Raw genomic sequence first — 57,671 nt, 5'->3', positions numbered from 1 at the left:
CCTTCTGTCCTACAAACTGAAAATCCAAATCAATTTTCTGGAAAATCCCTGTTTTTGGATTTTCGGATGGTAAGCTATGAGTATATTAAATCGCAACACAAAAAAATAATCGCAAATAAGAGAGGAAGTTTTTTATGAAGAAAAGTAAAAGCTGGATCGCGTTATTTATTTTAAGCTTAACTCTGGTAGCAGTTGTCGCAGCGTGTGGCACTACAGCAGGTGCGAACGATATCGGAAAAACAAGAACGGCCAATGATTTAGAAATAACAGTGACGCACGTCGAAACTTTAAATAGTAAGAATGACAAAACGCAACTTGCAAAAATCGATTTTGAAATCTTGAATGTAGGCTCAGATGAAGCAGGCGCTGGAGCAGGAGATTTCGTTGTGAAAACGGAAAACGGCAAGAAGCATAGTGTCGACGGAATGCACGCCAACAACTTCGGTGACGCGATTGCAGCAGGTAAAACGCTTCGAGGTTCAGGTTATTACGAGGTACCGGCAGGCAAGCAGGACGTGACGGTCATTTATCAACCAGCAACTGGCAAGGCAGATCAAGAAGCGACATGGACAATCACACTCCCTGAAAAATAAGAAAGGTGGAATGCAAAACAATGAAAATTACAGTAGTAGGACTTGGATATATCGGATTACCAACCGCGATTTTGTTTGCGAAGTACGGCAATAAGGTGACAGGGGTGGATTTATCCCCAGTCATGACGGACAACTTAAACGCTGGACGAATTCACATTGAAGAACCTGGACTAGAGGCAGACTTGCAAGACGCTTTAGCCTTAAATAATTTTCATGCTAGCACAACACCAGTCAGCGCAGATGCCTATATCATCGCAGTACCAACGCCTAACAAAAACGACGAATATAAATCATGTGATACAGCGTACGTTGAGTCAGCGCTAGGAAGCATCGTACCACTTTTGAAGGAAAACGACACGATTATCGTAGAGTCAACGATTGCACCACGAACGATGGCAGACGTTGTACAACCGCTTATTGAAAAACAAGGATTCACCGTCGGACAAGACATCTTCTTAGCACACTGTCCAGAACGTGTTTTACCAGGAAACATCATGCACGAACTAATCCATAACCCGCGTATCATCGGCGGAATCACCGAGCAATGTACAGAAAAAGCAGCAGCAGTATACGGCGAATTTGTTGAAGGCGAGATTATCAAAGCACAAGCCGGTGAAGCAGAACTCAGCAAATTGATGGAAAATACGTACCGTGACCTCAATATTGCATTAGCCAACGAACTTGCAAAAATCAGTAATCACCTCGAAATCGACGCTCTGCGTGTGATCGAAATGGCGAATAAACACCCCCGTGTCAACTTGCACCAACCCGGCCCTGGCGTTGGCGGACACTGTTTAGCCGTAGATCCATACTTCGTTATTGCAGCAGCCCCAGAACAATCCCCACTTATGCAAACTGCCCGTAAAGTAAACAACAGTATGCCAGAATACGTCGTAGAAAACGTGAAGCAAATCATGGAACAACGCGACGGAAATACAGTGACGCTATTCGGCCTTACGTATAAAGGTAACATTGATGACATCCGTGAAAGCCCAGCGATGGAAATCCAGGAAATGCTCACAAAAGAAGGTTTTGACGTAAAAAGTTTCGACCCACATGTTGTATCCGCGCCACTAACAGGCGAAGAAGCATGTGACGACAGTTCACTCATCGTTGTTTTAAGCGACCATGACGAATTCCGCACCATTCCGACCACTTATACCGATAAAATGCGCTCAGCGATCGTTTTTGACACAAAAAATATGGTTCAAAATGTCGGTGAAAAAGTCGTTTACGCCAATTACGGCAATCTGTACAAAGTCACGAAGGACGTGGCGCAATACCAATTCAATTAAGGACGTGAAAGCCCATGGAAAAAACCTATTATAATTTCCGAGAACAGGCCAGAACAGCCCAAGAAACCCACGAAAAACCATTGCACGACAAAGTATGGCGCATCTTCGACATCATCGCCGCCGTCTTTGCCCTCCTCATTTCCCTCCCAATCCTCCTCGCAATTGCCATCACCATCAAATTCGAAAACTGGAAAGCCCCGATTTTTTTCAAACAAAAACGCGTCGGAAAAGACGGCGAACTCTTCTATATGTATAAATTCCGCTCGATGTATGTCGATGCAGAAGCACAACTCGCCAAACTCCAGGCCCAGAATGAGATGGACGGCCACATGTTCAAAATGAAAGACGATCCCCGCATCACCCGCGTCGGCAAATGGATTCGCAAAACGAGTCTCGACGAATTCCCCCAATTCATCAATATTTTAAAAGGCGACATGTCCTTCGTTGGACCACGTCCACCACTGATGACAGAATATGCAAACTACACAAGCCATGAAAAAAAAGCGTCTCCTCGTAACACCAGGATGTACCGGTTTGTGGCAAGTCAGTGGCAGAAACAACCTGACTTTTAACGAAATGATTGACCTCGATCTAGAATACATCGAAAAAAGATCGATCCTCTTCAACATCAAGATTCTACTACTCACTTTCAAAGAATTTACAAGCAAAGGAAATGGCATGTAAAAAACCACGTGTCTAAAAAGTTGATTTTCAAAAATAAGTTTCTGGAAAATCCCTGTTTTAGGGAAAAAATTTGATATATTATATGTAGGCCAACAAATTAGGAGGTGGGAGCAATGTGAAACGAAGCAGTACTTCCCAAAAAACAAACAAAAAAACTATTTATTCCTCATAACAAATTCCCTCATAAAAGATTCTTAATAATAATACCCCAAAAAATTCAAGTTGTGAGACAGACTCTCATAACAAAAGGAGAAAATAAAATATGAAAAAATCAATCCCATTCAACGTAGTATCCACTAAAAAGGTGAAAAAAGCCTTATTCGCAACATTAGCAACAGTAACAGTTTTATCACAAATGTTAACAGTCTATCCAACAACAGGTGCAGCGGCAGAAGGCTCTGAGATTGGAACAACAGAAGCACCAACACAAGTAGGCGATTTTGCAACATTAAAAGAAATCCTTGAAAAAGATAATGGCATTACTAACATCGAATTAACCGCAGACATCACGATGACAGGTCCCATTAATATTCACCTGAATAAAACAGAACTGACGATTAACGGAAATGGGCACACATTCACGGAAAGTAAACTGAATTTGCTAAGTTATACTGCCACTGTCATTGTTTCACCTTCTTCTAAAATGCAGACGATGAATATCAAAAACATGAAAATTCGTGGGACCCATTATTATGCTCCATTCCAAGTACATGATGCTGTGAAAGGCGTTGTACAAAACTTTGAAAACATCGATTATGTAGGTCCACAAATGGCTGCCAACACCAATGGTACGGTTAACTTTACAGGGACAAATACAATTGACATTACTCAATTTGAGGGCTTAGGAACGCTCTATCAGATGGTTCGTGCCAACAAAGTGAACATCGCAGGAAATTTCACGGCGAATCACAGAACAACCGCATTAAATACTTTCCAAATTTATGGTGCGGGTTCGTACGTTAAGATTCAAGATGGTGCCAACGTCAATATTCAAACAAATGGTGGGAAATTTATCTTTTCTGATGCAGCCAATACAACCGACTTCACTGTAGGAAAAAATGCGACATTCAACCTAGATACCAAAGCTGAATTATTTACCACATCGATGGCCAACGTTACGTTTGACACGAACTCGACAACGACGATTAATCGTGCTGGGGTAGCCGCAGATGCGTTAATGTTAGTCGGACAGAATTTCAACGTCAATTCGAATGCAAGTTTAGTAGCGAAACAAGATACAGGCTCAACGGCACACATTATCCGTACAACGGTAGCAAACGCAACAATCAACTTCAACGGCCCACGTAAGTTAGACCTAGATGCTAACGGAACAGGCGCTAACCGCGTATTTTCAGCTTATGGCAAAACAACGATTAACTTCAATAACCTGGCAGAAATCGGTGTATTTAATGCGACGAACAAAACAGAAACACCAACCCTAGCGTGGCAAGATGCAACCTTCCAAGTGGTACAAGCATCTTTACAAGCTGGAATTGTACAAGTAGGCGCAATTTCATCTACTAACGATATTCAAACGAAATTCGTATTAGCAGACGCAAAACGTATTACAACAACAGGAACTTCTGAGATAGCACAAAAAGCAGTCAACGAACTTTTCACTAATAATGATTCAGCAACAGATACAATCAAAGATACAACAACGCAAGCTTCCATCGACGCAGCACAAGCATTAGTTAATAAAGTAACAGACCCAGCAACAAAGGCAGCGTTACAAGAAGATCTAAACCGTGCACAAGAATTACTAAATGAGCGTAACGCAGCTAGCTCAGAGAAAGATCGTCAAGCAGCAGCGCTAAAAGCAGTGAACGAATTATTTAACAGCGACAAACCATCAACAGACGCAATTAAAGACATCACGAATCAAGATTCCATTAACGCAGCGAAAGCATTAGTAGATGCAGTAACAGACCCAACAGTAAAAGCAGCATTAGAAAAAGACTTAAAACGTGCACAAGAATTGTTAGACGCAAAAAATGCAGCAGCGGCAGCAGAAAAAGCGAAACAAGACGCAGCGCTAAAAGCAGTGAACGAATTATTTAACAGCGACAAACCATCAACAGACGCAATTAAAGACATCACGAATCAAGATTCCATTAACGCAGCGAAAGCATTAGTAGATGCAGTAACAGACCCAACAGTAAAGGCAGCATTAGAAAAAGACTTAAAACGTGCACAAGAATTGTTAGACGCGAAAAATGCAGCAGCGGCAGCAGAAAAAGCGAAACAAGACGCAGCGCTAAAAGCAGTGAACGAATTATTTAATAGCGACAAACCATCAACAGACGCAATTAAAGACATCACGAATCAAGATTCCATTAACGCAGCGAAAGCATTAGTAGACGCAGTAACAGACCCAACAGTAAAAGCAGCATTAGAAAAAGACTTAAAACGTGCACAAGAATTGTTAGACGCAAAAAATGCAGCAGCAGCAGCAGCAGAAAAAGCGAGACAAGACGCAGCACAAAAAGCAGTAAACGAACTATTTAACAGCGACAAGCCATCGACAGACGTGATCAAAGATACAACGACGCAAGCAACAATCGAAGCAGCACAAAAACTAATTGACGCAGTAACAGATCCAGCAGTAAAAGCAAGTCTACAAAAAGACTTAGACCGTGCGCAAGCATTACTGAATGAACGCTTATCAACAGTCGGAACAATCTCACCAGCTGACTTCCTAATCGGTGGAGACAAGTATGTAACAGGATCATTCACAGGTAGCGTAGCTAAAATTTCCCTACTAGTGGGCGACAAAGAATACACTGGTGGAGCAGTAAAAGCAGACGGCACATTCACATTCTACGCTAACGACAAAAACATCAAGAAAACAGACGAAGTATTCGCAGTAGCATACGACAAATACGGTAAAGAACTAGCTAAAACAGAAGTGAAATTCGTAGTCGTAACAGAAGGTAAAATCACACCAGCAACATACAACTTGGCAACAGACAAAAACATCACAGGAGCTTACACGGATGACGTGACTAAAGTGACTGTAACAGTAGGCGACAAAGAGTACAAAGGCGGAACAGTAACAAACGGCACGTTCACATTCTACGCTTTTGACAAAATCAAGAACGCAACAGATGTAGTAACAGTAAAAGCATTTGATTCAGCTGGTAAATTGCTAGATACAAAAACACTGAAAATCGTAACAGGCGTACCAGTAGTAACAAAAGGTAGCATTACACCGAATGAAATGGCAGTACCAGGCGACAAAAACATCACAGGAACGTATACAGATGACGTACACTATGTAGTAGTAACAGTAGGAAACACAGACTACAAAGGTGGAACTTTTGCAGACGGTGAATTCAAGTTCTACGCATTCGATAAAATTGCAAGTGCAAGCGACGTAGTAACAATGAAAGCATACGACAAAGCAGGTAAACTACTAGATTCGAAAACAATTAAACTAGTAGGACCAGCAGCAGAAAACGTAATCAAAGGTACAATCACTCCGAACGCACTAGTACTTGGAACAGATAAGAACATCACAGGATCATATACAGGTGAAGTGAAATCAGTACAAGTAACAGTAGGCGAAACAACGTATAAAGGTGGAACATTCACAGATGGCGAATTCAAGTTCTACTCTTTCGACAAAATTAAATCTGTAAATGACGTAGTTACTATCAAAGCTCTAGATAAAGACGGTAACGTGTTAGATACGAAAACAGTAACAGTAGTAGCAAAATAATCAATAATAGAGCGGCGATCCAGCTATGGGTCGTCGCTTTATTTATATTTCAAAGTACGTAGTTTTGACAAGGTGGTAAAAATTGTTTATGATGAGGAAGGTAGAGATATAGTGTGATGAGTGGGATCTTTATAAGTAACATTGTTTCCAATCATGTGATAAATATCACATCGTGATTCTAACTAAAAGAATGGAGGAATGCAGAATGAATATCGTAATTTTAGGCGCTTTTGGACATCTTGGGAAGGCGGTGTACCAACTTTTAGAACCATTGCCTAATGTCAATGTAACATTGTTTGGCCGAGAAAAAGAGGATATAGAGGTAGCTTCGACTACAAAAGTCATTTTTGGCGACGCAACGAACCCGGAAAATCTGGAAGGAGCGCTTCAAGGTCAAGATGTTGTTTTCTCTACATTGGGCCCATTCCACGTGGAGACTTTCGCTACCCCATTAGTTGAAACGATGGCGAAGCTAGGAGTGAAAAGGCTTTTTTGGACCACGCAATTTCAAATTAGACAGGATGAAGTGACAGAGGAGAATATTGCGCTTGCAAAGACTTTTGGTTTTGACGAGGAGACGGAGAGAACATATGTGGCGAACCAGAAATTAGGTGCGCAGATCATTGAAGACAGTAGTTTGGATTACACGTTGCTGATGTCGCATTTCTTCAAATATGATAATAGTATTGAAAAAGCGATTCTTCAAGAGGAGGACGAGATGGTGGAAGGTGAGCCAATCAGTATTTATAGCTTGGCAGTTGTCCTCGCGAATTTGTTGCTCCAGCCGGAACGTTATAGTAGAAAAGGGGTTATTATTTCGGCGTCTAAATAAAATGTGAAAAGAGCCTAAAAGATTGTTCATATCTTTTAGGCTCTTTTCGTGTATACACGCTTATAAAATTGGCACGCTTACTGTTTGGATTTCTCCGCCCAGTGAGTCATATGCTGTCAGTGAAACGGTGTCTGTCCGATTCTTAATCAATGGTTTCGCGTAGTATTGGAAGTCTGATCCAGTTGGTGGGACACTGATGGTTGTTTTCTTCGCGTTATTTACAGTCAAGCTAATTCGTGCTACGTCACTAGTAAATTGGCCTTTTACATAACCGTCGCCAAGCACGTATGGGTTCACAGTCACGCCGCCGTTTGCTGATGTTACTGGTACTGCTTTTGTGCTAACGACGTCGCCAGCTGTGTTATAGCCAACTAGTTCAATGACATCGTTAGTATTCGTGATGTTTGTTTTCGCGTAGTATTTGATGATGTAATCTTTTACGTTGATGCGTTGTTGGGGGGCTTTGTTGATCTGTAGCTCTACTTTCACTATATCACCTGTGAATGTTCCTGTTATATAATTATCTTTGCCGATTTTGAATGGCGCGATAGTGTCGATGCTTCCAGGTAGGCTGATGCCATTTAGAACGGTGATTGTTTTTGTGTCTAGGACTTTGCCGACATTATCGTAAGCAGTCAGTTTGGCAGTATCACTCAGATTGCGAATGACATTGTTCGCGTAGTACTTGAAGTCTGGTGCGCTAACGGTGATTTTCGTGCCTTCCGCATTATTGACCGTCATACTAATCTTCGCGATATCCCCTGAAAATTGTCCTGTTACATAGTTGTCTTTCCCGATTTTAAATGGTGCTAGAGAAGTGATAGCGCCAACTGTAGCGGCTTCTTTTGCGATGATAACTGGCTGGGTGGCGAGAATTTTGCCGTTGATGTCGTAAGCTGTCAACTTCACTTTGTCTGTCATGTTGCGGATGAGTTTATTAGCGTAGTATTGGAAATTTGTTGTTGTCACGGTGATTTTCGTACTTTCGGCATCATTGACGGTCAAACTGATTTTCGCTACATCGCCTGAAAATTGTCCTGTTACATAGTTGTCTTTACCGAGGTAGAACGGGTTCAATGTGATCTGTCCTGCTGTTGGTTTCTGTACGTTTACTTTCGTCTTTTGAAGCTCGTTGCCGTCTTTATCGTAGCCAATTATATTGACTTGATCGGTTGGCGCGTTGATTTTGCCTTTGGCGTAATATTGGTAAGGTGAGCCAGTTGCATTGATGATCTGTTGTGGCGTATTGTTAACTTCCAGGCCGATTTTTGTGACGTCTCCTGTGTAGGTGCCTTTAATATAGCTATCTGTTCCGATGATAAAGTCGTTTGTTGTGATGGCTCCAGATGTTTTGCCTCGGTTTGCGAGTAGTTCTTTGGCTGTGTTTAAATTGTTTTGTAATACAGATCTTGTTGCTAGATCGGCAACAGCGTCTACTGCTTTTTGTGCTGCGTCGATGGTAGCTTGATCTGTTTCTTTCTTGATTGTTCCAGATGCGATGTTGTCGTTTGTGAATAGAGCTTGTACTGCTTTTGTTGCAGTGTCTTCTTTTTGGGCTTGTTCTGCTGCTAGACCGTTATCAATCATTGGGCCCCAGTTGTTTGTTGCAAAAGCGCGGACGGTTAGTTTTACTTTTTTGTCTAGGACTGTTCCTGCTGTATATTTTGTTGCTTTGCTTGATACAACGCCGTCTGCACCCATTGGATCGGTGCCGTCTGTTGTATAGTAAACGTCTGTGTTGGCGTTAGGGTTGTTTAAAACTACGCCGGAGCCACTCGGTATGATGCTTACGTTTTGTAGTGTGTGTGCCATGCCGTATTTTGTCCACATTTCTAAGTTGTATTTCACACGGTCAGGGACTTGTGCTTGGACTTTGACTTGGGTGGCTAACCAATCTTTGTAAATGGTAGTTCTAGCACCCATAAATGCTGCATCTAGTTTGTACGCAGCGTCGAGTTCTTTTTGGTTGTCCAGAATGAGTTGTCTCACGTTGGCGACAGATAATGGAGCGCCGTCTGCACCTGCGAAGTCACCGCTTGCTGGGCCAATTTGTTTTAGGACTTGGTCTTTTACGAGCGTTTTGAACTCTAGGTTTCCGGCTGTTGGTACCGTAGTACTATTGCCTGAAAAACTACCGAATAGAGAGCCAGCGCCAAGTTTTGAGTTAAGGTCAAGGATGGACCATTTGTAGCGATACGTTCCGCCACCGCCTGAGAGTGCAGAAGAGGTCGTGCCAGTCCCGCCGTTATTATAGAAAGCACCATCTGTATCATTGATGTTAAATTTCATCTTGATGCCGTTACCGTTTAAAATATCATTGGAAACGACGGCGTCTACTTCTTGCTCGGTATCAATAAACATGAAGAGGATTTGTGTTTTGATTAAATCTTCGACATCGACATAGTTTTTTAAATTCTTGGAAGTTTTTCGCTGTTGCAACGGCTTTTACTTTTGTCAAAATGTTTGCGTCTCCGTCGCCAGCTTCTACAATACCAGGAATGAAATAGCCATCTTGGAAGCGGATTTTCGTGTAATCGTCATCGCTACCGCCGAAGTATTCTTCAAACATGTTTTGACCAAAGTCTTCACGCATTGTTTTTACGCCCATGTATTTCCCGTTGTAGTAGTAGTGTACGTATTTTGTGTGTAGGGAGATTTTATTCATTTGTTGCGCTAAGCTGTTCGTTACTGTTTCATCGTAGCGATTGTAGCCTAGGTTGTAGATGTCACTTTGTGGACCGTCTTGACCTTCTTTTAGTTCGAGTTTGCTGAATTTACCTACAACTGGGAATGTTTCGCCTGGTTTTGCGTCAAAGAAGTTGTATTTTGCTTTTTTTTGCGTTGTAATCACGGTGAAATTTAACTTCAACGCCGGCGTTGTATTGAGCAGCACTTACTTGGCCGAATTTTTCAGCACCGGAGTAGTTGAAGTAGTTGGTTCCGCCGCCGCCCATGTGTGAATCTAAATACTCAAATGTTCCAGGGCTGTAAGAGGTAGCCACTAAATCTGCTGCCGCGCCTGTTACGGAAACGATTGGGAAGTCATCGATGGCTTGTGCGTATTCATCGCTTGTAATGTTATTTTTGAACTGCCATAGAACGCCTGATGTGACTTCGTTTTTGTAATTGTCGCGCAGAACGTACGTGTTGGAAAGGACGCCTGTGTTACCAGTTGCATCATAGCCGTAAACTTTAACAACGGTTGTTTTGCTGATCTTGATTGGGCCAGTGTAAATCGTTCCTTTTGTTGCGCTTGGTTCGCTACCGTCTAGGGTGTATTTCAGTGTGGTGCCGGTTTTAGAAGTCATTGTTAAGTCAAAATCAGTGTCGTACATGCCGCGATCTTTGCTGAATTGCACCGTGTAGTTTGTTTGACCGCTGTTGTTTGACGTGCCGAACGTTTCAGAGCTAAATAGTGTTAATGTTTTGCTTGCGTCTGTTTGACGTCCGAATGTTTGGTTGTACGCTTGTTTTGTATATTTGATGGAGTCTACCGTTTTAAATTCAGAACCGACTTTTGCGGATAAAATAACGTCGCCGCTACCGCCGATTTCGAAGCTTAAATGGTTGTTCCCAAGTTCAGGTGCTTTGTCGGAATACACCACGCGGTACCCTTTTGCAGGAATAACAAGGTTTGAAAACTCGAATTTGTCTAGTGTTTTCGTTTTGTCTGTCAAGTACATACCTTTGCCTAAAACAACTGGTACATCGTTGTCGTTGTAAAGCTCTACCCACGCGTCTTTAGAGCTTGCGGTTCCTTCTGATGACAGCTCATTGATGTAGACATTTTTGATTTTGTCTGGTGTTGCGAGAGCGTTTTCGATGCTCGGGCCTTTGCCGTTATTTTTATATTTGATGATAAGCCTAGCTGAGTTGGCACCGCCGCCTTGATAGACACTACCGATATAGTTGTCGCCATCGACGCGGAATGCCATGGATTGGCCATCTTTCCAGCCATTAAAGCGGTTTTCATTGATAAGGTCTTTTAAATTAGCTGTGCGAACGATTTGGTTTTTTGCTGTGAATGCTGGTTGATTGTACTTCACGACCAAGTTACTGTAAGAACGGGAAGTGATGTTTCCAGCTGTGCTATTGTAAATTCCTGGGCTACCAAGTTCGCTACGGATTTCCATGTTAGAACTTACTTTTGCTGTCGTTGATGCGGATGTTGTAAATTCTAAATAAGCATCTTCAATTTCTGCTGATTCTGGGATTGTAACATTGTTAAAACGGAATGCGGAGATATCTTTGTACGTTGGAGTAAGGGTAGCTGTGTAGTAACCACCGATTCTTAGATTGTCAACAAGGTTCATTGTTTTTGCTGTCCCGTATTCCTCTGCATCGTCGTTTGCTGTTGCTACTTGAGCGCTAGAATCACCGTCTTCTGAGTAATATTCTAGGACTAATTTCGGAGCCATCGTAGCACTCGATTCAAAAGAACGGGCAGCGTAAGATCCAGTTTTATCGCCGTCTACTTTGAAAACAAGGTCTTTCAGTACGGCATTGGAACTGCGCATTTCATTGATAACTTCTGTCAAATCGCCTGTGTTTACAAGATCGTTGACTGCTACTTTTGCTGGTGTTGTAGATTTTGCAGTAGCCTCTGTCAGGGCGCGGTTTGTAAAGGAAGCGACGGTGGATGCAAAGACCCCACCATTTCCGACTTGACCTGCAACTGATAAATTTGTTGGTGTACTTGATGCTGTTAGTGTTGTGAAGGTAAGGTAAGCTTTTGTAATCACGGCATCGGCTGGGATCGAAACATCTGCAAAGCGCACAAATGTAGATTCTGGCACAGCTTTTAGAAGGCCATGTAGATTGAGTGATGTGGCTGTCAAATTGGTAGATGTAGCATTTACTGAGGCATCATCTGTACCGGCTTTGACACGATATTCTTTTTTTCGCTGAAGGGATATTTTCCGCATCATCACGAAGGGAATACGCGTATGCTTGAACACCGCTATTTTGCTTGGCGTTGTAAGCATAGACTTTGACTGTCATATTTTTGTCGACTTTGATTGGACCTGTGTAAGTCGTGCCTTTTGTTTCGCTTGGCGTTGAACCGTCAAGCGTGTATTTGATTGTGTTGATGCTATCTGTTTTTAATGTTAAGTCGAAACCGGTTTTGTACATTCCTGTTGTTTGGCTGGGGGTGATGTTTACTAGTGGAGTAGCGCCGTTGTTTGAACTTTCATATGTCCCTGTTGTGTAGGAAACGAGATTTTTGTCTGCGTCATTAAAACGACCTAATGTTTCGTTATAAGGCATTTTTTTCACGGCAAAAGTATCAAGCGTGTGGAAGCTGCCGTCGTATTTTGTAGATAGATAAAGCGTTGTATCGCGGTCGCCTAACGTGAAGTTTGCAGACGCATTATTTTGCGTGCCGTTCGCCTTCACGATGCGGTATCCTTTTGCTGGGATGTAGATGTTGCTGAGCTCAGATTTATCTAAAGCATTCGCATCATCGGATATAAAAACATCTTTTGAAAGAAATACTGGCGCATCATTATTGTTGAAAATTTCGATCCAGCCGTCTGCCTGAGTGTCAGTTCCCATGCCCGCAACTTCATTTATAAATAGGTTTTTCATTTTTGCGGGATCTTGGATAACTTCTTCGCCGATTGCGTCTTTTTCGCTGTATGAATATTTAATAACAAGCTTTGGTTGTAGGGCTGCATCGGCTCCACCTTGATAAATGCTACCGATATAGTTGTCGCCATCTACTTTAAAAGCGAGCGCGTCTCCGTTTGTCCAACCCATTAAGCGTGTTTCGTCAATGATGCTTTTTAGATTAGGTGTTCGGATAACTTGTTTGGCCACTGTGAAAGAAGGTTGTTGATATTTCACGGTAGAAGCCGAGTAGTTACGGTTGCTGATGTTTCCAGCAGTACTTGTGTAGGTTGCTGGATTGCCTAGTTCAGCTGAAATCGCCATGTTGGAAGATTGTTTGGCGACGGTAGTTTTTGTTGTGAATTCTAAATAAGCATCGTCAATTTTCGCGTTTTTTTGAAAGGTCTACATTCGCAAAACGGAACGCGGACAGGTTTTTATTTGCCGGAGTTAGCGCTGCTGCTGTGTATCCGCCGATTTTCATTTCAGCATTTAAGGCGATAGTTTTAGCTGTGCCTGATTCGTCTGCGTCATCGGATGTGTTGCTGATTTTTGCGTTGTATTCGCCTGTTGGAGACGTGTATTCGATCATGAGTTTTGGCGCCATTGGAGCGCTGGAGTCGAAAGAGCGCATAACGAATGAGCCTACGCCACTGCCAGATACTTTGAATACGTAGTCCTTGATGTCGGCAGTATTTGCACGCATTTCTTTAACAATAGATGAAACGTCGTCGGTGTTGAAAATGGTATTTGCGGTAACAACGGGGGGTTTTCATGCTCATCGTGGTTGTTGTAAATGTGCGGCTTGCGAAGGATGCGGCAGTACTGGAAAATGCGGCTTGCGTGCCGAGTTCTCCTGTTACGTTGATAGTTGTGGATTGTGCTGCTGTGGATGCATCGCGGGCTGTAAATGCGATATAAGCTTTCGTGATTTTTGCGTCTGTTGGTAGGGCCACATCGGCAAATCGTAAATAAGTGGACTGTGTTGCGCCTGCTAAACCGTGTAAATCGAGGCCGGTACTTATTAAGTTCACCGCTGTACTCGAAACTTCGGCGTCATCGCCACTTTTTTGAATTGGAAATGCTTTTGCGAATGAAAATGTTTGCTCTGCGTCTGCAGTGTTTGTAGATTGTGTCGTGGCTGGGGTTTCTGCGAATGTCACGATATTCCCAATGGAACTTGGTACCATGAGAGAGACGATCATCGCCATTGATAAAACTTTTAATCCAAAATTACTTTTCTTTTTCATGTTTAAAATCATAACTACTTATGCATAACTTTTTATGACGGGCAGTTATATCCTCCTTATTTTCTCTAGAATAGTTAACATTTTAATTGTAATTGTGTCAAACTCTTTTTTAACAAATTTTGTGTGGTTTTTATATTTTTCGTAACTTGATTTTCTATTCGTTATAAAGTATCTTATTGCATGATAGCCTTGGCGTATACCCTGTTCTATATGCTTTTGAATCACCACTTTCCTTTTTATTTCGACTGGCTACCCATATATTAATCTCTTTTGTCCCTACCTATATCTTACCTTCATTTCAGGTTGTAAGTCATTAAAAGGCAGGTAACTTTTTTTTCTGTAAAAAAGGATATTCACAAAAAAGACACTTTATCTTTAGGGGTATGTAAACGTATTTTTATTCGTTTTATTGTATTTTTATTCATGTGTTTTTTTAAAAAAAAGTACACTCACATTTTAGGAGTGTACTGTTTTCATTAACTATTGTCATATCTAGCTTCTACAATCTCACTCAAAGCTGCGAAATCCCGTTTTATCGGGGGCATATGCCAAACTAGTATATTGACGCCTGTTATATTGGGCACTGGAGCATCACTGATGATAAGATCGTGTTGCGGCCAATGCTCCCTGGGTTTAAGATCATCGCAGAAAATGATGATTTCCTCGGAGTAATATCGGCGAATCTGCGTTTTCAAAAATTCCTCCCACATAAAACCGCTTTTTGAGATAATCTTAATATGGAGGGCACGAGTATAAGTCTCGGTCAAAAGGGCAACAGAAAAAAGATTATGGATATAAGTTGAAATGACCTCTCGATTCGACCTCAAAAACTGGAAATCAGGTAAGGTTTCGTATTTTTTTAAGATAGTGATAATTTTTTTCTTTATCCTGCGTCTCAGACACGAGTTTTTCCGAAAAATAATCAACATCTAGAATCAGGTTCGCTTTTTCAATGAAGAGGAAGCGTGATAGATAATCCACTATGCTGACTTTTAGTAAAAGGGTATCAGCAATTCGGTCGTCTATAATTGTCAAGAGGTCCTCGGCAATTACCGTACGCGACCCTTGAAATTGACCATTATGGTAGAGGCGCATATTCATCCGTTCTCGATTAACGTACGTAAATGAACCCAGGAAGGACATTATAATAAACAAGTAACGCTCGACAGGAATTAAGGGACTACCAAGCGCATCTTCCAAATCGCTAAAATCAAGACCCATCGCATTATGGTACGTATAAATATCTTCCCAAAATTGTTCATCTTCAGGGGTTACATTAATCGTGTGTCCTTGCTTGATACGCCTCAAAGATACGGCAATAGCAGTCGCGTAATCAACACGGGTACTTGGTGAAAAATAAACTTTCATATGTTGTTCGAATTTTTGAATAAATTTATCGATACAGCTGTCAAAGTTGAAATCTGGAATCACCCAACCGGCATACGGGTAGCATTTACTGAAGAGATGGTAGAAAAAGAATCGGATATTAATCTCATTACCCTCTATTCCGAGTGGGGCGTTGTTAAGCACAAGACGGCTTCGAGCCAAGAAAGTATCCACCTCAGCCAATTTTACATAAAAAGTCGATCTACTAACAAAATTGTTCTCCGCCCATTCTGAGATTGTCGTTTTCTCTCCATTAAAAACAGAAAGAGCCAATTGGAACAGATGACTTGTCGATATCATATATGCCGTTAAATAATCAAAGTTAATCTGAGCAGTCGCTGTTAAAGATAATTTTTTATCGGCCTCATTTATCTGGGCGATCTCCTCAGGAAGTGTAGCGTTGAGCGTTGAGATATCTGCGTTCAAAGTGTTAACAGAGCATTCGACCATGGCAGCGACCTCTTTTTTTACAATCGGAGCCTCTGCAAAAAACAGTAAATTGAGTAATTTTAATCGGCGATAATCTGATGCGGGAATAATATTTTTCATTAGTAAAGCCTCCCCTATCTTCTATATTACTATCCTAATGAAATTTCCAGCAGAGGTCAAATGTGAGCGCGTTGTGTACCCAATTATTTATAGAAAGAACGCGAAAACTCTGCTCCATTTCCATCATAATTATAGTTGCGATACCCAATAAGCTATGCTATAATTATACCTCGTGAGTAATTAAAAATTATTCCTTGCCCGTTTCTAGTTTCAAAGCCGCAAAATGCGTTGAAAAGACTAGAGAGGTTGTTATAATATAAGAGATGAAACGCTTAAAAAAGTATTGTAGGTCTTCCTTGTTTTTGAATGGGTAGGACGTCAAATTCTGCTTTAAGCAAATCGAGCGAAAGCGTTTGTATTCCGCCAGTTTCGTGGAAGCTGGAAGCGGAGTGTACTCGTGTACATGAGAACCGGAAGTCCGCTAAACTGGCGGAATGCGAACGCTTGCCGCCGATTTATATCGCTTATGGAATAGCTTCAGGGCCGCTAAGACCACAAGGAGGTGTAAAGAGATGGCAAGAACATATGAAATTATGTACATTATCCGTCCAAACATTGAAGATGAGGCGAAGAAAGCTTTAGTAGAGCGCTTCGACGGCATTTTAACTGACAATGGTGCGGAGATCATCGAATCGAAGGATTGGGGTAAACGTCGTTTGGCTTATGAAATTGAAGACCATAAAGACGGTTTGTACCAAATCACTCGTATTTCTGCTACTACTGCGGATTCTATCAATGAATTCGACCGTTTAGCAAAAATTTCTGATGATATCATTCGTCACATGGTTATTAAAGAAGAAGCTTAATATTCCCCGAGTTATGGCTCGGATTTTTATGAAAAAAAGAGAGGAGGTTGGTTCTACTTATGATGAACCGTGTTGTATTAGTTGGTCGTCTGACAAAAGATCCTGAATTACGTTATACTCCCGCTGGCGTTGCAGTTGCGACATTTACACTTGCTGTAAACCGTAACTTTACTAACCAAGCTGGAGAACGTGAAGCAGATTTCATCAATTGTGTTGTTTGGAGAAAACCAGCCGAAAACGTTGCGAACTTCCTTAAAAAAGGGAGCTTAGCAGGTGTTGACGGCAAGGTCCAAACGCGTAATTATGAAGGTCAAGACGGCAAGCGTGTCTATGTAACAGAAATTCTTGCTGAAAGTGTCCAATTCCTAGAGCCCCGCAGTGCAAACGGCGGCGGTAATAGTGGTGGCGGCTACAGCAGTAACAGTAATGATGGCGGTGGACAGCAGCAGTCGTATAGCACTAGCAATACTGGCGGCGGCGGAAGCCAACAGAATGATAATAGCTACGGACAACAGAATCAACAACAACCTCAATCTCAGAGTTACCAAGCACCACGTAACGCCGATCCATTTGCTAGTGATGGCAAGCCAATCGACATTTCAGATGACGATTTGCCGTTCTAAAAAGTGTGAAGTTTACGTATGACTGGATTTTAATTTGATAGGAGGAAACTATAATGGCTGGAGGACGCAGAGGCGGACGCCGTCGGAAAAAGGTTTGTTACTTTACTTCGAACGGAATTACGCATATCGACTATAAAGATACTGAGTTACTGAAGAAATTCGTTTCCGAACGTGGAAAAATTCTTCCTCGTCGTGTAACTGGAACGAGCGCTAAATATCAACGTAAATTAACGATTGCTATTAAACGCTCACGCCAAGTAGCATTATTACCATTTGTTGCTGAAGAGAAATAAAACCAGAACCTCCCGATTTCGGGAGGTTTTTTGGTTACAGCCCGAGTATAAGCGAGTAGTTAATCTGTCGAGGCTGTTATCGTCAAAGGGGAATACAGCTCACAAACAAACACACCAACCCTACAACCAACAATACAGAATAAGATTGTATTGTTTTCACATTTATCATTTAAAGCATTGACGCATATCCGCATTAAAGGTATGATGTACATAGACATTTTATAACAATAAAAAATGAGGAGCTACCATAAAATTATGTTTTGGAAATCATTATTAAGAAAAAAAACCGTTAGAAGCACTTATTCATAATAAAAGTAATAGTATTCACTTAAAGCAAACACTTGGCGCGATGGATCTTATTTTTCTAGGTGTTGGGGCAATTGTGGGAACAGGGATTTTTATTTTACCAGGAACGATTGCGGCGCTTTATTCAGGTCCAGCGATTGTGCTGTCCTTTGTCATCGCTGCGGTAGTCTGTGCGCTCGCAGCTCTTTGTTATTCGGAGTTTGCGTCGTCGGTTCCTGTGGCTGGCAGCGCGTACACGTACGGTTATATCATTTTTGGCGAGTTTATTGCTTGGTTACTTGGCTGGGCGCTGTTACTCGAGTATGGTCTTGCCGTGGCGTCTGTTGCGAGTGGTTGGTCATCGTATTTCAAAACGCTATTGTCAGGATTTCATATCAATATTCCCGATGCTATTTCTGGAGCATTTAATCCAGCGGCAGGCACGTATGTTAATATTCCAGCGATTGCGATTGTGGCGATTATTGCGTATTTATTAACGCGTGGAATTCGTGAATCAACGCGGGTCAATGCTTTCATGGTTATTTTGAAGATTAGCGTGATTTTGCTATTTATCTTGGTGGGCGCGTTTTATGTGAAACCGGATAACTGGGAGCCGTTTATGCCATTCGGATTTAATGGTGTGCTGAACGGTGCGGCATTGGTATTTTTCGCATATCTGGGATTTGACGCGGTTTCGTCGGCTGCTGAGGAAGTGAAAAATCCGCAGAAAAATATGCCGATTGGGATTATTGGGTCGCTGCTCGTGTGTACGGTTTTATACATCGCGGTTTCTATCGTATTGACCGGAATCGTTTCATATCAAGACTTGAACGTGGCTGATCCAGTTGCTTTTGCATTACAAGTCATCAATCAAAATTGGATTGCGGGTATCGTATCACTCGGCGCGGTGGTTGGGATGATCACGGTCATTCTCGTTATGTTGTACGGCGGAACACGCCTGATTTATGCGATGGGTCGTGACGGTTTGTTGCCGAAAAGTATGGCGGAAATCGATGCGAAAACAAACACGCCAATCAAAAGTACATGGACATATGCGATTGTTATCATGTTTTTCGCTGGATTCGTGCCATTAAATCGCTTGGCGGAACTCGTAAACATGGGTACGTTATTCGCATTTATGATGGTTTCGATTGGTATCATTTTCTTGCGTCGTAACAAGTCGATTGCAGGCGGTGGTTTTAAAACGCCACTTTATCCGGTATTGCCGATTGTGTCGTTCTTGATGTGTCTATTCTTAATTACAAGACTATCCGTCGAAACGTGGATTGCCTGCGGGATTTGGTTCTTGTTGGGCTTGGTTCTGTATTTCACATTTGGGCGTAGGAATAGTACGTTGAATAAATAGGGTTTGAAATGGAGATAGAAGTGCCGTCTATTTCTTATCATTTCGGTTTTATAATAAATAGCGCAAAATTTTCGAGTTTGAAAATGAATGGAAATCGTGCTATAATGAAATTGGAAATAGGATTAGCATATTAACACCCAAATACCCTAGCTGCGGTAACAGCTAGGGTATTTTTTATAGGGTTAGAAGTGTCGTCTACTTTTTATTGTGTCGATTTTCTAACATATAGTTGAAGTATGCAATAGTGCAACCAACTACAATCGGCGCAATAACACTGGAAAATAGGATTAACATATATAACACCTCCCTTCAGTGAAAAAGTTCATCTGAAGGTAGACGACGCCATAAGTATAGCATGATTCCTTAGATAGAATAAGAACAATTTTGTACTAATCAGAGCAAAATTTTTTTTCGCGTTGTAGTCCTTTTTCTTCCTTTGGTACAATAGGAGTAATAAATAACGTGATATCGAAGGAGTGCGACGGCGTATGGCAGATTTGGTTTTTGATAGTGATAGAATCGTTAGTGATTTATTAGTGAACTTTCAGCAGGTGAAAAATTCGGGCGTGATGGGCGTTGATAAGCGGATCAGGTTTTTGGTGGCGCAATTATTCACAAGTGAGCAGGAAGTGATGGATAGCCAGGCTTTTAAGGATACGACGACGCTTTTTAAGAAGCAATTGGGATTCTTTAATGCGCTCGATGGGAATACGCGGGCGTCGCTTGCCGGGCTGTTATTGGTGAATGGGCAAAATGATGAGAAGACAGTGGCGCGTGTCATTGATAATTATGAATTGCTTGTGGAAAGCGGATTCAAACGGACGAACTTTACGTATTTTGGTGCGTATTTGCTTTTGCGGACGGCGGATAAACCGCGAAATGTGGCGGAGCGGGCGCGTGATATTTATATGGCTTTGCGGAAGCAGCATCCATTTTTGACAGGGGCGGAGGATGTAACGTCGGCAGTGTTGATGGCGCAGCTGGATACGTCGCTTTCGGTGGAGCAGTTGACGGAGATTAATGAGTACTATTTTACCGAATTTAATCGTGCGGGATTCCGAAGAAATGATAGTTTGCAGTTTTTGGCGGCGACTTCGACTTTGATTTATTTGGAGCGTGACGCGAACTATGTGAAAAAGGTCGTGCATTTGGCGGAGGAGCTGGAGCGAGCGGATGTGAAAATTCGTCCGATTCATTATGTGACGCTCGGGATTTTGGCGTATGTGCGGGAGAGTACGGAATTGGACGCGGTGTTTTTCGATTTGCTTGAGGCGATGCGCGAGGATAGTGGACTGCGCTGGAATCGGGAGTTTTACACGGCAATGGCGCTCAGTTTGTACACCGAGGATCAGGCTCGGAATATGACGAAAGAGCAGGTTGAAAGTTTGATGGTGTCGGTGCATGTGTTGATCGCGATTGAACGGGCGGCAGCGGCAAGTGCAGCAGCGGCAGCAAGTGCGGCGGCTGCGAGTAGTGGTGGGGGTTCTTGATTGACTTCGCCCGCTTGTAGTGTGAAAATAAGAGGGTAAGCGTTTTATCAAATTATATAAAGAGGTGTTCGGATTGAACAAAATTAATCTTGGTAATACTGGTTTGCTAGTTCCTGAAATCGCGCTTGGCTGTATGCGTATGGCAGATTTATCGAAGGATGACGCGGCAAAAATGGTCAATACGGCGATGGATGCGGGGATTAACTTCTTCGACCACGCGGATATTTATGGTGGCGGAAAATCAGAAGAAGTTTTCGCAGATGCGGTCGGAATGAACCCGTCAGTACGCGAAAAAATGATTTTACAGTCGAAATGTGGGATTCGTCCAGGCATGTTCGATTTTTCGAAAGAACATATTTTAGAGTCGGTGGACGGTATTTTGAAACGTTTGCAGACGGATTATATCGATATTTTACTGCTTCACCGTCCTGATACGTTGGTGGAACCAGAAGAAGTAGCAGAAGCATTCACGGCGCTTAAGAAAAGTGGGAAAGTGCGTGAGTTCGGCGTAAGTAATCAGAATCCGATGCAAATCGAGCTTTTGAGTAAGTACGTGGAGCAGAAATTGGTTGCAAATCAGTTGCAACTAAGCGTAACAAACACAGGTATGATTGACGCGGGTCTTAATGTGAATATGACGATTGATCGTTCGGTGGACCGCGATGGTAGCATTTTAGATTATTGTCGTCTGAAAGATATTACGATTCAAGCGTGGTCACCGTTCCAATTCGGCTTTTTTGAAGGTGTTTTCCTAGATAATCCGAAATTCCCTGAGTTGAACAAAGTGATTGACCGTATCTCTGCTGAAAAAGGTGTAGAAAATACGGCGATTGCGACAGCATGGATTTTACGTCATCCAGCGAAGATTCAAACGGTTGTCGGCACGATGAATCCTGAACGTTTACAAGCGATCAGCGCGGCGTCCAATATTACATTAACACGACAAGAATGGTACGAAATCTATCTGGCAGCGGGTAATGAGTTGCCTTAATACTAAACGATAAAAAGCTATGCGCGCCAATCACCTAAGTTTCCAGACGATTGGCGCGCACAGCTTTTTAATTTATTTGAATCGTAGTGACACCTGAGGGATCATTGAAAAAGGCAAGTAATCCAATCCCAATCAGGATTAAAGCAACAACCGTATAAATAAGGCTAAGAATTGAGAGTATCAAAGTGGCCGTATTCATAGAGTTTTTCTCGATTTTTCGGGCTTTCACACTCGCGACGAGACTCCAAATTGCCAAAACAGTTCCAAACGGAATGAAGAAGGAAACGATAGAAAGGACTAGCATCAGGGTTTCATTGTTGGTTTTTGTCATAATTATACTCCTCTATAAATCAATTTTCACCGGTAAAACGGCTTTAAAAAGCTTATCCATCTGTGCCCAATCAGCGGGAGTCGTCATCTGCTGAGACCAATACATAATTGCGCCCAAATTTGCCGCATAAATATACGTCAACAACTCAGCTGGGATATCATCCGAAAGCGTCAACTTATCCATATTTGCCTCGATATCTTTCTGAAATTCCGTCAAGAAAAAGGAAGCCATCGTCTTAAAAAACGTATCATCATTTTTCTGCTTTTCGAGGACCAACTGCATATCCATGTATACCGTATCAAATCCAGACTGAAACGGATGATTAATCCGATCCTTGATATCTAACGCAAAATAGTCCTGAAACTGCTCATGCAACACATACATTAACAAATCATATTTATCAAAAAAATGCTTATAAAAAGTAGTCCGGTGAATTAAAGCTTCCTTACAAATGCTATTCACCGTAACGCTTGCTAATTCTTGCGTTTCAAGCATTTGCAATAGCGTTTTATAAAGTGCGTTTTTCGTTTTTCGCACGCGTAAATCCGAATCGTTCATCTACACATCTCCTAAAGTGTTGCTTAACTATACAAACTAAACAATCTGGCTCTTACATTTCATCTCGAAATCGTGTAATATACACTGTATGTCTATAAATATATAATAGCGTGAATCGAAGGAGGAAACAACCAATTGGCAAATTTACTTTACAAATTAGGACAGACCTTTGCAAAACACAAATGGAAAACAATCATTTCCTGGTTTGTTGTTTTAGGAATAATCGTGGCCGTACTGGCTATTAAAGGTATTAATTTTACAGATGACATCAAAATGAGCGGTCTGAAATCACTCGATACTTCGAATAAAATCGAGGAAGAATTCAAACAGGACAGTCAAAAAGGTAGCATCCGTGTCGTCTTTAAAAGCGACGAAGAAAAAGGCATCGTGACACCAGAATCACAAGCTGCCATCACGAAAGTTTTAGCAGAAATCAAAAAAAAGTGACGATAAAATAGAAAGTATCGCGAATCCATACGAAGCAAAAACAATCAGTCCAGACATGACAACTGCTTTTGCTGATATTAGTTACAATGTCAGCGCGCTTGCGGTAAACGAGAAATCTATTGATAAAGTTAAAGATGCGCTAAACGGCATGGATGACAAAGATCTTCAAACCGAAATGACAGGTAACGTCATGATTACGCCAATGGACATCGGCGGCTCCTCAGAAGCAATCGGTATCGTCGTGGCACTCGTGATTCTAATCATCGCGTTTGGTTCTGTTATCGCAGCAGGACTGCCAATCATCACAGCAATCCTGAGCCTTGGAACAAGTGTCGGCATCATCGCAATCATTTCAAGCTTTTTCGAAATGCCAAATGTCACGCTCACGCTTGCGGTCATGATTGGCCTCGCCGTGGCGATCGATTACGCGTTATTTATCCTATTTAAATACCGCCAAATCATCCGCACTGAGAAAAATCACCTAAAAGCAGTCGGACTCGCAACAGGAACAGCAGGTAGCGCCGTTATTTTTGCCGGAATTACCGTTATTATCGCCGTTTGTGGTTTATCCCTTGTCGGCATCGAATTCCTGACCGTGATGGGGCTTGCCTCCGCGCTCAGCGTTCTTTTCGCCGTGCTTTCCGCGCTAATCCTAATCCCAGCGTTCATCGGCATTTTCCATAAAAAAATCAAGCCACAAAAAGAAAAAGCTGGCAAAAAAGGCGACAACATTTGGACGAAATTCGTCGTTGGGAAGCCACTTATCGCATTCCTAGCTGCAGTTATCGTTCTAGGTGGACTAAGCATCCCATTTGGCTCAATGGAACTCGGAATCCCGGATAACGGTTCGAAACCAAAAGACTCCACCGAGAAAAAAGCGTACGATATTCTATCCGACAAATTTGGCGAAGGTTTTAACGGGCCATTAGTCATTCTAGCGGATACAACAGAAAAAGGCAGTGCTGCAAATCTAGCTGCAGTCACAAAACACATTTCTGGCATGAAAGACGTGGCCATCGTGACGCCGCCAATGCCGAATGCGAATGGTGACTACGCGCTGATTACTGTCATTCCAAAAACAGGACCGACGAGCAATAAAACAACGCAACTCGTTCATGACTTGCGTAGCTACGCAAAAACAGCAGACAGCAAGTATGATATCAATATGGAAGTAACCGGACAAAGTGCAATCAACATCGACATGTCGCAAAAACTCAACGACGCGATTCCGGTTTTTGCAGGCGTTATCGTTGTGTTGGCATTCATCCTGCTAACCGTTGTGTTCCGCTCGCTATTGATTCCACTAACAGCCGTACTTGGCTTCGTGCTTTCCTTAACAGCGACACTCGGCTTCACAACAATGGTTATGCAAGACGGCGTATTTAAAGAACTATTCGGCATCAGCACCACAGGCCCAGTTCTTGCCTTCCTGCCAGTTATCACAATCGGTATCCTGTTCGGGCTCGCAATGGATTACGAGGTATTCCTCATGTCCCGCGTCCACGAAGAGTACACGCTAACAAAAGACAACACGCATTCCATCAAAACCGGCTTGAAAGAAAGCGGCCCCGTCATCATTGCAGCAGCTCTGATCATGTTCTCCGTCTTCATCAGCTTCGTTTTCGCGCCAGATCCAATGATTAAATCAATCGGAATTGCGTTAGGTTTCGGTGTGTTGTTCGATGCATTCATCGTGCGTCTAACTATCATCCCAGCCCTAACAAAATTATTCGGAAAAGGTTCATGGTATATGCCGAAATGGTTGGATAAAGTGTTGCCATCATTAGATATTGAAGGGCATCATTTGAAGGATAAGAAGTAAGACAAAACAAGCTCTCGCACTAGAGGGCTTGTTTTGTCATCAGTTCCAAATGTTTATCCAAATATTTCTGATATTTCTCCGCACTTTTCTTCATATCCAGATCTTCGAAAATTTGAATAGCACAGAGCGCTGTTTCTTCACCCCGAGGTATATCCTTATTTTTAACAGCATTTATTCCTGTCAAAAATAAATACATATTCCGTTCATAAAATAGCTTTGGATTCTTCTGCTTTCTATTAATAAGCGTCAGGTAGTATTCTGCCTCCTCTAAATAATTACAGTCAAAACAGCGTATTGTTAAGTTTATCAAAGCGAGAAGAATATCTTGCTCATAAATCCCATAATTACTATATTGCCTAAAATTTTTCAGTAGCGAGTCAGCGAATACAAGTGTCGTGTCAATATCTAAAAAAACCATGTTGTCCGTGAAAATTTTTGTCTCAAAATGCCCCCAAGTCGCCGTTTTGGCGAGAAAGTCCTTGAGTGGTTGGATTAAGTCAGTAGAAATTACCTCACCATGCATCTTCTGAATAATGCAGCTTAGCTCGATACTAATAAGTAAGTAAAAAATATCAGAAGTTTGCTGATACAAGTGCGCAGTTTCTTCTTTTAATCGAAGCATATCCTCTAAATCTCGATTATCTGGGAATTGATGAATCCGCTTTTGAATCGTTTTTTTTTGGATTCTCCTTAAAGTCGTTATGGACAAACAGGAACTCGTCAATCTCGATATTTAGCTTATTTAGTATTTTGAAAAATTTATCTGCAGAGAGGTTATTTTCGCCTTTCTCTACTTTTGCATAAAAGGAGAGTGAAACAATATTACCCGCAACCTCTTTTTGTGTCAGCGCTTTACTAAGTCTTATTTCACGAATTGTTTCGCCATAGTTCATCTTATCACCTCATCTATTCAAGTAATTATCCAAATATTTTTGATAGCGCTTTGCATTATTGGTCATATTTAACGTATTCAAAATTTGGATAGCGCGTTCGGATTTTGCCCGTCCCTCAGTTACTTGATCATCCCTAATCAAACAAATACCATTCAGGAAAAGCGTGATATTTCGCTCATACAGAAATTTCGGGTTTTTCTTTCGTGTACTCAATAACTTTAAATAGTAATCGGTTTCATGTGTATAATCGTTATCTATACAAAGAATCGTCAAATTGATCAGTGCAGTAAGAATATGCCGCTCATGCAAGCTGTACTGTTCATACTGCTTCAAATTTTTGAGTAGCTTATTAGCAAACATTAAATTTGTCTCAATATCAAAAATAAACATGTTGTTCGTAAAAAGCATTGCTTCGTAATGTCCCCAGGTTTCAGTATCAAATAAATAGTTTTTCAAAGGCTCGATCAAAGCTACGTCAATCGGTTCGTCATTTAATTTCTGAATAATGCAGTACGTATCGATACTTAGTAATTGATAGAAAAAATCATCTGTTTCTCGGAACTTAAGATCAATTTCCGCCCGTAACTGGGTCATTTTTTCCGTATCATTTTTGAAAAAGGTTTGGAGCAAGTCTTGGCGTAATGTTCGTTTATACGGCTCATTATAACCATTATGTATAAATAGGAACTCATCGCCTTCCATGTTCAATCGATCTAAAATATCAAGCAGGCGGTCTGCGGCAATGTTGCTGTCGTCACGTTCGACCTTAGCGTAGAAGGAGTGCGAGATAATATTTTCGGCAACATCTTTTTGTGTCAGCCCTTTATTTATGCGGATTTGTTTCAATGTTTTACCATAACTCGTCAATCATGTAACCTCCCTTAATGAAAGAATAGATAGCAGATTGTCATATATGAGGTATAAGAATCTCCATGTGGTCATATATTACATTATACAATAGGAGATGCAAAAAAGATAATAATTTTTGATAAGATGTAATCAAGCAAGAGGAACACAACAAAAAAAATAAACGGGAGGCGAGATCATGTTAGAACTTGTAGACTTGATGGTTAGAATTTGGGATCGTGGTTAAAGGAGGCATATAGAAAATGCTGAGTTTAGAAAAAGAAGAAGAACTCGAAGAAGAAGAGCTTTTTGATGGTATTCATTTGAAAGAGAAGGAGGAATGGAACAATGTTTTTCAGTATATTATCGCTAATCAGAATATGGGATCGAGATTAAGCAACCAAGAGCTACATAAGATTGAGAAAAATATATCATAAGGAACACGGGTTTATGAGTACATCCCTTAAAAATTTAAATATAAATAGGAGGACTAAGATATGAAATTAAAAGAACGTGTATCCGAAGAGTTGAATGCAAAGTGGCCGTGGATTGTCATTTCGGTTATTGTTCCACCGATTTTCTTTTTTTTAAACAGACATTGGTTTATAGATGCGGATCCAATTGGAAAAAATCTAAATTTATAATATAGGGAGGAGATTTAGTGGAGCTGAATTTTGAAGAAACGCATGTTGAGGAATTAAATGCAAGTGTGTCATGGTAGCAGGCGGTGGTAATTATAACTGCTACAGTTGCTGTTGTGGCAGTAACATGAAGTGTATGATATAGAGTGATAAAGGAGGTTGAGACAATGAAGTTAAATTTTAAAGAAACACAAGCAGAGGAATTGAATGCTGGTTTTTGGCAAGGTGTCGGAATTGGAATTGGTGGAGGCGTCATTATTGGCGGTTTGATCGTACTAACATAAGTTATAAATTTGATAGATAAAGGAGGAAATAATGGTGAAATTTAACGAATTAGAACATGAAGGTTTAAACTGTGGCTGGTGTACTACTGGAGGCGTTGTTGGAGGAATTGTTGTAATTGGAGGAATCGTAGTTCTTACGTGATAAAAACAAAAAAGATAAAGGAGGAAGGATAGTATGAATAACTTAATATTTAAAGAGGTAAATAGTGAAGAATTGAATGGACATGTCACAGATTTTTGGATTGGTGTTGGTATTGGGGCAACGATTGTGGGCGTTGTAGTAACTTGATAAAGGGTGGTTAACATGGCAAAAAGAAGAACAGATTTATTATTGGTAATGTTACTAGCTTTAGGAATGATTAATTTGGTATTTAGGAATGTCAATACGGTATTAACCATCGCTATAACTATCGTAATGTTAGTAGTAGCTGCTAAATTGGTGAAATCTGTTGCTCTCACTAATAAGTGAGAGCAACAGATAGTTTTATAAAATAAGGAGTGTTTTAAATGGACGCGATAACTTTTTTAACGATAAATCACGGTATTTTCGAGACATTGGAAGTTTCAACAGAATTAGCAGATCAACTTATTGGTGAAGGTTATACAATGGATACATATAATTTTAATACAAACACATATGAAGACTATATTGATTATTTAGATTTTCAAGAATATGAAACGATGACATATATTTATACTGGTGAAATAGGGCGTTTGACTAATTTTGTGAACTATATTCAGCCAAATATCGAGACGGAGCTGAGGTATGTTTCTTTGGAGGATAGCTTTGCTAAGCATCATCAGGAAGGTACAGGCAAAGTTACTTTTAATGGTGAACAAGCGATTCAAAACGGTATTAAAGCTTTACTAACGGGGATTTATCCTGCAGAGTTTCAAGGGACTTTGAAGCATATTTACGTGGAAGATGCTTGCCTCAGCGCAGATATTGACCATTCTATTTTGGCTAAGATGGCGATTAATAGTTCTATTGTTGCGGGCGCAGGGACTTTTCCAGTAGGTGTGACTGCTAATTATCCGCAGATACTTGTGAAATTATCGGATTATATTGATAGTGATCTGTTTGTATATTTAGACAAAGAAGAGATCGATCAAAATGTGACGCGTTTTATGCAAATTGGGCAGGCATCACCCTTACCAGGGGAACTTGTAGTTGATTATATGGCGATTCAAGGTATTATCCCATCGTCAAGTCTATTTATACATTCAGATGGGTGCTTTTTGGACTATAGGAAAAGGTTATCGGTGAGTAGGAATGTGAGTTGTAGCTACTCAGAGTATCTTTTAAAAGTATCTGAAGCGCATGATGGAGATGATAAGTGGTCAGAAAAAGCGACGATTTCACACATGTACTATGTTTTGGCTAATTTAATGCGGCAATTACAGATGCAACGGAACCATGTTGTAACACCGTTTAATGCTTTCCAATTTGAAGCACAGGCAACCTACAAACAAGCGTTTGATTTTATCGGTATTGAGCACAATGGGAGTTATTACTGCTATTCTTTGAAAGAAAATAAGGTTTATGAGACGGAAGCAGACTTTTTAGCTCTTTTAGAAGCGTATTATAAGAACAGATTAGTAGAACTTGCGGACGATGTGCAGGAAAAAGTCGAAAGTTTTAGGGGGATTATCAATGCAGCCTAGCGATATGTTATTTGGAACGTTTAGAAATAAATATGATCAAGGTGCGCTTTTGGTGAAGGATTTTTATGATGATGCTTATTTCTCAGATGTGTATAACCAAATGTGCGAGACGATCAATGATAAAGATCAATATTTGGCGATGATAAGCCGAGATCAAAAAGTACTCGAAATCGGTACTGGATCGGGGCGGATGTTCCATTTCTTAACGGATGAAGGGTATGATGTTTCTGGTGTGGAACCGGCTGGCGAGATGCTAAAATTTATTAATCCGCTGTATCGGCATAAGGTGTATCAGATTGGGATTGAGGTTATTAATAGTTTGGGTATGATGCAGTTTGATTGTATCATTATCCCAGCGACGACGGTTTCTTTGTTTGATTTCGCGACGTTTGAGCAATTTCTCAAAGATGCAACAAACTTACTTACAGAAAACGGGGAAATAATATTTGATTTTTGGGATGAGAATTATGTGGATAAATTAGACGATTCCCTTCAAAAAGTGAAAATTGACGGTAAATCAGTATTTTATAGTAATTTTATCAGGGATGAGCAGCTAATTTTTAATATGTACACGAAAACGGATGAAAAAGGTAAGTTAGGTGTTTCTAAAAAGTATATTTATACGGAAAAATATCTACGGGAAGCGTGTGCGAAATATGGCTATAGTTACGCGTTACAAGAGGTAAAAGATCATTGTAAGATGGTGAGGTTGGCGAAATGAGTGCATATAATATACCGATGGGTAGTGTGAATCAAAAGCCACAAACGGGAATACAGGTTGTTCGAGCGGTAGATAGTTTTTTATATGACGACAAGAACCAGCGGTATCTCGATTTATGCAGTGGTTTATGGAATAATTCGTTTGGGTATGCAAATGAGTTGTCGCAGCAATTGGAAGCGGATTTCAAGCAGGTTCTTCAAACGGGCGTGCCATTTTTAGATATTCATAGTTATGGTCATCCGTTATACACGGCGTATGCAGAAAAGTTACTGGATTTCTGTAATGATGGGAAATACGATTTTGAGCGAGTGACTTATACGAATAGTGGTTCGGAATCAACAGAGCTTGCAGTGAAATATGTGAAGCATCTGCGCGGTAATAGGAAATTGATCAGTTTTGCGACTGGATACCACGGTACATTTTTTGCGGGTATGAATGTGAGTGGTTTGGATGAAATCGTAACGGAAGACTATCATTCGAAAGCGACAGAATGTACTTTTTTACAAGTTCCTAAAAGTGAGGCAGAGGAGGCAGCGATTTTCGAGTATGTACGCCAAAATCATCATGATATCGGGGGCTTTTTCTTAGAGCCAGTGATAGGATCGGGTGGCGTCTATCCATTTTCGCCAACATTTTTGAATACACTGCTAGAGTTGTTGCGAAAATATGATATTATTTCTGTTTTTGATGAAGTGGCGACAGGATTTTATCGAACGGGATCGAGATTTTACTATCATAACTTAGACAGCAACCCAGATCTATTGCTTCTTAGTAAAGCGATTAACAATGGTGCAATACCGTTTGGAGCTGTAGTAATGAGTCATAAAGTTAGCCGATATCTTCAGAATTCAGATGTTCATGTAGAGCATTTTTCGACGCAGAATGGTAATTTACTAGGAGTCCAATCAGCGCTTACAACACTAGAATACATACTGGAAAACGAGGAGCTGCTGCAAACACAAGTAAATACGATCGAAAAAACGATTTTGGATCTATTCAGCGATGGACGAACGAAAATCCATGGCAAAGGCGCGATGTACTCTATTGAAATAAACGATTTGGCAAAGGTAATCCGAATATGGAACGAGCTAAGGGAAAACGGAATTTTAGTATACTACTATTCGGCGGGCCAAGAACAGAGCGGTTTAACCTTATTTCCAATCTTACTAACGACACAAAGAACGATGGAAAAAAGCATGAAGTTTATACGACAAAAATTATGAGGAGGGTATATAAATGCAAGCTGTAGGTACGATTTCTATTAAGAACGTGATTCTAGAGTATCATCGCAAGCAAGAAGCCATTTTTTATTTTTTAATACGCGTAATAAAAGGTATTTAGAAGTGGATGAAAACACGCTTAATTACATAAAAGGCTATGAGCAAGAGCCGGAGAGCAACGATATTCTAGAAGATTATTTGTATAAAAAGAAGCCGAATATGCTTAATTGGAAGTTTTTAAATTTGAAGCTAGATTCCAAAATAGTTTCTGATACAAATCAGCTTTTGACTCGAGTATTCAATCGCTATGTTTGTATCTTACTAATGCTTATAAGTGTGTTGATGATACCGTTTATTGTGATGCAGGCAACGGCTATTAATATCCAGGAGCTCTCGCTCAGCTATGTTTTCGTCGTATGGGCTGCACAATTTGGCATTATTTTCATCCATGAGATAGGACATTATCAAGAGTATATGAAGCATTTTAAACGGGATAATATCTATTGTGGGCTTCAACTACGCTATTTTTGCCTGATGTTATTCTATGTGGATGTATCATTTCTCGGTACGCTATCTAAAAAAGAAGCAGATCAATATTATCGTTGGAGGCGTGCGAAACCAAATTATTTTTAGTGGCATCTTAAGTTTTAGTTTATTTACTGACACTAAACACAGCGGTTCTACTCATTATATTAGTCAATTTTAGCATTATGGCCTTTAATTTAATGCCATTCATGAAGTTAGACGGATTTTGGTTAGCGAACGTGCTGATGGGTACGAAGAATTACATGAAAAACTTCCGAGCAATATTAGCGGGAAAAGAGCCGTTCCAAAAAAAGCATTGTAATTTGGGGCGTTTTCAATAGCCTAGCAATTGCGATTACAATCTTAGTTTTCGTTGTAAGTATATATCAAAATTACATCTCGTAGTTAGGAGGAAAATACAAAATGAAGAAAAATGCGATCATTCTGGGCGCGGATGGCTATCTTGGCAAAGAGCTAATCCATCAAGATTTTGAAACGATTGTTTGCATCGATAAAAATTATGATAGTTGGGGCATTCGTGAAGGGAATAAAATTTTTTATAACGCTAATATTAACTTGAAAGAGGATCGAGATCGACTTATCACAGCGCTAGACGAAGAGGGGGTTGCAATCGATGTACTTGTAAATCTAGTCGGTGTTAACAATCAGAAGAACTTTTTCAACATTACGGAATCAGATTGGAATAATACGTTTTCTAATAATATCAAATCGATGGTTTTCTTTTTAAAGGCCATTTATACCTTGTTTTCAGAAAAAGTGGCAATTGTTAATATTGCGTCACAAAATGGTGTGGTCGCCCATGAAAATAGGATTGCGTATGGTCCATCTAAAGCAGCGTTGATTCAGCTGACAAAAAATTTGAGCATTGATTTTTTAAATGATGCAAAGAAGGATATAAAAGTGAATTGCATATCCCCGTCATACATTTTGAATGATTCGAATAAGGAATTTTTTCAAAGTTTTGAGGGAAAAAAGTTGATTAAGCGTATTCCATATAAAAAAGTTGTGACCGCACCGGATGTTATTGAGGCGATCATGTTCTTAATCTCAAGTAAAAGCGACGCGATTCGAGGTCAAAATCTTATTATTGATTATGGGTACACTATTGTGTAAAGGAGGAAAAATAAATGGGATTGAGAATTAGCAATCTAAGAAAAGAATTCGGTGATTTCACAGCGCTGAATCAATTAAATTTAGAGCTTGGACAAGGTGAAATTTTAGGATTAATTGGACAGAACGGGGCAGGGAAAACAACGGCATTTCGAATGATTCTAGGCCTTCTATCAGAAACATCTGGCACGATTACTTGGAACGGTGAACCATTAAAGCGTCTGGATAAAGATATCATTGGTTATTTGCCAGAAGAGCGTGGATTAAATCAAAAAATAACCGTCCAGGAGCAAATCATCTTTTTTGGCGAACTACATGGTATGAAAAAAACCGATATTAAAGCCCGATTAGATGATATTTTAGAAGAGTTTGGATTGCTAGAGAAGAAAAAAGAAAAGGTCGGGAATCTTTCTAAAGGAAATCAGCAAAAAATCCAACTCATCGTAAGCATCATCCATAAGCCAGCATTACTAATTCTTGATGAACCATTTAGCGGGCTCGATCCAGTAAATGCGGAGATATTGAAAAAAGCGATTTTGCGACTTAAAGAAGAAGGAACATCTATCATTTTTTCTAGTCATCAAATGGCGAACGTAGAGGACTTGTGCGAAAAGGTCTGCTTATTAAAGAGTGGGGAAACCTTGTTTTCAGGGAGTATTAGCGATTTGAAAAAAACATATGGGAAGAAAATTATTTATCTGAAAACGGATAAAAAAGATACTGATATTGCTCAACTAGATGGCGTGGAGAGTGTAGCGCTTCATAAAGAGGAATATAAAATTAAGATAAAAGAGGAAGCTAACGCAAAACCTATTTTCCAAGATATATTAGGTCAGCAGTTATTCATTGAGAAATTCAGTCTAGAATATCCGACATTGGAAGAAATTTTTAAAGAAAAAAATAGGAGGATGAGTCATATGAAAAAATTTAGTGTTATTTTTAAACAACTCTATTTGGAAAAAGTTAAATCAAAATCTTTTATGGTAATCACGGCGCTTTTCGTACTTACAATTGTTGCTGGGAGTATCCTGCCTAATATTGTTAGGGACATAACAAAAGAGGATATTACAATTAAAGTGTTGAACCAAAGCTCTATAAGTGAACTGCCGCCAATATCAGCGATTAATAGTAATATACATATTTCTGCAAGTACTAGCGAAGAAGCAGAGTTGAAAAAAGAAGTTGAGCAGGATGAGATTAATGGTTACTTGATTCTCAAAAACCAAAATGCCAAGCAAGTGACGGGAGAATATATTTCAACTAACTTGTCCAATGTGGCTGTTAATGACTCTCTAAATGCCTATATTCAATCGATAAATCAAGGATTATTAATTGCTGCGGCTAACTTAAGTGCTACTGATCTAGAACAAATGGCTGCTACAGATTCAGCGTTGAAACTTGTGAATTTAAACGAGGCGAATGATCTTGCCTCATCGGATCATGCTTTTATCTTAATTTACGGCTTAATTTTCTTGATTTACATTTTTGTTCTACTATATATGAACATGATTGCAACAGAAATTTCAAAAGAAAAAGATTCTCGGATTTTAGAGGTTATTATATCAAGTACTCATCCAGTGGAGCATTTTTTAGGCAAACTGTGCGCCGTTATTGCTGTAGCGCTAACGCAATTATCAGTTTTCCTCGTAGGATTATTGCTAACTCTTAGCTTTTCAAAAGCCGACTTCATTCAAAACACGGTAAAAGAGCAGCTATCCTTAATACCGACGTCACTCTATGTGTATGCTGGAGTCTTCTTCTTACTAGCACTTATTGGCTTCTCTGTTGTGGCAGCTTTACTGGGCTCGCTCACATCAAAAGTTGAAGAAGTTGGGCAGTACACGATGCCACTTGTGATGATTCTTTTGGTAGCATTTGTTGTGGCGGTTCTTGGAATTTCGAATCCAGATTTATTGATCATTAAAATTATGTCGTATATTCCACTGATATCGCCAGTTGTTATGTTTGTTCGAGTAGGACTTACCTCCGTACCGGGTTGGGAAATTGTAGCTTCGATTCTTATTCAATGCGCATTTAATGGAGTAGTTATCCTAGCAACGATTTATTTCTATCGTGGTACAGTCTTAACTTACAGTACAAAAGGAAGTTTTATTCAATCTTTCAAACAAGCTTGGGGGTTGGCGAAATATGATGCTAATTAATCAAGGTGAGTGTATTTGGGACAAAACGGCGTTGCATTCTGGTAGCTGGTTTATCAGAGACTTCAAACATAAGAGAATAATGTAGAAATGGGATGGGAAATCTGAATCTAGATTTTCTATCCCTTCTTCGTGATTCTAAGGAATACTCTGAAATTTGTTGTTAATTTTTGGTAACGGAGGTTGGGAATCCATAAAATAGTTTTTTATTCCCTGCTAAAAAAGAAAGCATGTTACATTTTCGCTTCATAGTAACATTCAAAACGCGATTTATGGTATGATTAGAGTATTCTTATCTTCGTGAAAAAAGGAGAATAGGATACTAAAGGGATGCTTGGAGTTTCATGTTTTACAAGGCTAATTACATAACAATAGACACCTAATTTCGATGCTAATCTAAGAAAGCAAGGGGGCTTTTCGCTGATGTCAGGCTTTTTTCAGAAAAGAATGCTAAAATATCCATTGTATGGGCTAATAGCAGTCGTACTTGTCCTGACAGTTGTCACTTTTTATTATAAGTGGTGGTTGGCAGTACTTTTATTTGTTGCTATTACATCGCTCATTATAACGCTGTTTTTCATGGAGAATCGGTTGAATAAAGAGGTTCAGGAGTATATTTCGAACTTATCGTATCGGATTAAGCGCAGTGAGGGTGAGGCGCTGGTTGAGATGCCGATGGGGATTTTACTATATGATGAGAATTATAATGTAGAATGGTTTAATCCATTTATGGCGAAATATTTTGGGCAGGATGATGACATTTTGGGTTCGTCGCTTGCGGATGTTGGACCGGAGTTTTTGACGGTGATTCGTGGGGAAGAGGACCAAGGGATTCAGTCGATTGCATGGCGGGAGCACCGTTTTGATACGATTGTGAAACGGAAGGAACGCATTATTTATTTGTATGATCGGACGGAATATTATGATTTGAATACGCGTTATCAGGCGGATAAATCGGTTTTTGCGATTATTTTTCTGGATAATTATGATGAGTGGACGCAAGGAATGGATGATCGTAGACGTAGCGCGCTGAACAATTTGGTGACATCGATGCTCACCAATTGGGCGAAGGAACACCGGATTTATTTGAAACGGATTTCGTCGGATCGCTTTATTGCCTTTTTGACGGAGGCGCAGTTGGAACGGTTGGAAGAGGAGAAATTCCAGATTCTTGATCGGATTAGGGAGCGGACGTCGAAGCAGAATATTCCGTTGACACTCAGTGTTGGGATTGGTTACAAAGAGGAAGATTTGATTAATTTGGCGGATCTTGCGCAGTCGGGGCTTGATTTGGCGCTCGGTCGTGGCGGGGATCAGGTCGTAATCAAGCAGCCGGAGGGCCAAGTTCGCTTTTATGGCGGCAAGACGAATCCGATGGAAAAAAGGACGCGGGTTCGGGCGCGGGTTATCTCGCAAGCGTTACAGGAGATCATTACGCAGAGCGATCAAGTTTTCGTGATGGGACATCGTTATCCGGATATGGATGTAGTCGGTTCGAGTCTAGGTGTGATGAAAATCGCGGAAATGAACGAGCGGCAAGGTTATGTCGTGGTCGAACCGGGGAAAATGAGTCCGGACGTGCAGCGTTTGATGCGCGAAATCGAGAAGTATCCTGATGTGATTCGCAACATTATCACGCCACAGGCAGCGCTTGATATGATTACCGATAAGAGTTTGCTGGTCGTCGTCGATACGCACAAACCGTCGATGGTTATCAATCGCGAACTGTTGGAAACCGCAGCGCATGTCGTGGTGGTCGATCATCATCGCCGTTCCGAAGAATTCGTGGAAAACCCTGTGCTCGTCTACATTGAGCCGTATGCTTCCTCGACGGCGGAATTGGTCACGGAGCTTTTCGAATATCAACCAGCCACTGAAAAAGTTGGCAAAATTGAAGCGACAGCGCTCCTTTCGGGAATTGTTGTCGATACGAAAAACTTCACGCTTCGCACCGGTTCACGTACGTTTGACGCGGCGAGTTATTTACGCTCGCTTGGTGCGGACACCGTTCTTGTGCAACAATTTTTGAAAGAAGATATTGAGACGTTTAGGCAACGAAGTCGTTTGGTCGAGTCATTGGAAGTGTATCATGACGGAATGGCGATTGCGACGGGACGTGAAGATGAGGTATTTGACACAGTCATTGCGGCCCAGGCGGCAGATACGATGCTTTCGATGGAGAGCGTTCAGGCCTCATTCGTCATTACGCTACGCCCGGATAAGATGATCGGTATCAGCGCGCGTTCACTCGGCGAAATCAATGTCCAAGTGATTATGGAAAAACTGGGCGGCGGCGGACATTTATCCAATGCGGCCACTCAGATAAAAAATAGTACAATTTCAGAAGCTAAAAAACAACTTTTACAAGCCATCGATGCTTATTGGAAGGGAGAAAACTAAGATGAAAGTTATATTTTTAAAAGACGTAAAAGGAACAGCTAAAAAAGGTGAAATCAAAGAGGTAGCAGAGGGCTATGCGCAAAACTTCCTTATTAAAAAAAGGTCTAGCAACAGAAGCGACAAACACGAGTATCAGCGCGCTTGAAGGCCAAAAAAAGAAAACTGAAAAAGAAGCAGCACAGGAACTCGCAGACGCGAAAGCTTTGAAAGAAACCGTTGAGAAACTGACCATTGAACTTAAAAACAAAATCAGGCGAAGGCGGCCGACTTTTCGGATCAATCACGTCGAAACAAATCGCACAAGCCTTAGAGAAAGACCATAAAATCAAGGTCGACAAACGCAAAATCGACCTCCCAGAAGCAATCCGCGCACTAGGACACACAAAAGTCCCCGTGAAGCTACACCATGACGTTGTTGCAACACTAGATGTTCACGTCAGCGAAGAATAAAGAAAAACCAGGTTTTCACGATTGAGAGTCAAAACGAGCGGGCGCCGACAAGCGCTTAGATCCTAGGCAAAGCCGAGCAGAGGAGCATACGATTTGTATGTTGACTGAAAACAGGGAGGGAGTCTTATCCCCGACCATGTGAGAAGTTATGCGAAACGTAGTGTAGAAGAGCACTGGCGCGAGGCTTTAACGACGGAGATGAGTGTTTGTCGGCGCCCGCGTGAAAGAAAGGAGGGTGCATGTGGATAACCTTCAAGACAGAACACCACCTCAAAATGTTGAGGCCGAGCAGGCTGTGTTGGGTGCTGTTTTTCTGCAACCGGAAGCGCTGATTACGGCCTCAGAAATTTTAATGCCGGATGATTTTTATCGTCAGGCGCATCAATATATTTTTCAGGCAATGCTTGAACTAAGTGACCAAGGAAAAGCTGTCGATGTGGTGACTATTTATGAAGCATTGGCTTCCACTGGAAAAATTGAGGATGTCGGTGGCTTGCCATATTTGACGGAGCTTTCAGGAGCGGTTCCGACCGCGGCCAATTTAGAATATTACGCCCATATTGTAGAAGACAAGGCCTTGTTACGCAGACTAATTCGCACCGCGACTCAAATCGCGACGGACAGTTATGCGCGCGAGGATGAAGTCGAAACACTGATGGACGAAGCCGAAAAGAACATTTTAGAAGTTTCCTCCCGTAAAAACGTCGGGGCTTTTAAAAATATTAAAGATGTCCTCGTCAAAACGTATGATGATATCGAGATTCTTCATAATCGAAAAGGTGATATTACTGGGATTCCGAGTGGGTTTAGTGCGCTTGATCATATGACGGCGGGTTTTCAACGCAATGATTTGATTATCGTGGCCGCCCGTCCTTCTGTGGGTAAGACTGCCTTCGCACTGAATATCGCCCAAAATGTTGCCACTAAAACGGATGAAAATGTCGCGATTTTTAGTCTTGAGATGGGGGCGGAGCAACTCGTTATGCGGATGCTCTGCGCAGAAGGTAACATCAATGCCCAGAATTTAAGAACAGGTTCTCTTACCGCAGATGATTGGCAGAAGCTTACTATCGCGATGGGGACGTTATCCAATTCTGGTATTTATATCGATGATTCACCAGGCATACGTGTGAATGAAATCCGTTCCAAATGCCGTCGTCTGCAACAAGAAGCTGGTCTGGGCATGATTGTGATTGACTACTTGCAGCTTATTTCAGGAAGTGGCCGTAATGGTGGTGAAAATAGGCAACAAGAAGTTTCCGAAATTTCGCGTTCCCTTAAAGCACTTGCACGGGAATTAAAAATCCCAGTTATTGCACTTTCACAGTTATCACGAAGCGTGGAATCACGACAAGATAAGCGCCCGATGATGTCGGATATTCGTGAGTCTGGTTCCATCGAGCAAGATGCGGATATCGTGGCCTTCTTGTATCGTGACGATTACTACGATCATGAAAGTGAGAATGACGGGACAATCGAGATTATCATTGCCAAACAGCGTAACGGGCCAGTTGGAACCGTGCAGTTGGCATTTGTAAAAGAATATAATAAGTTCGTCAATCTCGAAGTGAGATACGATGATTCTCAAGTTCCGCATGGAGCCTAGAACACAAAAAGTAGTTGCATGGACCAATTTTGGTTTTGCAACTGCTTTTTTATTTTGGAAACTGTAACAAAATCTATGCAATTTACCTCTGTTTAGAGGAAATATGTTATTTTTTAAGGGAGAAATAATGGTATCGTTAGAATACGGTAGAAATAATAGAAAAGAGGGGAGGGCGAATAGTATGCAAGAAATGCTAGTTGAATTATATAGCCATCGTGTCATACGTCAACGATTTAACTATGATAATTTTTTTGAATACGTTGCTAGAAAATCGAGTACCATATACCAAGAAAATAATACCGAAACAAACCGTATTAATAACAGAACGAGAGGCAGACCCATTCGTATACTTCATTGAGAGCGGGATTGTATCGTTGGAACGAGATAAACAAGTCATATCTTTTTTAGGCGATAAGCAAATTGCGGGTTTGAGTAATACTTTCATTATTGAAGAAAGTTTATATACGTTTAGGGCATTGGAAAGATGCAGTGGTTATGCATTTCGGCGTGAGGCTGTCGTGGAGCTTTTGCTTAGTATGCAAGAAGGTTGGATCTATTTGTATATGAACAATATGAATCATGATGGTTTCTTAGTGGATCAATGTCTGATTATGCGCGAGCCAAGCGAACTCAGACTGAAGCATTGTTTGATAGAGTTGTTGGGAAAATATGCAGTTTCAAATAATGGGAAGCATGTGTTAGCGAAATGCTTCACAAAGAAAATCGTTTCGAATTATGCAAATATTAGTACTAAAACAATGGCTCAAACTTGGAAAACCTGGAGCGATGAAGGATACATTGACGGAGAAGTAAATCAGTTTATATTTAATTCTATAGATTTTTTAAAGAAATAGAAGAAAATGGATAGAACCCAGATGCGTCATGGGAACTATCCTTTTTTCATGTTTTATAAAGTGTGGGTCATGGTATAGTCATCCATGATGAAACCTGCACCGACATCGGTTACTACTGCTTTTTCGACGATGAATCCCATTTTTTTATAGGCTTCGATGGAATTGGTGTTGTATTTGTTAACGTAGAGTCGGATAGTTGGCAAGTTGTTTTTTTGTGCGAAATGTAGGATTTCAGAGAATAGCTCCCTGCCGATTCCTTGTTTGTGGTAGGCGGGATCGATATATAGTTTGCTTAGGAATAGGTCGCCATCTTTTTGATAGAATGCGGCGTATCCAACGAATATCGAGCTTTGTAGGCCATTAAGTAGGTGGTGCCATTCGTTATTTCGCTGTATATGGTGTCGGCGGTTTGGAATTTGCGCAACATGTAGTCGATTTGTTCTTCGGTGATGATGGAAGGGTAGTGTTCGTGCCAGATGTGATGCGCGAGTTCGGAAATATGTTGGCTGTCTTCTTTGGACTTAGCGATTTTGATATGCATGGGAAAACTCCTTTTTTGAAAGATAGCATTATCGTAGCATATTGGGGATTTAATGGGAAGTGGGGCGGGTTGGAAAGGTAGACAAAACACATAAAAATAGACTTATCATAGGACTTGCGTTCGGGTCATTGATTTTCGAAATGGAGGCCGATATACTGAGAATGAAAACGAATACAAAAATGGCTGGAAAACTGTTTTGGGATAGGTGAGAGGGGCGGAATTTGATGAAGAAAACGGCGTACATAATTTCACATTCGCATTGGGATCGGGAGTGGTTTTTACCGCTAGAGACGTTGCGGTATAAGTTGGTGACGTTGCTTGATGAGACGGCGGATTTGTTGGAGAATAAGGATGGGTTTGAGTATTTTCATTTGGATGGGCAGACGATTATGTTGGAGGATTATTTGGCGGTGAAACCTGGGGCACGGGCGCGGATGGAGCGTTTGGTTCGGGACGGAAAATTGCGGATTGGTCCTTGGTATATGTTGCAGGATGCGTTTTTGACGAGTAGTGAGGCGAATGTGCGGAATCTTCTTTATGGGATGCAGGATGCGCGGGAGTTTGGTGCGGTGGAGAGAATCGGCTATTTTCCGGATACGTTTGGGATTTATGGCCAGGCGCCGCAACTTGTGAAGCAGGCCGGGATTGATTCAGTGATTTTTGGACGGGGTGTGAAGCCGACTGGGTTTAATAATCAGGTTTTTGAGGGCGGTTACACGTCGCCGTTTTCGGAAATGTTTTGGCAGGCGCCGGATGGGACGCGGGTTTTGGGTGTGTTGCTAGCTAATTGGTATTCGAATGGTAATGAGATTCCGGTGCGGCGCGAGGATGCGTTGGCATTTTGGGATAAAAGATTTGCGGATGTGGCAGATTATGCGTCGACGGGGGCGTTGCTGTTTTTGAATGGGTGTGATCATCAGCCGGTGCAAGTGGATTTACCGGAGGCGCTGGATGTGGCGCGGGAGTTGTATCCGGATGTGGATTTCAAGCATAGTCATTTTACGGAGTATGTGGCGGAGTTGCGGAAATTGTTGCCGAGTGAGGATTTGCAGGTGATTGAGGGGGAGCTTACGAATCAGCGGACGGATGGCTGGTCGACATTGGTGAATACGGCTTCGTCGCGGATGTATTTGAAGCAGGCGAATCAGCGGGTGCAGCAGTTGCTTGAGAAGCAGGTTGAGCCGATTGCGGTGATGGCGACGCGGACTGGGACGGCGGCGTACCCGGAGGAGTATTTGAAGTTTACCTGGAAATTGCTGATGGAGAATCAGATTCATGATAGTATCACGGGCTGTAGCGTGGACGCGGTGCATCGGGAGATGGAGACGCGGTTCATGAAGGCGGAGCAAGCGGCGCGCGCGATTCTGGATGATAAGGTGACGCGGATTGTGCGGCGGGTGGATACGAGAGCGACGACGACGGCAAAATTGGATGGGGAGGCTGTGCCGGTTGTGGTGTTTCATACGTCGGGCTATGCGGCGACGCGGGTCGTGACGGTGGATGTGGAGCTTCGGCGGACGTATTTTGCGGAGATGCCGTTTGAGGAGATTCCGGCGTATTTGGACGGATTGCCGAGTGTGCGGTTGGAGATTCGAGATCGGGACGGGAATTTGGTGGATGCGGACGTGACGGAGCTTGGGATGCAGTTCGATTATGAGTTGCCGGATCGGGCATTCCGGAAGCCTTATTTTGCGCGGCGGTATCGTGTGCGCTTCGTTGCGGAGGATTTGCCGCGGATGGGTTTTTCGACGTATTTTGCGGTACCTGTGCGGGGTGAAAATGAGACTGTAAGGGTTGAAAATGACGCGAAACGGTTGGAGAATAAGTTTTTGCAAGTGGATATTGCGGAAAATGGTTCGTATACGCTGATTTGTAAGGAGTCGGGGCAAATGTTTGCTGGGCTTGGGGTGTATGTGGATCAGGGCGATATCGGGAATGAGTATATGTTTAAGGAGACTGGCGACGGGTTGCGGGTTTCGACGGAGGATTTGGGCGCGGAGCTTGTGGTTTTGGAGAGTTCGAAGGTTCGCAAAACGGTGGAGATTACGCATCGGATGATGTTGCCGGAGAGTGCGGATGTGGAGGCTTTTGCGGATGAGAAGGCGCGTGTGGTCTGGCATCCGGGACGGGTATCGCCGAGATCGGAGCGGTTGCGGGAGTTTGTGGTGCGGACGAGATTGACGCTTGAGTCGGGTTCGAAGGCGCTGAAGGTGGATGTGCGTATGGATAACAACGTGGCGGATCATCGTGTGCGTGCGATTTTCCCGACTGGAACGACGCGTGCGACGCATTTTGCGGATAGTGTTTTTGAGATTGTGGAACGGCCGAATCAGGTGAGCGAGGAGTGGCAAAACCCGAGTAATGATCAGCGGCAGCAGGCTTTTGTTGCGGTCGGTGGCTTGATGGTGGTGAATCGTGGCTTGCCGGAGTATGAGGTGAACGCGGATGGTTCGGAGATTCGTTTGACGTTGCTACGTGCGAATTCGGAGCTTGGTGATTGGGGCAACTTCCCAACTCCTGAGGCGCAGTCGTTTGGCGAGCAGGTCGCGGAATTTTATGTGATGCCTTATGTGGAGGAGACGCTTCGGACGGAGGCGGCGAAATGGGCGTATGAGTATCAGATGGAACCACTGGCTATGCAGGCAGACGGGCAACATGATGGGGAGCTTTCGAGTCGTGTGGAATTTGCGATGTGGATGGATGCGCCAGGGCTTATTTTTTCTAGCTGGAAACGAGCGGCGAGCGGGGATGCGGAAATTTTGCGATTTTATAGTGTGAGTGAGACGGTTCGAGAGATGGCGTTGCTGGACGAGATGCGCAAAACGACGATTTTGGAGGAAGCGGTTCCGGATGTAGCGTTAGCAAGGAGTTGGCAGGTTGCGCCGAGTGAAATTATAACGTGGAGAAAAGAGGATGGGAAATGACGACGAAAAATGTGCCGAAAAGTTTTCAGAAAATGATTGATCGGGTTGCGGAAGTTTTTCCAGAGCATGAAAAGTTACAGGAAATGTTTCAGCAATGCTTTTTAAATACGTATGCTACGACGCTGACGGAGACGAAGGAAGGATTGCCGTTTGTGATTACTGGGGATATTCCAGCGATGTGGTTGCGGGATTCAACGAGCCAAATTCGGCCGTACTTGATGGTGGCGGAGGATGATCCGGAAATGGCGGCAGTGATTGCGGGACTTGTGAAGCAGCAGATGCGCTTTGTGCAACTGGACCCGTATGCGAACGCTTTTAATCAGGAGGCGAATGGGAAAGGTTTTCAGGCGGATAAGACGGAGATGTCGCCGCACGTTTGGGAGCGCAAATACGAGATTGATTCGCTTTGTTATCCGATTCAGCTAGGCTATTTGCTGTGGCAGAGTACGGGAAGTTTGGCGCATTTTGACACGGATTTTCGTCACGGTGTAGCAGCGATTCTGGATGTTTGGAAAACGGAGCAACGTCATGAAACGGAGTCGCCGTATTCATTTGAGCGCGAGGATGTGCGCCAATCAGATACGCTGAACCGCGATGGAAAGGGCACGGAGGTTACGTATACTGGGATGACGTGGAGCGGTTTCCGGCCTAGCGATGACGCGTGTCTCTACGGTTACCTCGTGCCGAGCAATATGTTCGCTGTGGTCGCGCTCGGTTACCTCGAAGAAATCAATGCGGTGTGTTGGAATGACGCGAATCTTGCCACGGAAATCGCGACGCTAAAAACGGAAATGGAGCAGGGAATTCAGGATTTTGCGGTGCAGGAGCATCCTTATTATGGCGAAATGTACGCCTATGAAGTTGATGGAACTGGACGCAAAAATTTCATGGATGACGCGAACGTTCCGAGTCTCCTAGCTGCGCCGTACTTAGGTTTTGGCGATTTCACCGATCCAAAATACCTCGCAACACGGCAATTTATTTTGAGTCGCGAAAATCCTTTTTATGTGGAGGGAAGTCAGTTGATGGGAATTGGTAGCCCGCATACGCCAGATCATTATGTGTGGCCAATCGCGCTTAGTGTGCAAGGGATGACGGCGACGAATTTATCGGAAAAATTGGCGATTCTGGAGATGCTGACAACGACGGATGGTGGCACTGGTTTCATGCATGAAGGCGTCAACGCGAGCAATCACAACGAGTACACCCGCGAATGGTTCGCTTGGTCGAACGCGATGTTCAGCGAATTTGTCCTGAGTCTGTGCGGCATCTACGTGAAAGGTTCTCCACTAGCTAACAATACAAAATAAAATGCGAAAAGAGTGCGCCTAATTTGGCTCGCTCTTTCGTTGTAGGGGATGATATATGATGAATAAAGTAGAAAAAATGGATAAATTCTTCGTTGCCAGCCAGTGGTTGATCCGCTTCGTCTGGGCGAACCTCATATGGATGTTTTTAGTCATTCTAGGACTCGGCATTTTCGGCTTCATGCCAGCAACCGCAGCACTTTTTACCGTGACGCGAAAATGGTCACAAAAAGATATCGATATCGCAATTTGGCCGACAGCTTGGAAAGCCTACAAAAAAGCTTTCGTAGAGACTAATTTGGCGGGCTTATGTTTCGCGGTGATTTTAGTATTTTTATACATGGATCTCCGCATTGTTTTTGCGACAATGAATGGCTTAGCATCAAGCTTGCTGTATTTCTTCTTGTTTTTCTTATTCGCGATGACGATACTAGCACTCGTGAACTATTTCTCTGTCTACGCGCATTTCATTTATCCGCTACGAGGCTACATTATCCAGTCGTTCTTGCTCGCTTTCACAAGCTGGAAAACCTCACTACTTCTCATCGCGGGCTTCGGAATCTCGGCGTATCTCATCGCTCAAATCCCAGCGCTCATCCTCTTTATTTCAGGTGTTTTGCCGGCATACTGGGTGATGAAAGTAAATCTCATCCGTTTTCAGAAAATGCAAGCAAAAATAGCAGCCCAATCCGCGCAAAATGTGGCATAATGGGGACTGGGGGTGTTATCAGAAATGAGTACGAATAAACGAAAACGGCGAATTTTTCAGCGCATGTTATTGATTTTCTCCTTGACATCGCTGTTCACCGTTGGATTATTACTGTTTTTCATATCCAAATACTACACGAACATAAAAGTCGATGCTGTGTTGCAAGAAACGAAAGCGGTTTCAGAATCGCAGCTCGTTGCGGTAGACCGAAAAGAAGCCGCGCTCGTCGCGATGACGCAGGAAATCTACAAAAACAGTGATCTCATGAATGACGTCCAGATTGCGATGACCCATGATTACGCCGAGTATATTCAGCAAAACATCGATAACTATTACGCGCGGCAAGGCTTTTACAGCGTGGATTTGCAGAGTTTTTTTGAGGTCCTATTTTACATATGATGAGGATGTAATCGCGGTGCAACTCGTGTCGGCGGACAAAGAATTCACGTATACTTTTCCGACAAATTACGGCAAATGGCAACCAATTTTCGAAAAATACGGCGAGAAAAAATTACTACAAAATGTTTCGCATAAGGAAAACGTGTTCCGATTAGGTGAGAGCCTCGTGTTCAAGCAGGTCATCAATGATCCGAGTACGCTACAACCACTTGGAACGGTGTTGATGTATGCCGACCCAGAATTCCTTGGCGATCTGATTCCAAAGGCCAAAACGGAATCCACATTCGCCGTCCACAACCGCGCGAAAGAAACGCTATACAGCAATCACACCCTGCCTGACATCACGCCTGAGGATGCAGAAAACGGCTACCGTCGTGGCAGCGGCTACATCCAAACTACCGAAGAACAAGCATCCGGTGTCTTCGGCCAAGTCATTATCCCAGAAAGCCAAATCGGCGGCATCCCCGTTCTCCAATGGACACTGTTCGGCGTCGGAGTTGGCCTCGTCCTAATCTCCATCGCGATTAATTTTTTCATCAGCAAGCGCTATTCTAATCGCATTCAAGTCATCATCAACGGCATGGATCAAATGGAAAAAGGCGAGCTCCGCGCCAAGCTTCCCGTCGACGAACGCGAAGATGAACTCACATTAATCAGTCAGAGTTTCAACAAGATGGGGGACAGCCTTAACGACTACATTAAGCAGGTTTACACGCTTGAAATTGAGGAACAGAAAGCCCAGTTGAAAGCGCTACAAGGGCAAGTCGAGCCCCATTTTCTCTACAACTCCTTGGAAGCCATCCGCATGCACGCGAGGCTAGAAGGCGCGAAGGTGACCAGCAACATGATTTACCACCTATCCACGCTTTTGCGCTACACCGCCGACAATATTGAGATGGTCACGCTTGCCGATGAAGTAGGCTACGTCCGGCAATATCTCCAATTTATGGAACTCCGCTACCAACAAGAAGTCCCATTTTTCCTAGAAGTCGAAGAACCACTATTGGAACACCCATTTTTAAAATTCACACTACAGCCACTCGTCGAAAATTTCTTCAAATACGCGCGACATGAAGAAAAACGAACGAGTCTCACGTTCAGCGCGAAACGAGTCGGCGACGTACTCAAAGTGAGGATGCGTGACGACGGACTTGGCATTACAGACGACAAAATGCGCGAAATACAGAGTGATTTAGTTGGCGAAAAAGGCGAGCAAGGCCGCATTGGACTTGTGAATATTCACCGCCGTATCCAGCTTTATTTTGGGGAACAATACGGACTCGCGATTACGAGCATCGAAGGCCAGGGCACCGAAGTGACACTGCGCGTTCCGTACACATCGCAGGGGAGGAAAAACTATGTTGAAAATGCTTTTAGTAGATGACGAACCGTTGATTGTGCAAGGTTTACAGGCGGTAATTCAGGAATTTGATGAGGAAATCGAGATTATCGGAACGGCGAAAAATGGGATGGAGGCGCTGACGCATTTCGCGACTGAGCCGTGCGATCTCGTGATTACGGATATTAAAATGCCAAAAATGGACGGTTTACAGCTGATTGAGGCGTGGAAAAAAGAGCAACCCGAGACGAAATTCATTGTTTTGTCGGGATTTCAAGAATTTGAGTACGTGAAACGAGGACTCGCGATTGGGATTGAGAATTATTTACTCAAGCCGCTGAACGAGACGGAATTACTCGAAACAATCACGCAAATTCAAGAGAAAGTAGAAGCCGATTTTCAAACGACAGGAGATGATGCAGCATACTATATTTTGCGAGATAATGCGCTTTGGCGTTGGCTGAATGACCGAATTGGAATGGAAGATTGGAAGGAGCGGATGGCACTTTATAAAATGCCGCTTGCCAAAGAAATGAGGACGGCGCTCGTGTGGATTCAGCCGGTGTATGGACAGGTGAATCGGACGGCGGACGTTTGGCGCAAGCTACAGAGCCGTTTACGTGCGGAATATCCCTTCATGTTGCTAAATCCCGAAGAAGAACTGCTCATCGGTTTAATGGCGGAGGACGATGCTGGAATCGCGGCGCAGATCACGACGGTATACGAAGAAATCGGTGCGCTCATCGGTGTGGAACAATGTTTCTTTTTGATGAGCGAAGTCGGAACTGGAACCGCCTATTTCCCAAAAGCATTCCGTGAGCTCGAACAACTACTCCAAGAACGCCTCGTTTCCTTACCAGGCACACTCATTTCAGCAGATAAAATTGTACCACATCGCTGGCGCCCGAATTTCAGCCAACATCAACTAGCGCGCGCCCTCGTTTTGCAAGAAAAAGAAAAGACGCTCGAATGGCTCGACAGCTTTTTCAGCGAATGGGAGGCACATCTTTACGAAAGCGACCCACACCAAGTCATCCGCGTGCTCAGCGAAGTCGCGCTTATGATGTCCGAATCCGACCCAGAGCAGCTACTAAAAGCTATTCGCAGACTGGACGGCGCAGCAACACCGTGCGAACTTAAAACAACGATGCTAGAACTGATTCACCCATTTTTCGATCGCAATCAGCATGACGATAACAGCAAAAGTCCGATTATCCAGAAAATCATTTCCCACGTCACGGAACATTTCACAGAAGGTATGTCGCTGAAAACGCTAGGAGCCAAGTTCCACATCAACGCCGTCTACCTCGGTCAACTTTTTCAAAAAGAAGTCGGCAGCCATTTCACAGACTACTTAAATCAATACCGCGTCAACCATGCCAAAGAAGTCCTGATGACAACAAAGCAACCTGTGACAGCAATCGCCGAAGAATCAGGCTATACGGACATGGCCTATTTTTACCGGCAATTCAAGAAATATACCGGTTACACCCCGAATGGCTTCCGCAAAAAGGAGAAAGTACAATAGGAGAAACGCTACGTCTCAGCTTACAAAGTGAGGCGTCATTTTTAATATAGGTGGAATTTGCTAAGTTCAAAATGCCGAGCTATAATTGATGTAGTACGTGGAAAGGGAGGGCAAAATGAATATTCGGCTAAAAGTGTTATTTATTTTGCTAGGCCTCACTTTAGTGGTAATACTGGGCTATGTGCTATATAAAGATTACTATGCTGATTTTATGCTATTTCTTGATCCCAAAGCAGATCGAACCCACCTGATGGAAAGTATCCGCAATCATAGGGTAAAAGACGCGTTACTATTAGTAGCTTTGACTGCTGTCATGTGCGCTATTCCAGGAGTCCCTAACTCGATTATCGGCATTTTTATAGGTGTGTGTTTCGGCCCGTGGATCGGGGTTCTCATGAATGTTACCGGGAATATAACGGGAAACTTGATTGTTATCCTACTTTTACGCAAATTTGGTTTATCCAAAAAAGCGAAAGATCCAGGACAATTTATAAGGAATATATCGCACATGAAAAAGCCCACCGCTGGGATTACAGTGGGATATATGATACCAGTTATCCCTTCTGTTATCGTAAACTACACAGCTATAAAATTAAAATTACCGCTGAAATCTCTTTTACTAGCGGTGACAATCGGTGTTTTACCAACCTCCTTTTTATACGCATTTGGAGGAGACGCCTTACTGAAAGGAAATACTAAAATTGCCATTTTATCCATCGTTTGCGTTGTGATTCTTGTATTCGTCCTGCGAATTTTCCAAAAAAGACAAGTACGAAGCAATGCATGATTGGAGTTATGGCAATCTTAGACACTATATAATATGAGAGTGAGTGAAGTAGCATGACAGAAACAAAGATAAAACAAATTTTGGTGGCGTTTGACGGATCAGAACAATCGAAGGATGCATTTCAAGAAGCGATCCGGATTGCAAAATTCGAAAAAGCGAGTTTGACCTTCCTAACCGTCATAACCGAAATCATGCCAAACGACGATGAACTTTACTTACAGCTAGATGTACGCCCAGAAATTGATGACATCTACCGAGCACTAGCAGAAAAAAGACTGGAAACCATAACTGCTGACCTTGATAAAACGATTCCATACAAAAACGAAGCAGTACATGGCGACGCGAAACGAAGCATTGTAGAATACGCGAAAGAAAATCAAAGCGATTTAATCGTGATCGGCGCAACCGGAAGAGGCGCATTAGAAAGAAGGCTCATTGGCTCAACAACAGCATATGTAGTCAACCATGCACCATGTAACGTGATGGTAGTGAAATAAGGATTGTTAGAACCCTATACATGAAAAAAGCCTATCTCATCATTGAGGTAGGACGAAGATATTGCTTTAAACAAATCCAGCGAAAGCGTTTGTATTCAGGGAGTTTGGTGGAATGAGGATGGCAAACTCATTCCATTTTTTTGCATATTGAGGTTCTAATTCGCTTGGCTTCAAAGAACCACAACAAAGCGGAGAATACTGGTGTATGTGATGACTGAAAGCAGGGAGAGGGTATTTTCCTCGACCATGCGAGAAGTTAAGCGAAACTGCTCTTGTGTAGCAGAACCGCAAAGATGTACCGCATCCTTGTTCTAAACCTCCAGAAGGAACGCCTATTCGCGATGCTCGTAGGCATATTGGGGCTTAACTCATTTCATTTCGAACAGCCCCAACAATGCGAGCGCTTGTCGCCGATTTATTTGGGTTATGCACCTTTACATATGAAGTTGCTCATCTTGCAATCGTTTCATCCGAGTAGTCAAACGATAAAAACGCCGTCTATTTTGAGTCTCCAAAGCAAGATCAATCTCGTTTTGGATTCGTTCCATCCGTTGTTTCTGTGCGAGCATTGTCATGAAACAGTCGATGAACATATCCATAACGATTCTTTCATTTTCGAGCTCCTTGTATTGTTGAGACATTGCTTCCGATATTTTCTTGGCAGACATGACAATCACTCCTTCAAAGTGTATTTTCTAAATTATTAATAGACAATACCACCTTAAAGGCGTGATGAAACCTTTTTTAACAATAAAATTCCATGGAATGGTATTATTTGAACGGAAATCGAGCTGACATTGGCAATGAAAAAAATGCTTGTCACCTGGTTCGGTAAGAGGCATCTTCAATCATACACAAAAAAAACAGCGAAAAACATGCTCGGAATACAAAACATATTTTTCACCAATTGAATTTATATAGGGGCTAGCTAGCATTGCCTCTGTACAAGGACGCTATTTATTGTTCTAGCGCCAACGCTCTAACTTTTTCAAGAATTTCTTCGTATACATCTTGTTAAGGAAAAACTTCCCAACTTTACTCATATCAGATTCCTGAAATCCTTTTAAGCTTATTTCATAAAACTCATCAAACGTTGCATCAGGATTCGTCCACTCGCCATTTTCGTAACATTTTAAACAGAATTTCTCCGAGCGCGTACCATCTTTTTCCGTACCAAATTCCTCTGGTTTATTCATTGGCATGCCGCAACTTTGGCACTGTGGTGTTTTCGCCATTTTTCATCTCTCCATTTCCATAACATATAGTTTAAAGTATAGCGTACTCCATATCCGGATACAATAGGCGAGCTGAAAATATAAATTATTTCATGTACCCGAGGATTAAATCTTGCTCGGCTTGTATCTCCAGTTTACGCAGGAGCAAGGTATACTGATATAAAGCTGAGTTCGAACAGGTGAACTTATTTTGTTGGAGCTGCTGAAAAAGATATTCCAGTGTAGCTGTAAATACAAGATGGAAGTATTGAACCGTTTCTAACAATGGCGTTCCGATATCCTTCCGATCTTCCCCGACGTTCTGAAAGATAGATGTGCTGACATAGTTCTGTTGCATTTGTTGATTGACCATGTGAAAGAGTTGTGTAATTTCCTGCGTCTGCGTCATAAGAAAACCATCATATTCCTTGCGTTGTGCATATTCCTCGGTCTTTGTGTAATAAGTAGAAATCCAATAGCGAACAATGTTTTCTCTATTTTGTTCGATATATTGAAAAATTTTTTGCACCATGTGAACACCTCTCTTTCTAAATACGACTATGCCATTTTATTATACTGCCTTGGCGTATAAAAAGATAGATAATTAGACTGTGTTCACAGAATTGTCGGAATTATAAAGGTATCCTGTGACATATCTTTTCCAAGAAATACAAATCAATCACCGCTTACTGGCTCTCCACCTGAATTTCCGCTATACTATAAAGTAATAAAGTTCGAAAAGGAGAACCCTATGAATACAAATGAAGTGATGCAACAACTCGAATCTCTCGGTTCTGAGCAAACAAGAAAGACCCTCTGTAAACATGGCGCTAACGAACCAATTTTTGGTGTTAAAATCGGGGATATGAAGCAATTTTTAGTCAAAAAAAATAAAGGACTCAAATGTTTCACGTGAACTTTTCGCGACTGGGAATTATGATGCTCAGTATTTAGCTGGCCTAACGATTAACCCAAAAGAAGTCACAAAAGAAGACCTTCTTAACTGGGCAGAAACTGCAAATTGTCCCGCTATAAACGAAGCTATCGTAGCGAGCCTCGCAGCTGAAACCCCCTACGCAACCGAACTCGCCAAAGCATGGATGGCGTCCAGCGAGGAGCGAATAGAGGACACCGGATGGAGCTGCTATGCTAATTACTTGTCGCTGGCACCAAACGAGGAAATTAACGAAACCGAGGTGCTCACTCTTTTAGAAACTGTCGAAAAAAAACATTCATGAAGCCAAAAACAGTGTCAAATATACGATGAATCAATTTGTCATCTGCACGGGAACCTACTACCCGCCGCTACTTGAAAAAAGCCATCTCTGTTGCCAAAAACATCGGTCAAGTTCACGTAGATATGGGAGACACCTCATGTAAGGTTCCACTAGCAACAGACTACATCGAAAAAGTGATTGAAAAAGATCGCATCGGAAAAAAAACGAAAACGCGCCATTTGTTAGATAAAGCCTGTGAAATCAAATTGGTTTCACGGGTTTTTCTTTATATCGGGAAACTAGAATACTAATTTTGTCCACAAATCTATATTTCCCCCACTATTCGCCCGCCCCCCAAAAAGGTACACTTAAGATGTTGAAAACACTTACAAAAGCGGGGTGACACGAATTGAAGAAGTTCTTCAAAAAACTCTACGCGAATAAAATTTGGTTATTCATGGTTTTACCGGGGGTCGCATGGTTTTTAATTTTTGCGTATTTACCGATGTTCGGAACCGTGATTGCCTTTAAAGATTACCGCGTAGATGGAAACGGTTTCATATCTAGTCTGATGAGCAGTGACTGGGTAGGGTTAGAGAATTTTAAGTTTTTATTTAGAACCGATGATGCCTTTATTATCACGAGGAATACCGTACTTTATAACTTAGTCTTTATTATCGTGGGGCTTCTTTTGGGCGTTGCTTTGGCGATTGTCTTTAATAGTCTCGTGAACAAACGCATGGCAAAAGTCTACCAAACCGGTATGCTATTTCCGTATTTCCTATCATGGGTTGTTGTAAGTTACTTCCTTTACAGCTTCTTGAGTGAAGATAGCGGACTACTTAATTCACTGATTGTTTCCTTTGGCGGCGATCCGATTTCGTGGTATAGCGATCCGAAGTATTGGCCCTTTATCCTGATTTTCATGAATATATGGAAGGGTCTGGGTTACGGGAGTATCGTTTATTTGGCCGCGATTGCCGGTATCGATCGGAATTACTATGAGGCTGCGATGATTGATGGCGCTGGCAAATGGCAACAAATTCGCCACGTGACGATTCCAGCTTTGACGCCGCTAATCATTATCTTAACGATTCTAAACGTCGGCAAAATTTTTAACTCTGATTTCGGTTTGTTCTATCAACTTCCGCGAAATTCAGGGCCACTTTACCCAGTGACGGATGTTATCGATACATACGTTTACCGCGGTTTAACATCGCTTGGGGACATTAGTATGAGCGCTGCGGCAGGACTTTACCAGTCGATTGTCGGCTTCATTCTAGTTATGCTGACAAACTATATCGTGAAGAAAATCGATCCAGAATATGCATTATTTTAAAAACGGAGGCGAGTTAATTGGCAGAACAAATTGAAAAAGTCGAGCAGTTAGAGCAGGTCAATGGCGACCTCCGCCTGCCGAAAAAAGGGAAGTGCAAAAAACCGGACGTCGTAGATTTTGAACCGAAAATGAACGTAGCGATGAATATCTTGCTCGGATTTCTCGCCATTCTCTGCGTCTTTCCGTTCCTGTACATCATCGTTATTTCATTCAGTAGCCAAGATGCATTGGCAACAAACGGTTTCCGCCTCATTCCGAGCGAGTGGAGCACCGAAGCTTATAAATATCTTTGGAGTATGAAGGGTCAACTGCTCCAATCCTACGGGGTAACAATTGTCGTGACGGTAGTTGGGACCGTGTTCAGCGTATCGATGATTGCTTTATACTCCTACGCGATTTCCAGAAAACAGTTCGCATACCGCAAGCAATTCACGTTTTTAGCCTTTTTCACGATGCTATTTAGCGGCGGGATGGTACCAGCATACATCGTCATGACCCAAGTACTCCAATTGAAAAACTCGCTTTGGGCACTAATCCTGCCTCTAGCAATGAATGCCTTCTACATCATGATTATGCGAACCTTCTTCATTCGCTCGATTCCAGAGCCAATACTTGAAGCCGCACGAATCGAAGGCGCCAGCGAATTACGCATTTTGCTAAAAATCGTTTTACCATTATCGTTACCGGGTATCGCAACAATCGCCCTGTTCAGCACGCTCGGCTATTGGAACGACTGGTTCAACGCCTCACTTTACATTGACAATCCGCAATTAGTTCCACTACAATCCTTGTTGATGAAAATTGAGAATAATCTAGAATTCATGCGTCAAAATGCAGATATCGCGTTCACATCTGGAGCTTTCAAAGGAATTCCACAAGATGGCGCAAAAATGGCGATGGTTGTTATTTCGACCATTCCAATCGCGATTACGTATCCATTTTTTCAGAAATACTTTATTAGCGGACTAACCATCGGCGGCGTAAAGGAATAGCCCAGCGGAACGACAAACGCTCATTTTCGTCGTTAGAAGCTCTGTTCCGATGCTCACATACCTGAGTATGCTCCGCTTCGGTACTCGCTTCTGCCTAGAAACTAAGCATTTGTCGTCCCGCTGGGGTTCGGCGACTGGTTCTGGTTTGGAGAAGAAAACATGATTTTAAAGATTTGTGATAAAATTGGGCTCTGGGATAACACTCGGAACCCTGATGAAAAGGGAGGATTTTTGATGAAGAAGAAACTGTTTTTGGTGATGATTTTGAGTTGTGTTATGCTGGTGATGGCGGCTTGTGGTAGTGATAAATCGGCGAGTGGGGATAGTGAGGTTACGCTGAAATGGTACATGATTGGGACGCCTCAGAAGGATAATGCGAAGGTGATGAAAGAGGTTAACAAATATACGCAGGAGAAGCTTGGTATTGGCGTGGATATGACGCAAATCGACTGGGGCGACTACGGTAGCAGAATGCAAACGATGATTAATTCGGGCGAAAATTTTGATATCGCTTACACCGCTGCAGGAGAATTCGTCACGTATTCTCAAAAAGGCGCATTTATGGATATTTCGAAGTATCTTGATAACGAGGGCAAGAAAATGAAAGCCGAATTGAATAGCCAACTTTGGGAAGGCGTAACGATGGATAACAAGGTTTATGGCGTGCCTTCGAACAAAGAAATCGGTGAGCAACAAGTGTATGTTTTCAATAAAAATTTGGTGGATAAATACAAAATGGACATTTCCAAAGTCAATTCATTCGCGGACTTAGAGCCATTTTTGAAAACAATCAAGGAAAATGAGCCGAACATCACGCCAATCGGTGGGAATAAAGATTTTAAACCGGTGACACCGTTTGATTATTTGATTGACTCTGCGGTTCCGCTTCCATTTGCGGTCGATGAGTACAATGATACGGGCAAAGTGGTGAATTTTTATGAGCAACCTGAGACGGTGAAAATTTTGAAAGATTTGCATGGTTTTTATGAGGATGGCTACGTGAGTAAGGATATCGCGACGTCGACCGATCCGTGGTCTTACGAGAAGGAAAACTGGTTTGTGCGTATTGAGAAATATCAACCGTACGCAGAATCGATTTGGGATAAGCAAACGAATGGTCAGTATAAAGTGGTGACGCAACCTATCATGAAAACGCCGATTGTGAAAAATAGTTCTGTGACGGGCGCGATTCAAGCCGTATCGGTAACGTCGAAACATCCGAAAGAAGCTGTGGAGTTCTTGAACTTACTGAACACGGATCCGTATTTGCGTAACTTAGTCGACAAAGGAATCGAAGGGACGCATTACACGGAGCTAGCAGATGGCAGTATTGAGGACTTGCCAGCACGCGTGGAGAATTATTCGATGCCAACTTATGCGCTCGGGAACCATTTTATTTTGAAACGTTATTCAGATGAACCGAAAGATAAATGGGAGAAATTCAAGGAGTTTAATGAGGAATCAAAAGCATCACCAGGACTCGGATTCTATTTTGATTCGAAAAATGTCCGCACAGAAATCGCCGCGATCACGAACGTTTGTAATGAATTCGGGCCAGCGCTTCTGACTGGGACGGTAGATCCGGATGATTATATGCCGAAATTTAAGAAGAAATTGAATGACGCGGGAATGAAAACCGTGATGGCTGAGATGCAAAAGCAGTACGATGCGTTTAAGAAAGAGAAATAAGAGGTATTGGGGCTGTTCGAAGGAAGTGAGCTACAGCCCCAATACACAATGATTCTCTAATCCAGTAAACCCGCTCAAAAGATAGTGACGTTAGGATATAGAAGAAAAACCATCTAATTACCTCGGTCAGAAGTAAAGGTTAGATGGTTTATTCTTTGTCTTTTTTCACTGATTGGATGAGAGCAACGACTAAACTTAGGAGAGTTACAGTAAATGTACCAACATTATTTTTTTTACAATTGTTGAAAAAGCGTTTTTGATTTGTTATAATGAATATGAAAAAGAGAACCATGAGCCAACATGATTCTCTAATCCAGTAGCACCGTTAAAAAGACGGCGACGTTGGTAATATTGTTATAAACCATCTAATTACCTCGGTCAGAAGTAAATGTTAGATGGTTTATTCTTTGTCTTTTTTCACTGATTGGATGAGAGCAACGACTAAACTTAGGAGAGTTACAGTAAATGTACCAAACCCAAGAGCAATCACCATCGCTTCAGCAACAGACATCAGGCGTTTCCTTTCTGCAGATTTTAGTACTCATTTTCATAAGCACCACCACCTTTCGATTAAATTCGCCACCATCTTTTTCACTTCGCTACAAAGACAATTATAGCAAATTTTTAATACATAAAGCTAGCTATTTCGGAATTTAATTATCAGTTTTATAATTAAATGTAACTTTATATTCAAGGCGGATTGAATACTACATAGACCAACTAAAACGCTAAGTCGAGGTTTGATAGCCTCTATCAAACCACGACTTTTCTGCGTTCTAAAACTAATTTTCAAATAAACGCTTGACTTTTAAAAACTACAAGTGTAGAATGTAATTAACGACAAGTGTAGAAAGTGGAAGGG

At 42.1% G+C, this 57,671-nt stretch carries 54 protein-coding genes and 3 pseudogenes; 38 read left to right on the top strand and 19 right to left on the bottom strand.

Features of this window, described 5'->3' with window-relative positions; genetic code table 11:
• Positions 1 to 134: 134 nt before the first annotated feature.
• The 5 genes and pseudogenes from PCORN_RS13260 (at position 135) to PCORN_RS13240 (ending at position 7,125) form a co-directional block, all read left to right on the top strand.
• Positions 135 to 593 carry a DUF4352 domain-containing protein gene (locus PCORN_RS13260; protein WP_051999478.1) on the top strand — a complete coding sequence of 153 codons (459 nt, stop codon included), beginning with the start codon at positions 135 to 137 and terminating at the stop codon, positions 591 to 593.
• A 20-nt stretch (positions 594 to 613) separates the two neighbouring features.
• Positions 614 to 1,888: a nucleotide sugar dehydrogenase gene (locus PCORN_RS13255; RefSeq protein ID WP_036081518.1), complete on the top strand. Its 1,275-nt coding sequence runs from the start codon at positions 614 to 616 to the stop codon at positions 1,886 to 1,888.
• A 14-nt stretch (positions 1,889 to 1,902) separates the two neighbouring features.
• Positions 1,903 to 2,572 (top strand): annotated as a pseudogene (locus tag PCORN_RS13250) (sugar transferase).
• Between the two features lie 262 nt (positions 2,573 to 2,834).
• On the top strand, positions 2,835 to 6,293 hold the full coding sequence (locus PCORN_RS13245) for an immunoglobulin-like domain-containing protein (protein ID WP_036081515.1): 3,459 nt from the start codon (positions 2,835 to 2,837) through the stop codon (positions 6,291 to 6,293).
• Between the two features lie 205 nt (positions 6,294 to 6,498).
• Complete coding sequence (locus PCORN_RS13240; RefSeq protein WP_036081512.1) at positions 6,499 to 7,125, top strand: NAD(P)H-binding protein; 627 nt, start codon at positions 6,499 to 6,501, stop codon at positions 7,123 to 7,125.
• Positions 7,126 to 7,185: 60 nt separating this feature from the next.
• On the opposite strand, the gene PCORN_RS13235 is transcribed toward PCORN_RS13240, so the two are convergent.
• From PCORN_RS13235 to PCORN_RS13200, 7 genes are all read right to left on the bottom strand, one after another.
• Complete coding sequence (locus PCORN_RS13235) at positions 7,186 to 9,564, bottom strand: immunoglobulin-like domain-containing protein (protein ID WP_149024359.1); 2,379 nt, start codon at positions 9,562 to 9,564, stop codon at positions 7,186 to 7,188.
• Entirely contained in the window at positions 9,476 to 9,976 is a 501-nt protein-coding gene (locus PCORN_RS13230; protein WP_036081506.1) for a hypothetical protein, read from the bottom strand. Before PCORN_RS13230 ends, PCORN_RS13235 begins: the two co-directional genes overlap by 89 nt.
• On the bottom strand, positions 9,936 to 12,053 hold the full coding sequence (locus PCORN_RS13225) for a chitobiase/beta-hexosaminidase C-terminal domain-containing protein (RefSeq protein WP_036081502.1): 2,118 nt from the start codon (positions 12,051 to 12,053) through the stop codon (positions 9,936 to 9,938). Before PCORN_RS13225 ends, PCORN_RS13230 begins: the two co-directional genes overlap by 41 nt.
• Entirely contained in the window at positions 11,992 to 13,059 is a 1,068-nt protein-coding gene (locus tag PCORN_RS13220) for an FN3 associated domain-containing protein (protein WP_036081499.1), read from the bottom strand. Before PCORN_RS13220 ends, PCORN_RS13225 begins: the two co-directional genes overlap by 62 nt.
• 55 nt (positions 13,060 to 13,114) lie before the next feature.
• The gene (locus PCORN_RS13215; RefSeq protein WP_149024358.1) at positions 13,115 to 13,441 is read right to left on the bottom strand and encodes a hypothetical protein; all 327 of its coding nucleotides are present in this window, start codon (positions 13,439 to 13,441) and stop codon (positions 13,115 to 13,117) included.
• A gap of 4 nt (positions 13,442 to 13,445) precedes the next feature.
• The gene (locus tag PCORN_RS13210; protein ID WP_149024357.1) at positions 13,446 to 13,985 is read right to left on the bottom strand and encodes a hypothetical protein; all 540 of its coding nucleotides are present in this window, start codon (positions 13,983 to 13,985) and stop codon (positions 13,446 to 13,448) included.
• A gap of 837 nt (positions 13,986 to 14,822) precedes the next feature.
• A complete protein-coding gene (locus PCORN_RS13200; RefSeq protein ID WP_036081488.1) occupies positions 14,823 to 15,920 on the bottom strand; it encodes an AcpB/EbpR/MafR family transcriptional regulator in 1,098 nt (365 codons plus the stop codon).
• A gap of 512 nt (positions 15,921 to 16,432) precedes the next feature.
• Here PCORN_RS13200 and rpsF point away from each other — a divergent pair.
• From rpsF to PCORN_RS13180, 4 genes are all read left to right on the top strand, one after another.
• Positions 16,433 to 16,726 (top strand): 30S ribosomal protein S6, encoded by a 294-nt coding sequence (rpsF, locus tag PCORN_RS13195; protein WP_036081486.1) that lies wholly within the window; start codon positions 16,433 to 16,435, stop codon positions 16,724 to 16,726.
• 59 nt (positions 16,727 to 16,785) lie between these two features.
• Positions 16,786 to 17,349, top strand: a complete 564-nt coding sequence (gene ssb / locus PCORN_RS13190) for a single-stranded DNA-binding protein (RefSeq protein WP_036081483.1) — start codon at positions 16,786 to 16,788, stop codon at positions 17,347 to 17,349.
• Positions 17,350 to 17,402: 53 nt separating this feature from the next.
• On the top strand, positions 17,403 to 17,642 hold the full coding sequence (gene rpsR, locus PCORN_RS13185) for a 30S ribosomal protein S18 (protein WP_036061496.1): 240 nt from the start codon (positions 17,403 to 17,405) through the stop codon (positions 17,640 to 17,642).
• Between the two features lie 301 nt (positions 17,643 to 17,943).
• Positions 17,944 to 19,293 carry a branched-chain amino acid transporter BcaP gene (locus PCORN_RS13180; RefSeq protein WP_051999477.1) on the top strand — a complete coding sequence of 450 codons (1,350 nt, stop codon included), beginning with the start codon at positions 17,944 to 17,946 and terminating at the stop codon, positions 19,291 to 19,293.
• Positions 19,294 to 19,488: 195 nt separating this feature from the next.
• Here the strand turns inward: PCORN_RS13180 and PCORN_RS21395 are convergent, their stop codons facing one another.
• Positions 19,489 to 19,587, bottom strand: coding sequence for a type I toxin-antitoxin system Fst family toxin (locus tag PCORN_RS21395; RefSeq protein WP_149024356.1), 99 nt, complete (start codon positions 19,585 to 19,587; stop codon positions 19,489 to 19,491).
• A gap of 194 nt (positions 19,588 to 19,781) precedes the next feature.
• On the opposite strand from PCORN_RS21395, the gene PCORN_RS13175 reads away from it, so the two are divergent.
• Together PCORN_RS13175 and PCORN_RS13170 are read left to right on the top strand one after the other, a co-directional pair.
• Positions 19,782 to 20,783, top strand: a complete 1,002-nt coding sequence (locus tag PCORN_RS13175; protein WP_051999476.1) for a DUF4003 family protein — start codon at positions 19,782 to 19,784, stop codon at positions 20,781 to 20,783.
• Between the two features lie 73 nt (positions 20,784 to 20,856).
• Complete coding sequence (locus PCORN_RS13170) at positions 20,857 to 21,774, top strand: aldo/keto reductase (protein ID WP_036081480.1); 918 nt, start codon at positions 20,857 to 20,859, stop codon at positions 21,772 to 21,774.
• Between the two features lie 67 nt (positions 21,775 to 21,841).
• On the opposite strand, the gene PCORN_RS13165 is transcribed toward PCORN_RS13170, so the two are convergent.
• Both PCORN_RS13165 and PCORN_RS13160 read right to left on the bottom strand, forming a co-directional pair.
• Complete coding sequence (locus PCORN_RS13165; RefSeq protein ID WP_036081478.1) at positions 21,842 to 22,105, bottom strand: hypothetical protein; 264 nt, start codon at positions 22,103 to 22,105, stop codon at positions 21,842 to 21,844.
• Positions 22,106 to 22,117: 12 nt separating this feature from the next.
• Entirely contained in the window at positions 22,118 to 22,663 is a 546-nt protein-coding gene (locus PCORN_RS13160) for a TetR/AcrR family transcriptional regulator (protein ID WP_036081475.1), read from the bottom strand.
• A 135-nt stretch (positions 22,664 to 22,798) separates the two neighbouring features.
• Between PCORN_RS13160 and PCORN_RS13155 the strand changes: the two are divergent.
• A pseudogene (locus tag PCORN_RS13155) lies at positions 22,799 to 24,932 on the top strand (MMPL family transporter).
• A 19-nt stretch (positions 24,933 to 24,951) separates the two neighbouring features.
• On the opposite strand, the gene PCORN_RS13150 reads toward PCORN_RS13155, so the two are convergent.
• Genes PCORN_RS13150 through PCORN_RS13140 form a run of 3 tightly spaced genes read right to left on the bottom strand, consistent with a single transcriptional unit; the run spans position 24,952 to position 26,692 of the window.
• Positions 24,952 to 25,554 carry an Rgg family transcriptional regulator gene (locus PCORN_RS13150; RefSeq protein WP_036081473.1) on the bottom strand — a complete coding sequence of 201 codons (603 nt, stop codon included), beginning with the start codon at positions 25,552 to 25,554 and terminating at the stop codon, positions 24,952 to 24,954.
• 16 nt (positions 25,555 to 25,570) lie between these two features.
• Complete coding sequence (locus PCORN_RS13145; protein ID WP_036081470.1) at positions 25,571 to 25,825, bottom strand: helix-turn-helix domain-containing protein; 255 nt, start codon at positions 25,823 to 25,825, stop codon at positions 25,571 to 25,573.
• Between the two features lie 9 nt (positions 25,826 to 25,834).
• The gene (locus PCORN_RS13140; protein ID WP_036081467.1) at positions 25,835 to 26,692 is read right to left on the bottom strand and encodes a helix-turn-helix domain-containing protein; all 858 of its coding nucleotides are present in this window, start codon (positions 26,690 to 26,692) and stop codon (positions 25,835 to 25,837) included.
• Between the two features lie 242 nt (positions 26,693 to 26,934).
• Between PCORN_RS13140 and PCORN_RS19445 the strand changes: the two genes are divergently transcribed.
• The 13 genes and pseudogenes from PCORN_RS19445 to PCORN_RS13090 all read left to right on the top strand — a co-directional run bounded on the left by PCORN_RS19445 (position 26,935) and on the right by PCORN_RS13090 (position 40,327).
• Positions 26,935 to 27,108 carry a hypothetical protein gene (locus PCORN_RS19445; protein ID WP_159102597.1) on the top strand — a complete coding sequence of 58 codons (174 nt, stop codon included), beginning with the start codon at positions 26,935 to 26,937 and terminating at the stop codon, positions 27,106 to 27,108.
• 60 nt (positions 27,109 to 27,168) lie between these two features.
• Complete coding sequence (locus PCORN_RS19440; protein WP_159102596.1) at positions 27,169 to 27,315, top strand: hypothetical protein; 147 nt, start codon at positions 27,169 to 27,171, stop codon at positions 27,313 to 27,315.
• Positions 27,316 to 27,900: 585 nt separating this feature from the next.
• Positions 27,901 to 28,065 (top strand): hypothetical protein, encoded by a 165-nt coding sequence (locus PCORN_RS19435; protein ID WP_159102595.1) that lies wholly within the window; start codon positions 27,901 to 27,903, stop codon positions 28,063 to 28,065.
• 38 nt (positions 28,066 to 28,103) lie between these two features.
• Complete coding sequence (locus PCORN_RS13135) at positions 28,104 to 29,261, top strand: hypothetical protein (RefSeq protein ID WP_036081463.1); 1,158 nt, start codon at positions 28,104 to 28,106, stop codon at positions 29,259 to 29,261.
• Positions 29,251 to 29,982, top strand: coding sequence for a class I SAM-dependent methyltransferase (locus PCORN_RS13130; protein WP_036081460.1), 732 nt, complete (start codon positions 29,251 to 29,253; stop codon positions 29,980 to 29,982). The genes PCORN_RS13135 and PCORN_RS13130 overlap by 11 nt, the downstream gene beginning before the upstream one ends.
• Entirely contained in the window at positions 29,979 to 31,205 is a 1,227-nt protein-coding gene (locus PCORN_RS13125) for an aminotransferase class III-fold pyridoxal phosphate-dependent enzyme (protein ID WP_051999473.1), read from the top strand. The genes PCORN_RS13130 and PCORN_RS13125 overlap by 4 nt, the downstream gene beginning before the upstream one ends.
• 120 nt (positions 31,206 to 31,325) lie before the next feature.
• Positions 31,326 to 31,835 carry a hypothetical protein gene (locus tag PCORN_RS13120; protein ID WP_036081457.1) on the top strand — a complete coding sequence of 170 codons (510 nt, stop codon included), beginning with the start codon at positions 31,326 to 31,328 and terminating at the stop codon, positions 31,833 to 31,835.
• Positions 31,836 to 32,150: 315 nt separating this feature from the next.
• Positions 32,151 to 32,861 (top strand): SDR family oxidoreductase, encoded by a 711-nt coding sequence (locus PCORN_RS13115; protein ID WP_036081454.1) that lies wholly within the window; start codon positions 32,151 to 32,153, stop codon positions 32,859 to 32,861.
• Positions 32,862 to 32,875: 14 nt separating this feature from the next.
• A complete protein-coding gene (locus PCORN_RS21135; RefSeq protein WP_065520142.1) occupies positions 32,876 to 35,020 on the top strand; it encodes an ABC transporter permease in 2,145 nt (714 codons plus the stop codon).
• 420 nt (positions 35,021 to 35,440) lie between these two features.
• Complete coding sequence (locus PCORN_RS13105; RefSeq protein ID WP_036081451.1) at positions 35,441 to 37,417, top strand: DHH family phosphoesterase; 1,977 nt, start codon at positions 35,441 to 35,443, stop codon at positions 37,415 to 37,417.
• A gap of 1 nt (position 37,418) precedes the next feature.
• A pseudogene (rplI, locus tag PCORN_RS13100) lies at positions 37,419 to 37,867 on the top strand (50S ribosomal protein L9).
• Between the two features lie 241 nt (positions 37,868 to 38,108).
• Positions 38,109 to 39,473: a replicative DNA helicase gene (gene dnaB / locus PCORN_RS13095; RefSeq protein WP_036081449.1), complete on the top strand. Its 1,365-nt coding sequence runs from the start codon at positions 38,109 to 38,111 to the stop codon at positions 39,471 to 39,473.
• A 239-nt stretch (positions 39,474 to 39,712) separates the two neighbouring features.
• Entirely contained in the window at positions 39,713 to 40,327 is a 615-nt protein-coding gene (locus PCORN_RS13090; RefSeq protein WP_149024355.1) for a Crp/Fnr family transcriptional regulator, read from the top strand.
• 53 nt (positions 40,328 to 40,380) lie between these two features.
• Here the strand turns inward: PCORN_RS13090 and PCORN_RS21385 are convergent, their stop codons facing one another.
• On the bottom strand, positions 40,381 to 40,671 hold the full coding sequence (locus PCORN_RS21385) for a GNAT family N-acetyltransferase (protein ID WP_420912039.1): 291 nt from the start codon (positions 40,669 to 40,671) through the stop codon (positions 40,381 to 40,383).
• Positions 40,620 to 40,868 carry a hypothetical protein gene (locus tag PCORN_RS20460; RefSeq protein WP_241433191.1) on the bottom strand — a complete coding sequence of 83 codons (249 nt, stop codon included), beginning with the start codon at positions 40,866 to 40,868 and terminating at the stop codon, positions 40,620 to 40,622. Before PCORN_RS20460 ends, PCORN_RS21385 begins: the two co-directional genes overlap by 52 nt.
• A 221-nt stretch (positions 40,869 to 41,089) precedes the next feature.
• On the opposite strand from PCORN_RS20460, the gene PCORN_RS13080 reads away from it, so the two are divergent.
• The 8 genes from PCORN_RS13080 to PCORN_RS13050 all read left to right on the top strand — a co-directional run bounded on the left by PCORN_RS13080 (position 41,090) and on the right by PCORN_RS13050 (position 50,358).
• Entirely contained in the window at positions 41,090 to 43,792 is a 2,703-nt protein-coding gene (locus PCORN_RS13080; protein ID WP_036081444.1) for an alpha-mannosidase, read from the top strand.
• Positions 43,789 to 45,102 carry a glycoside hydrolase family 125 protein gene (locus PCORN_RS13075; protein ID WP_036081441.1) on the top strand — a complete coding sequence of 438 codons (1,314 nt, stop codon included), beginning with the start codon at positions 43,789 to 43,791 and terminating at the stop codon, positions 45,100 to 45,102. The genes PCORN_RS13080 and PCORN_RS13075 overlap by 4 nt, the downstream gene beginning before the upstream one ends.
• A 55-nt stretch (positions 45,103 to 45,157) precedes the next feature.
• Positions 45,158 to 45,808 (top strand): YesL family protein, encoded by a 651-nt coding sequence (locus PCORN_RS13070; protein WP_241433190.1) that lies wholly within the window; start codon positions 45,158 to 45,160, stop codon positions 45,806 to 45,808.
• A gap of 24 nt (positions 45,809 to 45,832) precedes the next feature.
• Positions 45,833 to 46,207: a hypothetical protein gene (locus PCORN_RS18625; protein ID WP_051999471.1), complete on the top strand. Its 375-nt coding sequence runs from the start codon at positions 45,833 to 45,835 to the stop codon at positions 46,205 to 46,207.
• Positions 46,185 to 47,591 carry a sensor histidine kinase gene (locus PCORN_RS13065; RefSeq protein WP_159102594.1) on the top strand — a complete coding sequence of 469 codons (1,407 nt, stop codon included), beginning with the start codon at positions 46,185 to 46,187 and terminating at the stop codon, positions 47,589 to 47,591. Before PCORN_RS18625 ends, PCORN_RS13065 begins: the two co-directional genes overlap by 23 nt.
• Positions 47,566 to 49,074, top strand: a complete 1,509-nt coding sequence (locus PCORN_RS13060) for a response regulator transcription factor (RefSeq protein ID WP_036081438.1) — start codon at positions 47,566 to 47,568, stop codon at positions 49,072 to 49,074. The genes PCORN_RS13065 and PCORN_RS13060 overlap by 26 nt, the downstream gene beginning before the upstream one ends.
• Positions 49,075 to 49,189: 115 nt before the next feature.
• The gene (locus PCORN_RS13055; RefSeq protein ID WP_036081435.1) at positions 49,190 to 49,861 is read left to right on the top strand and encodes a TVP38/TMEM64 family protein; all 672 of its coding nucleotides are present in this window, start codon (positions 49,190 to 49,192) and stop codon (positions 49,859 to 49,861) included.
• A 53-nt stretch (positions 49,862 to 49,914) separates the two neighbouring features.
• Complete coding sequence (locus tag PCORN_RS13050; RefSeq protein WP_036081432.1) at positions 49,915 to 50,358, top strand: universal stress protein; 444 nt, start codon at positions 49,915 to 49,917, stop codon at positions 50,356 to 50,358.
• 434 nt (positions 50,359 to 50,792) lie between these two features.
• On the opposite strand, the gene PCORN_RS13045 is transcribed toward PCORN_RS13050, so the two are convergent.
• The 3 genes from PCORN_RS13045 to PCORN_RS13035 all read right to left on the bottom strand — a co-directional run bounded on the left by PCORN_RS13045 (position 50,793) and on the right by PCORN_RS13035 (position 52,104).
• On the bottom strand, positions 50,793 to 51,026 hold the full coding sequence (locus PCORN_RS13045) for an IDEAL domain-containing protein (protein ID WP_036081429.1): 234 nt from the start codon (positions 51,024 to 51,026) through the stop codon (positions 50,793 to 50,795).
• Positions 51,027 to 51,323: 297 nt separating this feature from the next.
• Entirely contained in the window at positions 51,324 to 51,593 is a 270-nt protein-coding gene (locus tag PCORN_RS13040) for a zinc ribbon domain-containing protein (RefSeq protein WP_036081426.1), read from the bottom strand.
• 85 nt (positions 51,594 to 51,678) lie between these two features.
• Complete coding sequence (locus PCORN_RS13035) at positions 51,679 to 52,104, bottom strand: hypothetical protein (RefSeq protein WP_036081423.1); 426 nt, start codon at positions 52,102 to 52,104, stop codon at positions 51,679 to 51,681.
• Between the two features lie 219 nt (positions 52,105 to 52,323).
• On the opposite strand from PCORN_RS13035, the gene PCORN_RS21130 reads away from it, so the two are divergent.
• From PCORN_RS21130 to PCORN_RS13015, 5 genes are all read left to right on the top strand, one after another.
• Entirely contained in the window at positions 52,324 to 52,488 is a 165-nt protein-coding gene (locus PCORN_RS21130; protein ID WP_338151782.1) for a hypothetical protein, read from the top strand.
• A gap of 357 nt (positions 52,489 to 52,845) precedes the next feature.
• Positions 52,846 to 53,100 (top strand): hypothetical protein, encoded by a 255-nt coding sequence (locus tag PCORN_RS21125; RefSeq protein ID WP_338151781.1) that lies wholly within the window; start codon positions 52,846 to 52,848, stop codon positions 53,098 to 53,100.
• Positions 53,101 to 53,246: 146 nt separating this feature from the next.
• A complete protein-coding gene (locus tag PCORN_RS13025; RefSeq protein WP_373862716.1) occupies positions 53,247 to 54,128 on the top strand; it encodes an ABC transporter permease in 882 nt (293 codons plus the stop codon).
• Between the two features lie 17 nt (positions 54,129 to 54,145).
• Positions 54,146 to 55,120, top strand: coding sequence for a carbohydrate ABC transporter permease (locus PCORN_RS13020; RefSeq protein ID WP_036081417.1), 975 nt, complete (start codon positions 54,146 to 54,148; stop codon positions 55,118 to 55,120).
• A 234-nt stretch (positions 55,121 to 55,354) separates the two neighbouring features.
• Positions 55,355 to 56,809 carry an ABC transporter substrate-binding protein gene (locus tag PCORN_RS13015; protein WP_036081522.1) on the top strand — a complete coding sequence of 485 codons (1,455 nt, stop codon included), beginning with the start codon at positions 55,355 to 55,357 and terminating at the stop codon, positions 56,807 to 56,809.
• A 400-nt stretch (positions 56,810 to 57,209) separates the two neighbouring features.
• Here PCORN_RS13015 and PCORN_RS18615 read toward each other — a convergent pair whose 3' ends face one another.
• The gene (locus tag PCORN_RS18615) at positions 57,210 to 57,320 is read right to left on the bottom strand and encodes a putative holin-like toxin (RefSeq protein ID WP_077913906.1); all 111 of its coding nucleotides are present in this window, start codon (positions 57,318 to 57,320) and stop codon (positions 57,210 to 57,212) included.
• Between the last annotated feature and the right edge of the window lie 351 nt (positions 57,321 to 57,671).

This window comes from Listeria cornellensis FSL F6-0969, assembly GCF_000525855.1.
GTDB lineage: Bacteria > Bacillota > Bacilli > Lactobacillales > Listeriaceae > Listeria_A > Listeria_A cornellensis.
This window is presented reverse-complemented; position numbering and strand designations above follow the sequence as displayed.

What these genes read in the sequence shown, in the direction of transcription:
- PCORN_RS13260 (WP_051999478.1), top strand. Translation starts at nt 135, where the DNA reads ATGAAGAAAAGTAAAAGCTGGATCGCGTTATTTATTTTAAGCTTAACT.
- PCORN_RS13255 (WP_036081518.1), top strand. Translation starts at nt 614, where the DNA reads ATGAAAATTACAGTAGTAGGACTTGGATATATCGGATTACCAACCGCG.
- PCORN_RS13245 (WP_036081515.1), top strand. Translation starts at nt 2,835, where the DNA reads ATGAAAAAATCAATCCCATTCAACGTAGTATCCACTAAAAAGGTGAAA.
- PCORN_RS13240 (WP_036081512.1), top strand. Translation starts at nt 6,499, where the DNA reads ATGAATATCGTAATTTTAGGCGCTTTTGGACATCTTGGGAAGGCGGTG.
- PCORN_RS13225 (WP_036081502.1), bottom strand. Translation starts at nt 12,053, where the DNA reads ATGATGCGGAAAATATCCCTTCAGCGAAAAAAAGAATATCGTGTCAAA.
- PCORN_RS13220 (WP_036081499.1), bottom strand. Translation starts at nt 13,059, where the DNA reads ATGGCGATTTCAGCTGAACTAGGCAATCCAGCAACCTACACAAGTACT.
- PCORN_RS13215 (WP_149024358.1), bottom strand. Translation starts at nt 13,441, where the DNA reads ATGCGTGCAAATACTGCCGACATCAAGGACTACGTATTCAAAGTATCT.
- PCORN_RS13210 (WP_149024357.1), bottom strand. Translation starts at nt 13,985, where the DNA reads ATGAAAAAGAAAAGTAATTTTGGATTAAAAGTTTTATCAATGGCGATG.
- PCORN_RS13200 (WP_036081488.1), bottom strand. Translation starts at nt 15,920, where the DNA reads ATGAAAAATATTATTCCCGCATCAGATTATCGCCGATTAAAATTACTC.
- rpsF (WP_036081486.1), top strand. Translation starts at nt 16,433, where the DNA reads ATGGCAAGAACATATGAAATTATGTACATTATCCGTCCAAACATTGAA.
- ssb (WP_036081483.1), top strand. Translation starts at nt 16,786, where the DNA reads ATGATGAACCGTGTTGTATTAGTTGGTCGTCTGACAAAAGATCCTGAA.
- rpsR (WP_036061496.1), top strand. Translation starts at nt 17,403, where the DNA reads ATGGCTGGAGGACGCAGAGGCGGACGCCGTCGGAAAAAGGTTTGTTAC.
- PCORN_RS21395 (WP_149024356.1), bottom strand. Translation starts at nt 19,587, where the DNA reads ATGTTAATCCTATTTTCCAGTGTTATTGCGCCGATTGTAGTTGGTTGC.
- PCORN_RS13175 (WP_051999476.1), top strand. Translation starts at nt 19,782, where the DNA reads ATGGCAGATTTGGTTTTTGATAGTGATAGAATCGTTAGTGATTTATTA.
- PCORN_RS13165 (WP_036081478.1), bottom strand. Translation starts at nt 22,105, where the DNA reads ATGACAAAAACCAACAATGAAACCCTGATGCTAGTCCTTTCTATCGTT.
- PCORN_RS13160 (WP_036081475.1), bottom strand. Translation starts at nt 22,663, where the DNA reads ATGAACGATTCGGATTTACGCGTGCGAAAAACGAAAAACGCACTTTAT.
- PCORN_RS13150 (WP_036081473.1), bottom strand. Translation starts at nt 25,554, where the DNA reads ATGCTTCGATTAAAAGAAGAAACTGCGCACTTGTATCAGCAAACTTCT.
- PCORN_RS13145 (WP_036081470.1), bottom strand. Translation starts at nt 25,825, where the DNA reads ATGAACTATGGCGAAACAATTCGTGAAATAAGACTTAGTAAAGCGCTG.
- PCORN_RS19445 (WP_159102597.1), top strand. Translation starts at nt 26,935, where the DNA reads ATGCTGAGTTTAGAAAAAGAAGAAGAACTCGAAGAAGAAGAGCTTTTT.
- PCORN_RS19440 (WP_159102596.1), top strand. Translation starts at nt 27,169, where the DNA reads ATGAAATTAAAAGAACGTGTATCCGAAGAGTTGAATGCAAAGTGGCCG.
- PCORN_RS19435 (WP_159102595.1), top strand. Translation starts at nt 27,901, where the DNA reads ATGGCAAAAAGAAGAACAGATTTATTATTGGTAATGTTACTAGCTTTA.
- PCORN_RS13135 (WP_036081463.1), top strand. Translation starts at nt 28,104, where the DNA reads ATGGACGCGATAACTTTTTTAACGATAAATCACGGTATTTTCGAGACA.
- PCORN_RS13130 (WP_036081460.1), top strand. Translation starts at nt 29,251, where the DNA reads ATGCAGCCTAGCGATATGTTATTTGGAACGTTTAGAAATAAATATGAT.
- PCORN_RS13125 (WP_051999473.1), top strand. Translation starts at nt 29,979, where the DNA reads ATGAGTGCATATAATATACCGATGGGTAGTGTGAATCAAAAGCCACAA.
- PCORN_RS13115 (WP_036081454.1), top strand. Translation starts at nt 32,151, where the DNA reads ATGAAGAAAAATGCGATCATTCTGGGCGCGGATGGCTATCTTGGCAAA.
- PCORN_RS21135 (WP_065520142.1), top strand. Translation starts at nt 32,876, where the DNA reads ATGGGATTGAGAATTAGCAATCTAAGAAAAGAATTCGGTGATTTCACA.
- PCORN_RS13105 (WP_036081451.1), top strand. Translation starts at nt 35,441, where the DNA reads ATGTCAGGCTTTTTTCAGAAAAGAATGCTAAAATATCCATTGTATGGG.
- PCORN_RS13090 (WP_149024355.1), top strand. Translation starts at nt 39,713, where the DNA reads ATGATAATTTTTTTGAATACGTTGCTAGAAAATCGAGTACCATATACC.
- PCORN_RS20460 (WP_241433191.1), bottom strand. Translation starts at nt 40,868, where the DNA reads ATGCATATCAAAATCGCTAAGTCCAAAGAAGACAGCCAACATATTTCC.
- PCORN_RS13075 (WP_036081441.1), top strand. Translation starts at nt 43,789, where the DNA reads ATGACGACGAAAAATGTGCCGAAAAGTTTTCAGAAAATGATTGATCGG.
- PCORN_RS13070 (WP_241433190.1), top strand. Translation starts at nt 45,158, where the DNA reads ATGATGAATAAAGTAGAAAAAATGGATAAATTCTTCGTTGCCAGCCAG.
- PCORN_RS18625 (WP_051999471.1), top strand. Translation starts at nt 45,833, where the DNA reads ATGAGTACGAATAAACGAAAACGGCGAATTTTTCAGCGCATGTTATTG.
- PCORN_RS13060 (WP_036081438.1), top strand. Translation starts at nt 47,566, where the DNA reads ATGTTGAAAATGCTTTTAGTAGATGACGAACCGTTGATTGTGCAAGGT.
- PCORN_RS13055 (WP_036081435.1), top strand. Translation starts at nt 49,190, where the DNA reads ATGAATATTCGGCTAAAAGTGTTATTTATTTTGCTAGGCCTCACTTTA.
- PCORN_RS13050 (WP_036081432.1), top strand. Translation starts at nt 49,915, where the DNA reads ATGACAGAAACAAAGATAAAACAAATTTTGGTGGCGTTTGACGGATCA.
- PCORN_RS13045 (WP_036081429.1), bottom strand. Translation starts at nt 51,026, where the DNA reads ATGTCTGCCAAGAAAATATCGGAAGCAATGTCTCAACAATACAAGGAG.
- PCORN_RS13040 (WP_036081426.1), bottom strand. Translation starts at nt 51,593, where the DNA reads ATGGCGAAAACACCACAGTGCCAAAGTTGCGGCATGCCAATGAATAAA.
- PCORN_RS13035 (WP_036081423.1), bottom strand. Translation starts at nt 52,104, where the DNA reads ATGGTGCAAAAAATTTTTCAATATATCGAACAAAATAGAGAAAACATT.
- PCORN_RS21130 (WP_338151782.1), top strand. Translation starts at nt 52,324, where the DNA reads ATGAATACAAATGAAGTGATGCAACAACTCGAATCTCTCGGTTCTGAG.
- PCORN_RS13025 (WP_373862716.1), top strand. Translation starts at nt 53,247, where the DNA reads ATGGTTTTACCGGGGGTCGCATGGTTTTTAATTTTTGCGTATTTACCG.
- PCORN_RS13015 (WP_036081522.1), top strand. Translation starts at nt 55,355, where the DNA reads ATGAAGAAGAAACTGTTTTTGGTGATGATTTTGAGTTGTGTTATGCTG.
- PCORN_RS18615 (WP_077913906.1), bottom strand. Translation starts at nt 57,320, where the DNA reads ATGTCTGTTGCTGAAGCGATGGTGATTGCTCTTGGGTTTGGTACATTT.